The sequence below is a fragment of the Pseudomonas sp. UFMG81 genome, assembly GCF_015354575.1.
Lineage (GTDB): Bacteria > Pseudomonadota > Gammaproteobacteria > Pseudomonadales > Pseudomonadaceae > Aquipseudomonas.
In genome coordinates this window covers 1-56,548 of record NZ_JACAFQ010000033.1, presented here as the reverse complement: position 1 = coordinate 56,548, position 56,548 = coordinate 1, and the positions used below count along the sequence as shown (strand labels likewise).

Sequence of the window (56,548 nt, the reverse complement as noted above, 5' to 3'; positions counted from 1 at the left end):
ACCCCGAACCCGACCCCGAACCCGAACCCGAACCCGAACCCGAACCCGAACCCGAACCCGAACCCGAACCCTTGCCCCCACCCCCACAAAACGCTATCGTCCCCCAACCCCAAATTCATCCGATGACTGGACGTAACCCCCAGTGCCCCCGCTAACCAAACGCTCCCTGGTAGAACAAGCCGTAGACCACCTCCGCGCCCGTATCGCCACCGGCACCTGGTCAGTAGGCCAGCGCCTCCCCACGGAACCGGAGCTGGCCACCGACCTGGGCATCAGCCGCAACACCGTACGTGAAGCCATGCGCGTACTGGCCTTCAGCGGCCTGGTGGAAATCCGCCAGGGCGATGGCAGCTACCTGCGTACCGCCCAGGACCCCCTGCAAGCCGTGCAGGCCATGTCCCATTGCACCGTCGAACACGCCCGCGAAACCCGCCACATCCTCGAAGCCGAAGCCATCGGCCTGGCCGCGCTGCGCCACACCGAGCAGGACCTGCGGGAATTGCGCGAAGCCCTGCAACGCAGCGCCGAACACTTCCATGGCGATGTGCATACCTACGTCGCCTGCGACATCCGCTTCCATCAACGCCTGGTGGACGCCGCCCACAACCCCGCGCTCAGCGAGCTGTACCGCTACTTCTCCGGCGTGGCAGGTGCCGCCCTGCAGCACAACATGACCGCTACGCCACGCTGCCAGGCCGTGTTCGACCTGCATGGCCAGATCCTCGACGCCCTCGAGCAACGCGATCCGGAGCGGGCCAAAGCCCTGAGCCGCACCCTGATCGAATCCTGACGGACCCCACCATGGTTGACCACGTGACACGCGAAACCCCGCCACGCGAGGCCGAACTCGACGAACTGCTGATCGACGCCGAGGCCGACGACGAACAAGTCCAGCAGCAGTCCGTGCAATTGCATCGCCCCTGGCTGTTGTTGCTGGGCCTGGTGCTGGTGGCACTGAACCTGCGCCCGGCGCTGTCGAGCATGGCACCCGTGCTCGGCCAGGTCAGCGACGGGCTTGGGCTCAACGCCTCGCAGGCTGGGCTGCTGACCACCCTGCCGGTACTGTGCCTGGGCTTGTTCGCGCCGTTGGCGCCGATCCTCGCCCGGCGCTTCGGCAGCGAGCGGGTGATCCTCGGCATTCTCCTGACCCTGGCACTGGGCATCCTCGTGCGCAGTACCCTCGGGGCCGCCGGGGTGTTCCTCGGCAGCCTGATGGCAGGCGCAAGCATCGGCATCATTGGTGTGCTGCTGCCAGGTATCGTCAAGCGCGACTTCCCGCAGCACGCCGGCACCCTGACCGGCGTCTACACCATGGCCTTGTGCCTGGGCGCGGCCATGGCCGCCGGGGCCACCGTGCCACTGAGCCAGCACTTCGACGGCAGCTGGGCGCTGGGCCTGGGCTTCTGGCTGCTGCCCGCGCTGCTGGCGATGCTGGTATGGCTGCCCCAGGCCCGCCAGGGCCACGGCCTGCACAAGATCGCCTACCGCGTGCACGGGCTGTGGCGTGACCCGCTGGCGTGGCAAGTGACCCTGTACATGGGCCTGCAATCGTCGCTGGCCTATATCGTCTTCGGCTGGCTGCCGTCGATGCTCATCGGGCGCGGCCTGAGCCCTACCGAGGCTGGGTTGGTGCTGTCCGGCTCGGTCATCGTGCAACTCATCAGCTCGCTGACCGCGCCGTGGCTGGCCACCCGCGGCAAGGACCAGCGCCTGGCCATCGTGGTGGTGATGCTGGTGACCCTGGCCGGGTTGTTCGGCTGCCTGTACGCGCCTATCGATGGGCTGTGGGGCTGGGCGGTGGTGCTGGGCCTGGGTCAGGGCGGTACCTTCGCCCTGGCGCTCACGCTGATCGTGCTGCGCTCAAGCGACGCCCACGTTGCCGCCAACCTGTCGAGCATGGCCCAGGGCGTGGGCTACACGCTGGCCTCCATGGGGCCGTTTGCCGTGGGTCTGGTGCATGACCTCACCGGTGGCTGGAACGCGGTGGGCTGGATCTTCGCGGTGCTGGGTGTGGGGGCGATCGTATTTGGGCTGGGCGCCGGGCGCGCACGGCATGTACAGGTGCGTAGCGAGCGGTTGTAGCCCCCCCGCCCGCGCTCATCATTCATGGCGCGAATGGGCATGGTGCCGGCGGCGCTCAGGCAGTATCTTGCGGGTTCCGTATTCGCGCAGGAGCACCCCATGAGCGACGCCAACAGCGCCCTGATCACCCGTTTCTACGAGGCCTTCCAGCGCCTCGACGCCGAGGCCATGGTGGCCTGCTACAGCGCCGATATCGTCTTCAGCGACCCGGTGTTCGGCACCCTGCGTGGTCAGGATGCCGGGGACATGTGGCGCATGCTCACCACCCGCGCCAAAGACTTCACCCTGAGCTTCGACAACGTGCGCAGCGACGCCGACAGCGGTGCCGCGCACTGGGTGGCGACCTACCTGTTCAGCCAGACCGGGCGCATTGTGATCAATGATATCCAGGCGCGGTTCGTGATTCGCGATGGCCTGATCTGCCAGCACGACGACCGCTTTGACCTGTGGCGCTGGGCGCGGCAGGCGCTGGGCATGCCGGGGCTGTTGCTGGGCTGGTCACCGATGCTGCAGAACAAGGTGCGCCAGCAGGCCTTCAAAGGCTTGCGTGCATTCCAGCAAGGGCGTTGAGCGGGTAAGCTGGCGACCAACCTCAGCCGTATCGAAGCCAGCCGTGAGCGACACACCCAGCCCCCTCGAATGCAAACCCTGGTACGTCTACCTGGTGCGCGCCGCCAATGGTTCGCTGTACTGCGGCATCAGCGACGATCCGCTGCGGCGGTTCATCAAGCACCAGAAGGGGCAGGGCGCACGCTATTTCAAGACCAGCCCGGCGCAGGCGCTGGTGTATATGGAGCAGTGGCCGGACAAGGGCGAGGCGCTGCGCCAGGAACGGCTGGTGAAGAAGTTGCGCAAGGCCGCGAAAGAGGCGCTGGTGGCCGCTTTCGCTTGTGAACACGAATGCTTGTAGGAGCCAGCCTTGCTGGCGAACCCGCATGCAAAGCCTCGCCAGCAAGGCTGGCTCCTACAGGTGATTGGGGGGCTGGTCAGTCCTTGCGTCGCTTGAGCTGGTCGACCAGCTGCGTCGGCAGGCCCTTGATCACCAGCGTCCCCGCTTCCTCGTCATACTCGATCTTCGAGCCCAGCAGGTGCGACTCGAAGCTGATCGACAGCCCTTCGGCGCGCCCGGTGAAGCGGCGGAACTGGTTGAGGGTGCGCTTGTCGGCGGGAATCTCCGGTGACAGCCCGTAGTCACTGTTGCGGATGTGATCGAAGAACGCCTCCGGGCGGTCCTCGTCGATCAGGCTCGACAGCTCTTCGAGCGCCATCGGCTCACCCATCTTGGTCTGGGAGGTAGCGTAGTCGACCAGGGTCTGGGTCTTTTCGCGGGCGGCCTCTTCCGGCAAGTCCTCTTTCTCGACGAAATCACTGAAGGCCTTGAGCAGGGTGCGGGTCTCGCCCGGGCCGTCGACGCCTTCCTGGCAGCCGATGAAGTCGCGGAAGTAATCCGATACCTTCTTGCCGTTCTTGCCCTTGATGAACGAAATGTACTGTTTCGAGTTCTGGTTGTTCTTCCACTCGGACAGGTTGACCCGCGCCGCCAGGTGCAACTGGCCCAGATCGAGGTGGCGCGAAGGGGTCACGTCGAGTTCGGCGTTCACCGCCACGCCTTCGCTGTGGTGCAAGAGGGCGATCGCCAGGTACTCGGTCATGCCCTGCTGGTAATGGGCGAACAGCACATGGCCACCGGTGGACAGGTTGGACTCTTCCATCAGCTTCTGCAGGTGCTCGACGGCGACGCGGCTGAAGGCGGCGAAGTCCTTTTCGTCATCCAGGTACTGCTTGAGCCAGCCGCTGAACGGGTAGGCGCCGGATTCGCCGTGGAACAAGCCCCAGGCCTTGCCTTGCTTGGCGTTGTAGCTGTCGTTGAGGTCGGCCAGCAGGTTTTCGATGGCGTCCGATGCAGCCAGTTCGCTGTCGCGCGCATGGAGCACGGCGGGGCTGCCATCGGGCTTCTTGTCGATCAGGTGAACGATGCAATGACGGATGGGCATGGAATTCTCTGTGGTGGGGCGGTTGGTGGCCGCGCTGCAAAAGGCGCTCAGTTTACCCCAGTGCGGGTGTGATGCAGTGGCCAGATGTTGGCGCAAATGGCGGTTGTTCGTTTTTTGTTCAAAATGGTGCGTTTTTTCCTTAAACCCCCGAAAAACCTGCACAAAATGAAGGTCGGTAGCGGATATTTATCAATTCCTGTGGTAGCTTTGCGCGGTCTTGCGCCCCTTGTGTGGCGCATTGCTGGCAGATCGCTTGCGCGGTGTCGAACCAAACGTCGATTTACGCATCTACATGCGCGTTCGACGCGGCCTCTGGATTGTCCCGGGCTGGCCCGACCACCGACCAAGCACGCTGCACAACCTCTGATTTGATAGGGAAGGAACACCACCATGGCACTGACCAAAGACCAACTGATTGCCGATATCGCTGAAGCCATCGACGCGCCGAAAACCACCGCGCGCAACGCCCTGGAGCAACTGGGCCAGATCGTCGCCGACCAACTGGAAAACGGCGCCGAAATCACCCTGCCAGGCATCGGCAAGCTGAAAGTCTCCGAGCGTCCTGCCCGTACCGGCCGCAACCCTTCGACTGGCGCTGCCATCGAAATCGCTGCCAAGAAAGTCGTCAAGTTCGTCCCGGCCAAGGCCCTGACCGACTCCATCAACAAGTAATTGTTGTTGCGTTGACGAAACCGCGCCCGGCTTGCCCGGGCGCGGTTTTTTTGTGCCTGCGTTCCAGCTGATCCGTTGCTGTGAACGTTGTGGGAGCGGGCTTGCCCCGCGATGGCGGTATCAAATTCGCCGTCGCTATCGCGGGGCAAGCCCGCTCCCACGAAGCCCTCAGCGCTTGGCCAGCCAGGCCTTGCGTGCCTCATCGTCGTGGAAGCTCCAGGCGACCATGCGGCTCTGCTTCTGCCCCTGGCCCATCTCCACGATGCGCAGGGCTTTCACTCCAGCCTTCTTCAGCGCAGCTTCAATGCCCGGCAGGTTGCTGGCCTTGGACACCAGGCTGGTGAACCAAAGCACCTGCGCCGCGTACTGCACGCTTTCGCTCACCAGCTGGCTGACGAAGCGAATCTCGCCGCCGTCGCACCACAGCTCGTTGTTCTGCCCACCGAAGTTCAGCACTGGTAGCTTGCGTTTCGGGTCCTGCTTGCCGAGGTTCTTCCACTTGCGCTGGCTGCCGCGCGTGGCTTCCTCGCGCGAGGCATGGAAGGGCGGGTTGCACAGGGTCAGGTCGAAGCGCTCGTCGGCCTGCAACAGGCCGCTGAGGATGTGCTTGGGCTCGGGCTGCTGGCGCAGGGTGATGGCCTTGTCCAGCGTGTTGGCCTGGACGATGGCCTTGGCCGAGGCCAGGGCGGTCTTGTCGATGTCCGAGCCGAGGAAGCGCCAGCGGTAGTCGCTGTGGCCCAGCAGCGGGTAGATGCAGTTGGCGCCTACGCCGATGTCCAGCGCACGCACGCTGGCCCCCCGGGGGATCTCGCCAGCGTTGTCCTCGGCCAGCAGGTCGGCCAGCACGTGGATGTAGTCGGCACGGCCGGGGATAGGCGGGCACAGGTAGTCGGCGGGGATGTCCCAGTGCTGGATACCGTATTGGGCCTTGAGCAGCGCGCGGTTGAACACCCGCACGGCCTCGGGGTTGGCGAAGTCGATGCTGGGTTTGCCGTAGGGGTTGGTGATGGTGAAGCGGGCCAGGTCCGGGTGGGCCTTGATCAGGGCTGGGAAGTCATAGCGGCCCTGGTGGCGGTTGCGAGGGTGCAGGGTGGGTTTATTCTGGGTCATGGTGAGTCCAGCCCTAGACGAGCGGTGTCATGTAGATCTTGGGGCTGCTATGCAGCCCTTTCGCGACACAAGGCCGCTCCTACAGGATTTCGGCGCCTTTGCATCCGGCGCCGTTACTGTAGGAGCGGCCTTGTGTCGCGAAAGGGCCGCATAGCGGCCCCAGCGGTCTTCCTAGTTGTTACAGCGCAGCGATGCGCGCGTGCTGCTCGGTGAAGTTGGCCAGGGCCTGTTCCGACTCGGCCAGCTTGGCACGTTCCTTCTCGATCACCGCAGGCGGGGCCTTGTCGACGAACGCGGCGTTGGACAGCTTGCCACCCACGCGCTGCACTTCGCCCTGCAAGCGCTGGATCTCCTTGCTCAGGCGTGCCAGTTCCGCGTCCTTGTCGATCAGGCCGGCCATTGGCACCAGGACTTGCAGGTCACCCACCAGCGCGGTGGCCGACAGCGGTGCTTCGTCCTGCTCGCCCAGTACGGTGAACGACTCGACCTTGGCCAGCTTCTTGAGCAGGGCTTCGTTCTCTTGCAGGCGACGCTGGTCGTCGGCGTTGGCGTTCTTGAGGAACAGCGGCAGCGGCTTGCCCGGGCCGATGTTCATCTCGGCGCGGATGTTGCGCAGGCCGACCATCAACTCCTTGAGCCATTCGATGTCGCCTTCGGCGGCGGCGTCGATGCGGCTTTCGTTCGCTTCAGGCCATGGTTGCAGCATGATGGTCTTGCCGTCGATGCCGGCCAGCGGCGCGATGCGCTGCCAGATTTCTTCGGTGATGAACGGCATGAACGGGTGGGCCAGGCGCAGCGCCACTTCCAGTACGCGTACCAGGGTGCGACGGGTGCCACGGGCGCGTTCGACCGGGGCGTTCTCGTCCCACAATACCGGCTTGGACAGCTCCAGGTACCAGTCGCAGTACTGGTTCCAGATGAACTCGTACAGGGCCTGGCTGGCCAGGTCGAAGCGGAACTGCTCGAGCTGGCGGGTCACTTCGGCTTCGGTGCGCTGCAACTGCGAGATGATCCAGCGGTCGGCCAGCGACAGCTCGTAGGCCTCGCCGTTCTGGCCGCAGTCCTCACCCTTGTCCAGCACGTAGCGGGCGGCGTTCCAGATCTTGTTGCAGAAGTTGCGGTAGCCCTCGACGCGGCCCATGTCGAACTTGATGTCGCGGCCGGTGGAGGCCAGCGAGCAGAAGGTGAAGCGCAGGGCGTCGGTGCCGTAGCTGGCGATGCCTTCCGGGAACTCGGCCTTGGTCTGCTTGGCGATCTTCTCGGCCAGCTTCGGTTGCATCATGCCGCTGGTGCGTTTTTCCAGCAGGGCGTCGAGGGTGATGCCGTCGACGATGTCCAGCGGGTCAAGCACGTTGCCCTTGGACTTGGACATCTTCTGGCCCTGGCCATCGCGCACCAGGCCGTGCACGTACACGGTCTTGAACGGTACCTGCGGGGTGCCGTCCTCGTTCTTGATCAGGTGCATGGTCAGCATGATCATGCGCGCAACCCAGAAGAAGATGATGTCGAAGCCCGTCACCAGCACATCGGTGCTGTGGAATTTCTTCAGGAACTCGGTCTGCTCCGGCCAGCCCAGGGTGGAGAAGGTCCACAGGCCCGAGCTGAACCAGGTGTCGAGCACGTCGTCGTCCTGGCGCAGTTTCACGTCGCTGCCCAGGTTGTGCTTGGCGCGCACTTCGGCTTCGTCGCGGCCGACGTAGACCTGGCCGGCTTCGTCGTACCAGGCCGGGATGCGGTGGCCCCACCACAGCTGGCGGCTGATGCACCAGTCCTGGATATCGCGCATCCAGGAGAAGTACATGTTCTCGTACTGTTTCGGCACGAACTGAATGCGCCCGTCTTCCACGGCGGCGATGGCGGGTTCGGCCAGCGGCTTGGTGGACACGTACCACTGGTCGGTCAACCACGGCTCGATGACGGTGCCGGAGCGGTCGCCTTTCGGGACTTTCAGCGCATGGTCGTCGATGCTGACCAGCAGGCCCTGGGCGTCGAGGTCGGCAACGATCTGTTTGCGCGCGACGAAGCGGTCGAGGCTGGCGTATTGGGCGGGCAGGCTGGTATCGATCTGCTCGTTGACGCTGCCGTCGAGGTTGAACGCCTGGGCACTGGCCAGCACCATCGCGTTCTTGTCGAAGATGTTCAGCAGCGGCAGGTTGTGGCGCTTGCCGACTTCGTAGTCGTTGAAGTCGTGGGCCGGGGTGATCTTCACGCAGCCGGTGCCGAATTCAGGGTCGCAGTAGTCGTCGGCGATGATCGGGATCAGGCGGCCGACCAGCGGCAGCTTGACGAACTTGCCGATCAGCGCCTGGTAGCGCTCGTCGTTCGGGTTGACGGCCACGGCGGCGTCACCCAGCAGGGTTTCCGGACGGGTGGTGGCAACCACCAGGTAGTCCTTGCCTTCGGCAGTCTTGGCGCCATCGGCCAGCGGGTAGCGCAGGTTCCACAGGTGGCCCTTCTCGTCGTGGTTTTCCACTTCGAGGTCGGAGATCGCCGTGTGCAGCTTGGTGTCCCAGTTGACCAGGCGCTTGCCGCGGTAGATCAGGCCGTCTTCGTGCAGGCGCACGAAGGCTTCCTTGACCGCGTCCGACAGGCCGTCGTCCATGGTGAAGCGCTCGCGGCTCCAGTCCACCGACGAGCCCAGGCGGCGGATCTGGCGGCTGATGTTGCCACCGGACTGATCCTTCCATTCCCAGACTTTTTCCAGGAACTTGTCGCGGCCCAGGTCGTGGCGGTTCTGGCCTTTGGCTTCGAGCTGGCGCTCGACCAGCATCTGGGTGGCGATACCGGCGTGGTCGGTGCCTGGCTGCCACAGGGTGTCGCGGCCCTGCATGCGGCGGAAGCGGATCAGGGCATCCATGATCGCGTTGTTGAAGCCATGGCCCATGTGCAGGCTGCCGGTGACGTTCGGCGGCGGGATCATGATGGTGTAGGACTCGCCTGCACCTTGTGGAGCGAAATAGTTCTCGGACTCCCAGGTGTTGTACCAGGAAGTTTCGATGGCGTGCGGCTGGTAGGTCTTGTCCATGCGCGGCGGGACCCTATGGCATTTGTTCAGGAAAGCCGGGCAGTATAACCAAGGTAGGGGGTTGAGGCGACAGGCGCTGGGGCTGCTTTGCAGCCCTTTCGCGACACAAGGCCGCTCCTACAGGAGATCACTATTCCCTGTAGGAGCGGCCTTGTGTCGCGAAAGGGCCGCATAGCGGCCCCAAAGGGTCACTCTGAACGCTTGAGCAAGCGCTCCAGGCGCGCATCGAGGCGGCGTTTGATCTCGGTCTCGATGTGCGGGGTGAAGTCGTTGATCACGTCCTGCATGATCAACTGCGCCGCGGCGCGCAGTTCGGCATCCAGGTGCAGCAGGGTGTCCTGGCGGCGGGCCTGGGCATCCTCTTGCGGGGCGGGTGCCGGGGCCGGCTCGGCGACCGGCGGCGGGCTGCCGGCGGGCTCTTCGAGCAACAGCGGGATCTGCTCCACCGTCTCGGTGAGCAGCGGCGGTTGCAGGTCGGCGTCACCCAACAGCTCGCGGATCGATTCGAGATCGTCGAGCAGGTGGGCGGAATGGGTGAGGGAGTTCAGCTGCTTGTCCATCGTCGTCAGAGTCGCTGTAAGCGGTGGTCTTGCAGAGCATAGCCCTGTTCACGGTAGAAACGGAATCGCTCGCGGGCGGCCAGGCGGATCGCCGGGTCTTCCACGACGATCTCGGCGACGCGCTCGAACTGTTTGACGAACCCGGGCACATCGCCGCCCAGGTTGATCAGCAGGTCACGATGCTCGCCGGCATCGCCGCCGATACCCAGCGCGACGCTGGCGTCGGCGTACCGTTCATGGTGGTCATGGGGCACGAAGGCCTCGCCCTTGAACCGCCACAACCGTTCATCCAGCTCATTGCGCTGCGCGTCGTCCTGGCAGTGCAGGTAAACCCGGTGGCCGAGGCGCCAGGCCTTCTCGCACAACTTGCAGGCGAAATCCAGCCGCGCCGACAGCGAGTCGGTGGGCAGGATGTAGAAATCGACTTTGCTCATGGTTCGCATCGCCGGCCAGTGGCGCCGCGGGGGCGCCACTGGCCGTGCGCCATCAGGCGCCGGCGCGGTCCAGCAGGTACTGGGTCAGCAGCGGGACCGGGCGGCCCGAGGCGCCCTTGTCCTTGCCGCCGCTGATCCAGGCGGTGCCGGCGATGTCCAGGTGCGCCCAGTCGTACGCTTTGGCGAAGCGCGACAGGAAGCAACCGGCCGTGATGGTGCCGGCTTTCGGGCCGCCGATGTTGGCGATGTCAGCGAACGGGCTGTCCAGCTGCTCCTGGTACTCGTCGAACAGCGGCAGTTGCCAGGCACGGTCGTCGGCACGCTTGCCGGCGTCCAGCAGTTGGCTGATCAGCTCGTCGTTGTTGCCCATCAGGCCCGAGGTGTGGCTGCCCAGGGCGACGATGCAGGCGCCGGTCAGGGTGGCGAGGTCGATCACCGCCTGGGGCTTGAAGCGCTCGGCATAGGTCAGTACATCGCACAGCACCAGGCGGCCTTCGGCGTCGGTGTTGAGGATTTCAACGGTCTGGCCGCTCATGGTGGTGACGATGTCGCCTGGGCGAGTAGCGCCGCCGCTGGGCATGTTCTCGGCGCAGGCCAGCAGGCACACCAGGTTGATCGGCAGTTGCAGTTCCAGCACCGCCTTGAGCGTACCGAACACGCTGGCGGCGCCGCACATGTCGTACTTCATCTCGTCCATGCCGGCGCCCGGCTTGAGGCTGATGCCACCGGTGTCGAAGGTGATGCCCTTGCCGACCAGCACGAACGGTTTTTCGCTCTTCTTGCCGCCTTGATAGTTCATGACGATCAGGCGCGGTGGCTGGTCGCTGCCCTGGCCCACGGCGTAGAACGCGCCCATGCCCAGGTCCTTGATCTTCTTCTCGTCCAGCACGTCGACCTTGAGGCCCTTGTTTGCCTTGCCCAGGTCCTTGGCCTGCTCGGCGAGGAAGCTTGGGTGGCAGATGTTGGGCGGCAGGTTACCCAGGTCGCGGGTGAAGGCCATGCCGTTGGCGATGGCGCTGGCATGCTTGACGGCGCGCTCGGCTTCGCCCTGGCCGGCCTTGTCGGTCAGCAGGGTGACTTTTTTCAGGGCGCGGGCTTCGGCCTTCTGGCTCTTGAAACGGTCGAAAACGTAGGTGCCGTCGAGCAGGGTTTCGGCCAGCAGGCGGTACTTGCCGTAGTGGCCATCGCGGCCGGTGACGGCGATATCGTCCAGGGCCAGCACCGCATCGCTGCCGCCCAGGCCCTTGAGTACACCGGCAACGCTGGCGACCAGCTTGCGCCAGGCGCGGTCGCCCAGGGCTTCGTCCTTGCCGCTGCCTACCAGCAACACGCGTTCGGCCTTGAGGTTGGGCAGGCTGTGCAGCAGCAGGGTCTGGCCTGGCTTGCCGGCCAGGTCGCCGCGCTTGAGCAGGGCGCTGATGGCACCCTCGGTGGCCTGGTCGACGGCCTTGGCGACAGCACCAAGCTTGCGGCCTTCACCGACCGGCACCACCAGGGTGGCGGTCTTGACGGATACTGCGGCTACGCTTTTTACAACCAGTTCCATGTGGGGTCCCCGAATGATCTGTGGGTTGGCGCGGCCTTGGCCGAGCGCTCGGAATACGGGGCTGACGGGGCAAAGCCTGCCAGCGGAAAAGCTGCCAGTTTGAGCCTGCCGCGACCTTGATGACAACCCCGAGATGAAGCGTCATGCGCGGCCAAGTGACAGGCGCCATCAATCACAGGATAATGCGCGCACTTTACATGGAGGTTCGCCTTGGCGAACCGGCAATGCCCTGGCTTTGCGAATCGTTCGTTTGGCTGTCCGCCCCTGACAACCCAGGAGTGTCTGGTTTGATCGTCTTTCGTTATCTGTCCCGCGAGGTCCTGGTGACCTTGAGCGCCGTCAGCGCCGTGCTGTTGGTGATCATCATGAGCGGGCGCTTCATCAAGTACCTGGCGCAGGCCGCCCAGGGCGTGCTCGACCCGAGCGTGCTGTTCATGATCATGGGCTTCCGTCTGCCGGGCTTTTTGCAACTGATCCTGCCGCTGGGGTTGTTCCTCGGCATCCTGCTCGCCTATGGCCGGCTCTATCTCGAAAGCGAGATGACCGTGCTCTCGGCCACCGGCATGAGCCAACAGCGCCTGCTGGCGATGACCATGGCCCCTGCGGCGCTGGTCGCCGTGCTGGTGGCCTGGCTGAGCCTGAGCCTGGCTCCGCTGGGGGTGGCCCAGGTGCAGAAGATCATCGCCCAACAGGACGCCCTGACCGAGTTCGACACCCTGGTGCCGGGGCGCTTCCAGACCCTGCGCGATGGCTCGCGGGTCACCTACACCGAGCAGTTGTCGGACGATCGCATCAACCTGGCCGGGGTGTTCATCTCCGAGAAGCGCTTCAACCAGGACAAGACCAAGGACCGCGCACCGTCGGTGCTGGTCGCCGAGAAGGGCCACCAGGAAGTGCAGGCCGACGGCAACCGCTATCTGGTGCTGCAGAATGGCTACCGTTACGACGGCAACCCCGGCCAGGCCGACTACCGCGCGATCAAGTACGACACCTACGGCGTGTTGCTGCCCAAGCCCGAGGTGGCCGAGGAAGTGACCGATCGTGAAGCGATCCCCACCTCGGTCCTGCTTGGCCACGAGGGCATCCCTCATCGCGCCGAACTGCAATGGCGCCTGTCGCTGCCGCTGCTGGTGTTCGTCGTGACCCTGCTGGCGGTGCCGCTGGCCCGGGTCAACCCGCGCCAGGGCCGCTTCCTCAAGCTGCTGCCGGCCATCCTCCTGTACATGGCTTATCTGACGATGCTGATTTCCGTTCGCGGCGCCCTGGAGAAGGGCAAACTGCCCATTTCGCTGGGTATCTGGTGGGTCCATGGCCTGTTCCTGCTGATCGGCCTGGGGCTGATGTACTGGGAGCCGCTACGTCTGAAGCGTGCCGCGCGTCGTGCGGAGGTGGCCCGTGGTTAAACTCGACGGCTACATCGGCAAGAGCGTATTGCTGGCAATTCTCGCCGTGCTGGGCATCATCCTCGGCCTGGCCTCGCTGTTCGCCTTCATCGACGAGATGAGCGACCTGAGCAACACCTACACGGTGACCGACGCCGGCATCTACGTGCTGTTGACCGCACCTCGGCGCCTCTACGACATGCTGCCGATGGCCGCGCTGATCGGCTGCCTGATCGGCCTGGGCAGCCTGGCCAGCAGCAGCGAGCTGACCATCATGCGCGCCGCCGGCGTATCCATCGGCCGCATCGTCTGGGCGGTGATGAAACCAATGCTGGTGCTGATGCTGGTCGGCCTGCTGATCGGCGAGTACGTGGCCCCGGTGACCGAGAACAAGGCCCAGGCCGACCGCTCCCTGGCACAGGGTGGTGGCGAGGCGCAGAGCTCCAAGCGCGGCATGTGGCACCGCCAGGGCGAAGAGTTCGTGCACATCAACTCGGTGCAGCCCAACGGCCTGCTGCTGGGCGTGACCCGCTACCGTTTCGATGATCAGCGCAAGATCCAGACATCGAGCTTCGCCCGCCGTGCGCAGTACGTCGACGGCAAGTGGATGCTCAGCGATGTCTCCACCACCTTCTTCCGCGGCGACCACACCGAAGTGGTCAAGGCCGAGCAGGAGGCCTGGGATGTCTCGGTGACCCCGGAGCTGCTCAACACCGTGGTGCTGGCGCCGGAGTCACTGTCGATCACCGGGCTGTGGGACTACATCCACTACCTGGCCGACCAGGGCCTGAACAACTCGCGTTACTGGCTGGCGTTCTGGACCAAGGTCCTGCAGCCGGTGGTGACCGCGGCGCTGGTGTTGATGGCGATCTCCTTCATCTTCGGCCCGCTGCGTTCGGTCACTCTTGGCCAGCGCGTGTTCACCGGTGTGCTGGTGGGCTTCGTGTTCCGCATCGCCGGTGACCTGCTGGGGCCATCGAGCCAGGTGTTCGGCTTCCCGCCGCTGCTGGCGGTGGTGATCCCGGCTGCGATCTGTGCGCTGGCGGGGCTGTGGTTGATGCGCCGAGCCGGGTGACGGTTAAGCGCATGAAAAAGCCGACCTCAGGGTCGGCTTTTTTGTGCGGATGAAACGCGGCAGCCTTGCTGTAGGAGCGGCCTTGTGTCGCGAAAGGGCTGCGGCAGCAGCCCCCAGCATTCTTTGCGGCCACAGATGGATCCTGGGGCCGCTGCGCAGCCCTTTCGCGACACAAGGCCGCTCCCACAGGGTAATCGCCAACCCAGGTTACTGTTTGCTGTTGCGCTTGGGCAGGCGCACCAGTTGGGTCTCGGAATAGATGTCGTGCCAGCTGCGCTTGCGCTTGTCGATCAACGACCAGACAAAACCCAGCCCCAGGCACAGCCAGGAAGCGATCGACACCACAAAACGCAACAACGCCTGCCAGAGGGTGATGGCGCTGCCATCGGCGTTCTGCACGCGCACGCCCCACACTTGCATGCCAAGGGTCTGGCCGCCATGGGTCCAGAACTTGGCGAAGAAACCGAACAGCGCGAACAGCAGGATCGTCGACAGCAGCGGGTCGCCGTCCAGCGCGCCGGCCTCTGTGAGTTCGCGCATGCGCACCTCGCCAATGATTGCCATCTGGATCATCTTGTAGGCGCCGGCGGTGACGATCAGCAACGCGGTGCACAGCAGGAAGTCATAGAACATCGCCGCCAGCCGGCGACCCAGGCCAACGGGCGGGAATTCACCCTGGGGTGAGAGCAGGGGCTTGGACATGCAGGACAGCTCCGAATGACGAAGCGGGTATTCTACGGGCAAAAAAAAGCCCCTGCACTTGGCAGGGGCTTTTTTGCCGACTTGGATCAGACAGGCTGAACCTTGTCTGCCTGCATGCCTTTCTGGCCCTGCACGGCTTCGAAGGTGACCTTCTGGCCTTCTTTCAGGCTCTTGAAGCCGTTGCCTTCGATGGCGCGGAAGTGCACGAACAGATCCGGACCGCTCTCAGGGGTGATGAAGCCGTAACCTTTCTCGTCATTGAACCACTTGACGGTACCGTTCTGACGCTCAGCCATTGTCTTATTTCCTATGAAACTTGAATTTTGATGACAGTTTCTTTCACATCGAAAGGGTGAAAGAGTACTGGGCTGGGTTGCAGGAAAGTAAGAGACGTCGAACGGGTTGTAGCAGATTGCGGCTACTGGCCCAGGTCACGAACTGTTGCGACCCATGCAAACACAGTGAAGTGACTCTACGCCAACTGCCGAGCGAAAAACAAGCCCTCGCAGCGGGGGAAAATCAGGCTTTTCTCAATTGCCTCGAGATTTCTTGGAAACGGCGTGGCGCCTGGCCTGGCGCCATGTTCAGAAGTTATTGGACAGGTTCGAAAACGAATATGTCGAACCCGTCCGACACACTCATTCAGCCACGGTAGTAACGCTGTGCCACGAAAGGCATTTTGCTGACTTTAAGGGCAACTTGCTTGCCTCGGACCACGGCGAACAGCGGTGTATCCAGTGCGGCGTGTTCGGTATCGACATAACCCATCGCCACCGGTGCACCGAGCGTCGGGCCGAAGCCGCCGCTGCACACCTGGCCGACGACCTTGCCGGTCTGGTCGACGATCTCGGCACCTTCACGCACTGGGGTGCGCTCTTGGGGCAGCAGGCCGACACGCTTGCGTGCCACGCCAGCCTGTTGCTGGGCGAACACCGTGTCGGCACCGGGGAAACCACCGGCACGGGCACCGTCGGCACGGCGCACCTTGGAGATCGCCCACAGCAGGCTGGCCTCGATTGGCGTGGTGGCGGTGTTCATGTCGTGGCCGTACAGGCACAGGCCGGCTTCCAGGCGCAGCGAGTCGCGCGCGCCCAGGCCGATCGGCTGGACTTCCGGCTCGGTCAGCAGGCGACGGGCCAGGGCTTCGGCGGCGGCCGCCGGCACCGAGATTTCGTAGCCGTCTTCTCCGGTGTAGCCCGAGCGGCTGACGAAGCAGTCATGGCCCAGCAGGCTGACCGGGCGGAACTGCATGAAGGTCATGCCGGCCACTTCCGGGGCCAGGCGCTCCAGCACCTTGACTGCCGCCGGGCCTTGCAGGGCCAGCAGCGCGCGCTCCTCGAACAGCGGCTGGATCTCGCAGCGGCTGCCGATGTGCTGGCGCAGGTGGGCCAGGTCCTGGTCCTTGCAGGCGGCGTTGACCACCAGGAACAGGGTGTCGTCACCCAGGTTGGCGACCATCAGATCGTCGAGGATGCCGCCCTGTTCGTTGGTGAACATGGCGTAGCGCTGCATGCCCACCGGCAGGTCGATGATGTCCACCGGCACCAGGGTTTCCAGCGCGCGGGCGGCATCGCTGCCGCGCAGGATGATCTGGCCCATGTGCGAGACGTCGAACAGGCCGGCCTGCTCGCGGGTATGCAGGTGCTCCTTGAGCACGCCCAGCGGGTATTGCACCGGCATGTCGTAGCCGGCGAAGGGCACCATGCGCGCGCCCAGTTCGAGGTGCAGGGCGTGCAGCGGGGTCTTGAGCAGTGTTTCGGACATCGGTGACTCCTTGTTTTTTGTTCGGGTCAACATTCGATGATGTTGACGGCCAGACCGCCGCGGGCGGTCTCCTTGTACTTGCTTTTCATGTCGGCGCCGGTCTGGCGCATGGTGCGGATGACCTTGTCGAGGGAGACGTAGTGCTGCCCGTCGCCGCGCAAGGCCATGCGCACCGCGTTGATCGCCTTCACCGAGCCCATGGCGTTGCGCTCGATGCAGGGCACCTGGACCAGCCCGCCGATGGGGTCGCAGGTCAGGCCCAGGTTGTGTTCCATGCCGATCTCGGCGGCGTTCTCCACCTGTTGCGGGGTGCCGCCCATCACTTCGCACAAGGCGCCGGCGGCCATCGAGCAGGCCACGCCGACCTCACCCTGGCAGCCCACCTCGGCGCCGGAAATCGACGCGTTCTCCTTGTACAGAATGCCGATGGCTGCGGCGGTGAGCAGGAAGCGCACCACGCCGTCGTCATTGGCGCCGGGAACGAAACGCATGTAGTAGTGCAGCACCGCCGGGACGATGCCTGCCGCACCGTTGGTGGGCGCGGTGACCACGCGCCCGCCGTGGGCGTTTTCTTCGTTCACCGCCAAGGCGTAGAGGTTGACCCAGTCGAGTACCGACAGCGCATCGCGCAGGCTGGCTTCCGGGTGTTGGCTGAGCTGGCGGTACAGCGCCGGTGCACGACGCTTGACCTTCAAGCCACCCGGCAGGATACCTTCATGGCGGCAGCCGGCCTCGACGCAGTCCTGCATCACCTGCCAGATACGCAGCAGCCCGGCACGGGTTTCAGCCTCGGGGCGCCAGGCCGCTTCGTTGGCCAGCATCACCTGGCTGAATGACAGTTGCTGCGCTGTGCAATGAGCGAGCAGCGCCTTGCCGGTCTTGAACGGGTAGGGCAGCACGGTGCTGTCCTCGACGATGCGGTCATGGCCGGCGGCCTCTTCATCGACCACGAAACCGCCGCCCACCGAGTAGTATTCGCGGCTGCGGATCTGCAACCCGGCAGCATCGAAGGCACGGAAGATCATGCCGTTGGGGTGGTAGGCCAGTGGCTTGCGGATCATCGCCAGGTGCTGCTTTTCGACGAAGGCGATGTCGTGCTCGCCGAGCAGGCGCAGGTGGCCGCTGTCGCGGATCGCTTGCAGGCGGGCGGGGATGGTGTCGGTGTCGATGGTGTCCGGGTGCTCGCCTTCGAGCCCGAGCAGCACGGCCTTGTCGCTGCCGTGGCCCTTGCCGGTAGCACCGAGCGAGCCGTACAGCTCGGCCTTGACGCTGACCGTGGCGGCCAGTAGGCCGTCACGGCGCAGGCCTTCGGCGAAGCGCGCGGCGGCGCGCATCGGGCCGACGGTGTGCGAGCTGGAGGGGCCGATGCCGATCTTGAACAGGTCGAAGACGCTCAAAGACATAGCTCGTACCCTCATGAAGTTTGATGGCGGGTGCTTTGCACCCGATCGCCGGCAAGCCGGCTCCCACAGGAAGGGCGGTTGCCGCAGGTCCTGTGGGAGCTGGCTTGCCAGCGATGAGGCCAGCAAGCGTGCTTAGACGTCCTGATAGCTCTCGATCGACGGGCAGGCGCAGACCAGGTTGCGGTCGCCGAACACGTTGTCGACACGGCCGACCGGTGGCCAGTACTTGCCTTCCACCAGGCTCGGCAGCGGATATACCGCCTGCTCGCGGCTGTAGCCGTGGGCCCACTCGCCGGCCAACTCCGCCGCGGTGTGCGGGGCGTTCTTCAGCGGGTTGTCGTCCTTGTCCAGGCTGCCGTTCTCCACGGCGCGGATCTCTTCGCGGATCTGGATCATGGCGTTGCAGAAGCGGTCCAGTTCCTCTTTCGACTCGCTTTCGGTCGGTTCGATCATCAGCGTGCCGGCCACCGGGAAGGACATGGTCGGGGCATGGAAGCCGAAGTCGATCAGGCGCTTGGCCACGTCGTCGACGCTGATGCCGCTGGTGTCCTTGAGCGGGCGCAGGTCGAGGATGCACTCGTGCGCCACCAGGCCGTTGCCGCCGGTGTACAGCACAGGATAGTGCTCTTCCAGGCGACGGGCGATGTAGTTGGCGTTGAGGATCGCCATCTGCGAGGCACGCTTGAGGCCGGCGCCACCCATCATGCGAATGTACATCCAGGTGATCGGCAGGATGCTGGCGCTGCCGAACGGTGCGGCGCACACCGCGCCGGCGGTGTTTTCAAGCGTCGCGTGGCCCGGCAGGAACGGCGCCAGGTGCGATTTCACGCCGATCGGGCCGACGCCCGGGCCGCCACCGCCGTGGGGGATGCAGAAGGTCTTGTGCAGGTTCAGGTGCGATACGTCGCCGCCGAACTTGCCCGGGGCGCACAGGCCGACCATGGCGTTCATGTTGGCGCCGTCGATGTACACCTGGCCGCCGTTGTCGTGGATGATCGCGCAGATCTCGCCGATGGCCTCTTCGAACACCCCGTGGGTCGACGGGTAGGTGATCATGATCGCGGCCAGGCGCTCGCGGTGCTCCAGGGCCTTGGCGCGCAGGTCGTCGATGTCGACGTTGCCACGGGCGTCACAGGCAGTGACCACCACGCGCATGCCGGCCATGTGGGCGGTAGCCGGGTTGGTGCCGTGGGCCGAGGACGGGATCAGGCAGATGTCGCGGTGGCTGTCGCCACGGCTGCGGTGGTAGGCGCGGATCGCCAACAGGCCTGCGTACTCGCCTTGCGAACCGGCGTTGGGCTGCAGCGACACGGCGTCGTAGCCAGTGGCGGCGCATAGCATGGCTTCGAGCTCGGTGGTCATCTGCAGGTAGCCCTGGCTTTGTGCGGCCGGGGCGAACGGGTGCAGGTTGCCGAACTCGGCCCAGGTCACCGGGATCATCTCGCTGGCGGCGTTGAGCTTCATGGTGCACGAGCCCAGCGGGATCATGGTGCGGTCCAGCGCCAGGTCCTTGTCGGCCAGGCGGCGCAGGTAGCGCATCAGCTCGGTTTCGCTGTGGTAGCGGTTGAACACCGGGTGTTCGAGGATGGCGGACTGACGCAGCAGGCCGACCGGCAGGCGCCCGACGATGGTGTCGGCCAGGGCGGTGAAACCGGGGGTAGCCTGGCCTTCGGCGAACAGCTGCCACAGGGCTTCGACATCGGCCTGGCTGCTGGTTTCATCCAGCGACAGGCCCAGGTGGGCGGCGTCGATCTGGCGCAGGTTGATGCCTTGGGCGCGGGCCTTGTCGTGCAGGGCTGCGGTAGCGCTGCCCGTGTTCAGGGTGACGGTATCGAAGAACTCGCGGGTGACCACTTTCATGCCCAGCTTCACTAGGCCGGTGGCCAGGATCGCGGTCAGCGCGTGGGTGCGTTCGGCGATGCGCTTGAGGCCGGCCGGACCGTGGTACACGGCGTACATGCTGGCGATGTTGGCCAGCAGCACCTGGGCGGTGCAGATGTTGCTGGTGGCCTTCTCGCGGCGGATGTGCTGCTCGCGGGTCTGCATGGCCAGGCGCAGGGCCGGCTTGCCGAAGCGGTCGATCGACACACCGACCAGGCGCCCCGGCATGTCGCGCTTGAACGCGTCGCGGGTGGCGAAGTAGGCCGCGTGCGGGCCACCGAAGCCCAGCGGCACACCGAAGCGTTGGGCGCTGCCGATGGCCACGTCGGCGTCGAACTCGCCGGGTGGGGTCAGCAGGGTCAGGGCCAGCAGGTCGGCGGCCACGGCCACCAGGGCGCCGGCGGCGTGGAAGCGCTCGACCACCGCGCGGTAGTCGAACACGTCGCCATTGCTGGCCGGGTACTGCAGCAATGCACCGAAATAGGGGCTGGCGTCGCTCAGCTCACGCTCGTCGCCCACCACCACCTCGATGCCCAGCGGTTCGGCGCGGGTGCGCAGCACGTCGAGGGTTTGTGGGTGGCAGTGCACGGAGGCGAAGAAGGCGTGAGCGGCCTTGTTCTTCGACAGGCGCTTGCAGAAGGTCATGGCCTCGGCGGCGGCGGTGGCTTCGTCGAGCAGCGAGGCGTTGGCGATCGGCAGGCCGGTGAGGTCGCTGATCAGGGTCTGGAAGTTCAGCAGCGCTTCCAGGCGGCCTTGGGAAATCTCGGGCTGGTACGGGGTGTAGGCGGTGTACCAGGCCGGGTTTTCCAGCAGGTTGCGCAGGATCGGCGCCGGGGTGTGGGTGTTGTAGTAGCCCTGGCCGATGTAGCTCTTGAACAGCTGGTTGTTGCTGGCGATGGCTTTCAGCGCGGCGAGGGCGTCGGCCTCGCTCTGGCCGTCTTCGCTGCCCAGCACGCTGGTGCCCTTGATGCTGTCGGGGATGACCGCGGCGGTCATGGCCTCGAGCGAGTCGAAACCGAGGCTGGCGAGCATGGCTTGCTCGTCGTCGGCGCGTGGGCCGATATGACGGGCGATGAATTCGTTGGCGGTGCCGAGGTTGATGGTCATGGCAGGTTCCTCAGGCGTCGTCGTTGGCTTTGAGCAGGCGGTCGTAGGCGTCCTGGTCGAGCAGGGCGGTTACTTCGTTCATGTCGGCGGGGACGAAGCGGAAGAACCAGCCTTCGCCCAGCGGGTCTTCGTTGACCAGCTCGGGGCTGTCGTTGAGGCCTTCGTTGATGGCGACCACTTCACCGTTCAGCGGCATGTACACGCCACTGGCAGCCTTGACCGATTCCACGGTGGAGGCTTCGGCGCCTTTGTCGTACTGCTGCAGCTCCGGCAGTTGCACGTAGACCACGTCGCCAAGGGCGTTCTGGGCGTAGGCGGTGATGCCCACGGTGACGCTGCCGTCATTTTCGACGCGCAGCCATTCGTGATCTTCGGTGAAACGCAACTCGCTCATGGGAATTCCTCGGGAAGCAGGGGCGTTGGGCGCGGTAGCTCCGCGCTCTTGGGATTGGAATTCCCTTAGCAAATATGCGGCCAGTAATAAAAAACCTTTTAAAATCATATGTTTATGATTTATAGGGTGATCATTTCAGATTGAGATGGAATGAAATCGATACAGATAGAGAAGGATTCAAAAGCGTTGTGGGATCAAACCCTTGCGCAGACGCATTCGAACGGGTGTGTATTGAATTCGCTACGGTGTAGCTGATTCATTACAAGGAGGGTGGCGAGCGCTGTATCAGAACCCTGGCCGTGGCCGGCCAGGGTGCATGGAGTGGCTCAGTTGACGGTGATATAGGGGTCCCAGGTGTACGCTGGGCCGATCTGGTTCAGGTTGCGGTCCAGCAGCACGAAGGTGACCTTGTACCAAAGCTTGCCCGGCGCCTCGGCGACGGCCTGCCAGAAGGTGTAGGTGACATCGGTCTTGCTGATGCCGTGGGCGGCGCCGCTATCCAGGTAGGGCACCGGGATGTTCGGAATGTTGTAGGAAAGCGGGGTGGACATGCTGCCGGGGTAGTTGCCGCCCTGGTGCGGGTCGCCCTGGGTGACCTTGGTGATCAGGGCGATGCGGTCGAAGTTGCGCGACAGCGTGGTGGCGCGCCAGCGGATGTTGTCGCCGGAGTTGGCATCGATCCACAGTTCGGCGCCACCGTCGGCGCTGTCGCCCGAAGCATGGGCATCGACCACGTCGCGACGGCTGATCATGGAGATGGCGCCGTGCACGTCGCTGGGGTGGCTTTGCAGGTAGTCGGCATCGACGGTGATCAGCACATCGATGGTTTGAGTCGTTCCAGACATGGTGTCGCTCCTGATTGGATGATCATGATGACGACCTGACTTGCCGGTGCCCTTGGTCGTCAGGGAGCAAGCATGGAGCAGCGTTGGCAGGCTTCAAATGTCGGCGCTTTGACTGCCTGGGATGGCGGGTGGCCAGTAGTGTGGGCAGTGGCTTGATATCGATGGGGTTCGGGCAATGTCTTCGCCGCGCCTGGGTGAATGGCTGGCTGCGGCAATAGGCAAAGGCGGACAGAAAGTTCCGCCTGGCCGATCAGGCCTTGCCGGGGATACCGTATTTGCGCAAACGCTGGGCGATGGCGGTATGCGAGGTCTGCAGCCGGCCGGCCAGCTGGCGAGTGGACGGATAGCTGGCATACAAGCGTTGCAACAGCTCCCGTTCGAAATCCCCCACTGCCTGCTCCAGGCTCGCCACTTCGCCATCCACGCCACGCGCCACCGAGGTGCCGGCGATGTCCAGGTCGCCGATATCCACCACATTGCCCTCGCAGATGGCCGCGGCGCGGAAGATCACGTTCTGCAACTGGCGCACATTGCCTGGCCAGGGGTTGCCCAGCAGCGCCGGGTGGGTGGCCGGGGCCAGGCGGCATGGCGGGCGCTGGATCTGGGTGCATGCCTGCTGCATGAAGAAGTGCGCCAGCGACAGGATGTCCTGGCCACGCTCGCGCAGTGGCGGCACTTGCAGGTTAAGCACGTTGAGGCGGTAGAACAGGTCTTCGCGGAAGGTGCCGTCAGCGACCATCTGCTCCAGGTTGCGGTGGGTGGCGCTGATGATGCGCACGTCCACCTTCACCTCGCGGTCGCCCCCCACCCGGCGGAAACTGCCATCGCTGAGAAAACGCAGCAGCTTGGCTTGCAGGTACGGCGACATCTCGCCGATCTCGTCGAGGAACACCGTGCCCTGGTTGGCCAGCTCCATCAGCCCCGGCTTGCCGCCACGCTGGGCGCCGGTGAAGGCGCCGGGGGCATAGCCGAACAGTTCGCTCTCGGCCAGGCTCTCGGGCAGTGCTGCGCAGTTCAGCGCCAGGAACGGCGCGGCATGGCGGCTGCTGATGGCGTGGCAGGCACGGGCCACCAGCTCCTTGCCGGTGCCGGTTTCGCCATGCACCAGCAGCGGCGCGTCGAGGGCCGCCACGCGCAGGGCCCGGGCCTTGAGGGTGCGGATTGCCGGGGAGTCGCCGAGCATCGCGTCGAAGCCCTCGGCGTGGTCGTGGTGCAGGGCCGACAGCCGCTCGCCCATGCGGTTGGGCGGGTACAGCGTCAGCAAGCCGCCGGCGTTGGTGATCGGCGTGGCGTCGAGCAGCAGGCTCTGGCCATTGAGCTGCATCTCGCGCATGGGCAGGTGGAAGTTGTTGTCCAGCAGGGCCTGCAACAGGTCGGCGTCGCCGAACAGCTCACCCACCGAGCGCCCGGCCGACTCGCGCCCGCACAGGGCGATCAGCGCCGGGTTGGCCAGCAGCACCTGGCCTGCGCTGTCCACCGCCAGCACCGGGTCGCTCATGGCGGCGAGCAAGGCGTCGAGCTGCAGGTGGCGGCGCTGGCCGGGGAGGATGTCGACCACTTCCACCGACTGCACGCCACGTACCTCGAACAGCGCGTCGTGCAGCTCTTCGAGCACGGCGGGGCTGAGGGTCGGGGCATCGATGTAGACGTTCGGCGGGACCATCTCCACGGCATCGAGGTTGAGGTTGCGGGCGCCGAGCAGGGCCAGGACTTCCTGGGTGATGCCGACGCGGTCGATGAAGCTGACGTGGATGCGCATTGAGAGATGCAAGAGCCTGGCCGGGGAGGGCGTCAGTATGCCTCGGCTACAGGGGAAACCCAATCGCGGGGCAAGCCCGCTCCCACGTGGTGTGTGGGAGCGGGCTTGCCCCGCGATTGGGATCACTCCAGATGTTCAGGCTTGATCGGATCGCCAGACTTCACGTCCAGCTTCTGGCGGATGTCCTCGAACATCGCGTCATACAGTTTGTGCGGCGAGCCAAGGGTTTCGAATTTCTGATGGGGGGCCAGGTACGACTGCGCTTTGCGCGAGGCGATGCTCAAGAAACTCGGCAGCACCTGGTCCTTGGCCAGGAAGAACTTCTCATCGACGGTCTTGCCTTCGATGCTGCCATGCATGCGGAACTGGATGCCTCTGCCTTCCTTGGGATCGGTTGTTGCCTCGTAATCGATATCGAGGTCGTAGCTGTGGTCGTTCTTGTTCAGCGCGGTGCGCATGATGTGTACATGACCGGGTTGGTACTGGGCCATGGCGAGTCCTCCGGAAGGTTGAAAACGGCCGGTGCCTGACACCAGCCAACTGCGTTCAACGGTAGCTGATCCCCGGCTTGGCGGTGGACACACGAGTCCCGGCGGTGCCCTTGACGATCTCCTCGATGTTCTCCAGCGAGCTGATCACCGCCACCTTGCCGGTGTGGCGGGCGAAGTCGCAGGCCGCCTGCACCTTCGGCCCCATTGAGCCGGCGGCGAAGCCCAGCTTCTCCAACTCGTCGGGATGGGCCTGGGCGATGGCCTTTTGCGTGGGTTTGCCGAAGTCGATGTACGCCGCGTCGACATCGGTGGCGATGATCAGCAGGTCGGCTTCCAGTTGCTCTGCCAGCAGGGCGGAGCACAGGTCCTTGTCGATCACCGCCTCGATGCCCTTGAGCTTGCGGTTTTCGTCGTACATGGTGGGGATGCCGCCACCACCGGCGCAGATCACGATGCTGCTCTTTTCCAGCAGCCACTTGATCGGGCGGATCTCGAAGATGCGCTTGGGTTTGGGGCTGGCCACCACGCGGCGGTACTTGTCGCCGTCGGGCTTGACCACCCAGCCTTTCTCCTTGGCCAGGCGCTCGGCCTCGTCCTTGGCGTAGACCGGGCCGATGAACTTGGTCGGGTCCTTGAATGCCGGGTCGTTGGCGTCCACTTCGACCTGCGTGAGCAACGTGGCGAATGGCACTTCGAAGGCCAGCAGGTTGCCCAGCTCCTGTTCGATCATGTAGCCGATCATGCCTTCGGTTTCGGCGCCGAGCACGTCCAGCGGGTAGGCCTCGTCGGGTTTGTAGGCCATGCCCTGGAGCGACAGCAGGCCGACCTGCGGGCCGTTGCCGTGGGCGATGACCAACTCGTTGCCGGGGTGGATCTTGGCGATCTGTTCGGTGGCGGTGCGGATATTGGCGCGCTGGTTGTCAGCGGTCATCGGCTCGCCGCGACGCAGCAGGGCGTTGCCGCCCAATGCAACAACGATACGCATGGGGAATGTCCTTCAGAAAAATGGGTCAAGGGGCGGACAAGGTCCCTGTGGGAGCGGGCTTGCCCGCGATGAGGCCAGATCAAGCAGCATCGATGCTGCGGCTGACGCATTCGCGGGCAAGCCCGCTCCCACAGATGCAGTGCGGCCCTCCCTAAAGTTGACGAGGCTTACAGGTCAGCCAGGGTCGACACCAGGATCGCCTTGATCGTGTGCATGCGGTTTTCCGCCTGCTCGAAGGCGATGCACGCCGGCGACTCGAACACGTCATCGGTCACTTCGATACCGTTGGCCAGGTTCGGGTACTGCTCGGCGATCTGCTTGCCGACCTTGGTATCGGAGTTGTGGAACGCCGGCAGGCAGTGCATGAACTTGGTGCGCGGGTTGCCGGTGGCCTTCATCAGCTCCTTGTTCACCTGGTAGGGCAGCAACTGCTTGATGCGCTCGCCCCAGGCCTCCACCGGCTCGCCCATCGACACCCAGACGTCGGTGTGCACGAAGTCCACGCCCTTGACCGCGGCTTTCGGGTCTTCGGTCAGGGTGATGCGTGCGCCGCTTTCCTCGGCGTACTTCTGGCAGCGCTCGACCAGGTCGTCATGGGGCCACAGCGCCTTGGGCGCGGCGATGCGCACGTCCATGCCGAGCTTGGCGCCGATCAGCAGCAGCGAGTTGCCCATGTTGTTGCGGGCATCGCCCAGGTAGGCGTAGCTGATGTCGTGCAGCGGCTTGTCGCTGTGTTCACGCATGGTCAGCACGTCGGCGATCATCTGGGTCGGGTGGTACTCGTCGGTCAGGCCGTTGAACACCGGCACGCCGGCAAACTTGGCCAGCTCTTCGACGATTTCCTGCTTGAAGCCACGGTACTCGATGGCGTCGTACATGCGCCCGAGCACGCGGGCGGTGTCCTTCATGCTCTCCTTGTGGCCGATCTGCGAGGAGTTGGGGTCGATGTAGGTGACGTTGGCGCCCTGGTCGTAGGCGGCGACTTCGAAGGCGCAGCGGGTGCGGGTCGAGGTCTTCTCGAAAATCAGGGCGATGTTGTTGCCCTTCAGGTGCTGCTGTTCGGTACCGGTGTATTTGGCACGCTTGAGGTCGCGGGACAGGTCCAGCAGGTAGCGCAGCTCACGGGTGGTGTGGTGCTCGAGGCTGAGCAGGTTGCGGTTGTGGATGTTGAACGCCATGACGGTTCTCCTTGAGTTCGGTAGGTAGCCCGGCCGCCACTTCGTGGGTGCGGCCGGGTGTAATGGGCGTTTAGTAGTCGACTGGGTCGCGCAGGATCGGGCAGGTCATGCAGTGGCCGCCGCCGCGGCCCCGGCCCAGTTCGCCGGCGCTGATGGTGATGACCTCGATGCCGGCTTTGCGCAGCAGGGTGTTGGTGTAGGTATTGCGGTCGTAGCCGATGACCACGCCGGGCTCCACGGCCACCACGTTGTTGCCGTCATCCCACTGTTCGCGCTCGGCGGCGAAGCTGTTGCCGCCGGTCTCGACCACCCGCAGCTTGACCCCAAGCTGCTCGCCGACCACCTCGATGAACGACTTGTTCTCGCGGCGCACATCCATGCCGTAGGGCTTGCTTTCGTCCGGGCGGATGATGAACGGCACGATCTCGCGCACCACTTCCGGGAAGACCGTGACCAGGTCGCGGTCGCAGAAGCTGAACACGGTGTCCAGGTGCATCGCGGCGCGTGACTTGGGCAGCCCGGCGACGATGACTTTGTCCACCGCGCCCTTGGCGAACAGGCTCTGCGCCAGCTGGCCGATGGCCTGGCGCGAGGTGCGCTCGCCCATGCCGATCAGCACGATGCCCTTGCCGATCGGCATCACGTCACCGCCTTCGAGGGTGGCCGAGCCGTGGTCCTTGTCCGGGTCGCCATACCAGACCTGGAAGTCGGCGCCGGTGAACTCCTTGTGGAACTTGTAGATGGCAGTGGCCAGCAGGGTTTCCTGGCGGCGCGCCGGCCAGTACATCGGGTTGAGCGTCACCCCACCGTAGATCCAGCAGGTGGTGTCGCGGGTGAACTGGGTGTTGGGCAGCGGCGGCAGGATGAAGCTGGAGTGGCCGAGGTAGTCGTTGTACATCTTGACCACGCTGGCGCCTTCGCTTTCCGGCAGGTCCTGGCCGGCTACGCCGCCGATCAGGAATTCGGCCAGGTGGCGCGGGTCGAGGCCTTCGAGCCAGCTGCGCACTTCGTTGGTGAGGCCCACGCCGACGCTGTCCGGGGTGATCTTGCGGTCGAGAATCCACTTCAGCGCTTCGGGCTGCTGGACGATGTCGGTGAGCAGGTTGTGCATTTCCAGCACGTCGACCCCGCGCTCACGCATCTTGGTGACGAAGTCGAAGTGGTCGCGCTTGGCCTGGTCGACCCAGATCACGTCGTCGAACAGCAGCTCATCGCAGTTGCTCGGGGTCAGGCGCTTGTGCGCCAGGCCCGGGCTGCAGACCATCACTTTGCGCAGTTTGCCGGCTTCGGAATGGACGCCGTATTTCTGTTTCTCAGTGGACATGGTGAATCCTCCTGTAAAGCAAAGCTGTGGGGTTCAGAGAGTCAGGAAGCCGTCGTAGAGCCCGTAGGCGGCCACCAGGGCACCCACCACCACGGCGGCGAAGATCAGTTTTTCGACGTTTGTGAAGATCGGTTGGCCCACCTCGCGCTTGGCCTTGGCGAACAGGATCGCGCCGGGGGCATACAGCAGGGCCGAGAGCAGCAGGTATTTCACGCCACCGGCGTACAGCAGCCAGAGCGCATAGATCAGGGCGATGCCGCCGATGATCAGGTCCTTCTTGCGTTCGGCCAGGGCCTGTTCGTAGGTTTCGCTGCGCCAGGCCAGCAGGAAGGCATAGGCCGCCGACCACAGGTAGGGCACCAGGATCATCGAGGTGGCGAGGTAGATCAGCGACAGGTAGGTGCTGTTGGAGAACAGCGTGATCACCAGGAAGATCTGCACCATGGCGTTGGTCAGCCACAGGGCGTTGGCCGGCACGTGGTTGGCGTTCTCGCGGCGCAGGAACTCCGGCATGGTGTGGTCCTTGGCGGCGGCGAACATGATCTCGGCGCACAGCAGCACCCACGACAGCAGCGCCCCCAGCAGCGAGATGATCAAGCCAACGCTGATCAGCACCGCGCCCCAGTGACCGACCACATGCTCGAGCACTGCGGCCATCGAGGGGTTCTGCAGCTTGGCCAGTTCCGGCTGGGTCATCACCCCCAGCGACAGCACGTTGACCAGCACCAGGAACAGCAGCACGGTGACGAAGCCGATGACCGTGGCCTTGCCCACGTCGGAGCGTTTTTCAGCACGGGAGGAGAAGATGCTCGCACCCTCGATGCCGATGAACACCCATACGGTGACCAGCATCATGTTGCGCACCTGGTCCATCACCCCGCCGAGCTCCGGCGTACCGACCGCCCAGATATCCGCGGTGAAGATGTCGAGCTTGAAGGCGAACAGGCAGATCAGCGCGAACAGCGCCAGCGGCACCACCTTGGCCACGGTGGTGACCAGGTTGATGAACGCCGCTTCCTTGATGCCGCGCAGCACCAAAAAGTGCACTGCCCACAGCAGGATCGAGGCGCCGATCACCGCTGCCGGGGTATTGCCCTCGCCGAACACCGGGAAGAAATAACCCAGGGTGCTGAACAACAGCACGAAGTAACCGACGTTGCCCAGCCAGGCGCTGATCCAGTAGCCCCAGGCGGAAGAAAAGCCCATGTAGTCGCCGAAGCCGGCCTTGGCATAGGCGTACACGCCGCCGTCGAGGTCAGGTTTGCGGTTGGCCAGGGTCTGGAACACAAAGGCGAGGGTGAGCATGCCCACCGCGGTGATGGCCCAGCCGATCAGCACGGCCCCCACGCCAGCGCTGGCGGCCATGTTTTGCGGCAACGAGAAGATCCCGCCGCCAATCATCGAACCGACGACAAGTGCAACCAGTGCACCCAATTTTAGTTTTCCGGGAGAATCAGACATTTAACGACTCCGTACCAGGAGAAAGTTGACCTCAGAATAAATCTGACGCCTGGATCATTCGCTGATTTAGATCAGTTCATGCCAACATGACGGGGCGGAAAAACCCCACATGTACTCCTGGAGGATGCCGACAGCTCAGCTGCAGGCCTTGTGCGCTGGCACCTCCATGTCCTTCTAGAGCAAACGCTCCGCTCGCCTGCGAACTTTGAAGCTAGTCGCTTCTGGATATTTCGCAAATTTTTGACATGAACCGCTGATGGCGAAAAGCCACGAGTGCGATGGCGACCGCAAAACGATGACTATTAGTTGTTTTAGTTAGACAGCATGGTTATGAGTGAACTAGCTTTGATTACCTGGACTAATATAAATATGCTGTAACATTTATATGCGTTAGATCGAAAATTCATGTGTAAAACGGGCCATCGGGGAGAAGCGCCATGAGCGAACCGGGACAGAAACTGCGCCTTGGCGCGCTGATCGCGCTGGTGGTCGGTTCGATGATCGGCGGCGGGATCTTCTCGCTGCCACAGAACATGGCCGCCCGCGCCGACGTGGGGGCTGTGCTGATCGGCTGGGGTATCACCGCGGTGGGTATGCTGGCGCTGGCCTTCGTGTTCCAGACCTTGGCCAACCGCAAACCCGAGCTGGACTCGGGGGTGTACGCCTACGCCAAGGCCGGCTTCGGCGATTACATGGGCTTTTCTTCCGCATGGGGCTACTGGATAAGCGCCTGGCTGGGCAACGTCGGTTATTTCGTGCTGCTGTTCAGCACCCTGGGCTTCTACTTCCCGGCATTCGGCGAGGGCAACACGCCGTTGGCCATCGGCTGCGCCTCGTTGCTGCTGTGGGCGGTGCACTTTTTGGTGCTGCGCGGCATCAAGGAGGCGGCGTTCATCAACCAGGTGACCACGGTGGCCAAGGTGGTGCCACTGCTGATCTTCATCGTCATCGCCGCCTTCGCCTTTCGCGCCGACATCTTCACCCGCGACATCTGGGGGCTGAGCAACCCCAAGTTCGGCAGTGTGCTGGAGCAGGTGCGCAACATGATGCTGGTGACGGTGTTCGTGTTCATCGGTATCGAGGGCGCCAGCGTGTACTCGGGGCGCGCGTTGCACCGCTCGGACGTGGGCAAGGCCACGGTGGTGGGCTTTCTCGGCGTGCTGGCGCTGCTGGTGCTGGTCAACGTGCTGTCGCTGGGGGTGATGACCCAGCCGGAGCTGGCAGGGTTGCAGAACCCGTCGCTGGCTTCGGTGCTGGAACATATCGTCGGGCCCTGGGGGGCACTGTTGATCAGTATCGGGCTGGCGGTGTCGCTGCTCGGGGCGCTGCTGTCGTGGGCGCTGCTGTGCGCCGAGATTTTGTTCGCCACCGCCCGCGACAAGACCATGCCGCGCTTTCTCGCCCATGAGAACGCCAACCAGGTGCCGTCCAACGCGCTGTGGCTGACCAATGTGATGATTCAGGGCTTCTTGCTGATCACGTTGTTCTCGGCGGGTACCTACACCAGCCTGATCTACCTGGCCTCGTCGATGATCCTGGTGCCGTACTTCTGGTCGGCGGCCTACGCGGTGCTGTTGGCGCTGCGTGGCGATAGCTACCAGGGCCAGCCGGGGTTGCGGCGCAAGGACCTGCTGATCGCGCTGGTCGCCCTGTTGTACGCGGTCTGGCTGCTGTACGCCGGCGGCCTCAAATACATACTGCTGTCGGCTTTGCTGTACGCCCCGGGGGTGATCCTGTTCGCCCGGGCCAAGCACGAGCAGGGGCAGGCGTTGTTCACCGGGGTCGAGAAACTGATCTTCGCAGGGGTGCTGGTAGGCGCGGGGCTGGCGGCCTACGCCTTGTACTCAGGATTGTTGAGCCTGTGAGTCGCAAGTCGCGCGCGGGCTTTCCGGGCGCGACCAGATCCACAGGTTGCCCAGGGCCATGCCGGCGATGGCGAGATAGACCGGCCAGTGGTGCTCGAGGAAGGTCAGCATCACGCCAGCGCACAGCAGCATGCTCAGGGTTGCGCTGACCTTGGCGCGGCGCTGGATCACCTTGCCGTCGCGCCAATTGCGCAGGATCGGGCCGAACAGCCGGTGGTTTTCCAGCCAGGCCGACAGGCGCGGCGAGCTGCGGGTAGCGGCCCAGGTGGCGAGGAGGATGAATTCGGTAGTGGGTAGGCCGGGGATGACGATGGCGACCAGGCCGATCCCCAGGCTGACATAGGCCAGGATCGCGTACAGCAGGCGGGAGATTTTCGAGCGGGCGATTCGGGTCATGGTCTCACTGCAGCGGTGCGGCCGCCTTGTGGGCGGCCGGGTGAAGCGTGTCAGGCCAGGGCCGCATCGGCGGCGTAGGCATGCTTGAGCAGCTCGGTGAAACGCTCGAAGGCGGCCACCGCGCCGCGTTCGGCGGCAGCGTCCTCTTCAGGCGACAGCTCGAGGCTGTCGAGAATCCGGGTGAACTGCTTCCAGCCTTCGGCGCGGCCACCTTCCGGCTCACCGAGGTGACGGGCGCCGAAGCTGTCGCTCAGCTCCAGTGCCGCGGCACGCTTGATCAGGAACGCGGCGCCCAGTTTGGAGCCTTCGGAGACGAAGATCCAGCCCAGTGCTTCACCCAGGCTTGGCGCGCCGAGGGCGCCGGTCACGGGGGCGGGCACTTCGGTGTCCAGGTCGGCCAGGTCCAGGCGGGCCTGTTCGGCGCGGCAGCGCGCGGCCAGGTCGGGGACGATGGCGATCAGTTGCGGGTCGGTATACAGCGCCTGCAGTTCGGACTGGAACAGGTACTGGGCGACCACGAAGCGGGCGAAGCTTTCGCGGCTGTCGAACGGCTTGTGCGACTTGACCAGGGCGTCCAGCTCGGTGTGCGGGGCGTGGGTGACCTGGTTCAGGCGCTGGGAGCGCAGGGCGTGGCGTTCGGAGGAAGGGGTGGTCATCGCAATGATCCTTGGAGATGGGCTGTCTAGTGACAAGACGAAACGGATGACGCTGGACAGTAAAAAAACTCGTCTGTTGTGGTGCTCCATTCGCGGGTAAACCCGCTCCCACAGATTCTGCGCTGTTCCTGAGAACGGCCCAGTACCTGTGGGAGCGGGTTTACCCGCGAAGCAGTCACCGCCAGTCGATGGGCTTTTGCGGCGTTAGATATCCCACACCAGGTTGATGGCGAAGTTGCGCCCCGGCATGGTCAGGCGGTCGAGGTTGGCCGGCTGGGTCACGCCGGCCTCGCCCAGGGCGTCGTAGCCGCGCACGTCATCCCACTGCCAGTACTTCTTGTCGGTCAGGTTGTACAGGCCGGCGTTGACGGTGATGTCGTCGGTCACCTTGTAGTAGCCGGTCAGGTCCAGCACGCCGTAGCCCGGGGTGCGGAACTGCTTGCTGGCGCCATCGGGGGCGAAGAAGGTGGTGTCGTCGACACGGTCCTTGCGCTTGACCAGCGTCCAGCTCAGCAGGCCGCCGTAGTTCTGCTGCTCGTAGCCCAGCCCCAGCACCGCGGTCAGCGGGTTGACGCTGTTCAACGGCTGGCCGTTGTCATCGTTGCGGCCGCGGGCGTAGGCCACCGAGCCCTGGGTATACAGGCCCTGCGCCGCACCGAAGTGGTCGAGGTTCAGGCGGCCCTTGAACTCCGCGCCCTTGATGGTGGCGTGCTTGATGTTGTTGGCCTGGAAGGTCGAACCCAGGTTGGCCGACTGCACGGCGTCTTCGTTGATGAAGTCGCGGTACTTGTTGTAGAACACCGCCACGTCGAAGTTGCCGGCCTCGAAGTTGCCGCGCAGGCCGGTTTCGTAGCTCTTGCTCTTCTCCGGCTCCAGGTTGGGGTTGGGCTCGACGCTGTAGCCCAGGGTCGGGTTGTCGAAGCGCCCGTACATGGCCTTGGCGGTCGGGGTGCGGAAGCCTTCGGCGTACTGGCCGTACCAGGTGTAGTTGTCGTTGAAGGCATAGGTCACGCCGAGCTTGGGCGAGACGCGGTGCCACGTCTTGTCCGAGTCGTCGATGCTGCCAGGTGCCGCGCCGGTGCCCTGGATGCCGCGCAGGAACTCGGCGGTCATCTTCGGCTCCATGCGCGTGTAGTCGTAGCGCGCGCCGGGCAGGAAGGTCCAGTCGTTCCAGCGGATCTCATCCTGCACGAACAGGCTGTAGGTGTTCACGGTCGGGTCCGGGAAGTCGCTCACCAGCGCCTGGCCGTCGCTGGCGCTGTTCTGGCCGACGGCGCGGCAGCTGCCGCCGATTCGCAGGCAAGTACCGGTGCCGCTGCGCGAGCCGGTGACCTTTTCGTGCTTGAGGGTGGTGCCGTAGGTCAGCAGGTGCTCGGTGGCGCCAATGCTGAAGGCCTTGTCCAGCTGGGCGTCGAACACCCACTGGCGATCCTTGTAGGTGGTGTCGCGGGTACGCAGCACGGTGCGGCTGAACGGGAAGTAGACTTCCTCGGTGCTCTGGTCGGTCTTGGCGATCTGGTAGTTCAGGCTCCACTTCACGTGGTCGGCCACCAGCGAGTCGAGGCCGAACTCGTGGTTGATGCCGAAGCGTTCGCGGGTGACGGTGTCGTTGCCGGTGCGGCCGCGGTACATCCCCAGGCCGGCGCCATTGGTGAACGGGCCACCCACGGCGCTGAGGATGTTCTGGTCGCGGTCGTCCTTGTAGCGCTCGTAGGTCAGCCCCAGGCGCGCGTCGTCGGCGTAGTTCCAACCCAGCTTGGCCAGCACGTTGGTGGTGCGCACGTCTTCCGGGTTGGCCTCGCTGCGGGCCAGGCCGGTGCCGCCGTGCTCGCCGTAGGAGTCGGTCTCGTGGCCGTTGCGCTGGCTCAGGTGCAGCAGGCCGTCGAAGTCGCCCTGGCGGCCGGCGACGGTGGCGGAGGTCAGCCAGCTCTCGTCGGCGGAGCTGTAGCCGGTCTTCAGGCGCGCGCCGACGTCCTTGCCGGGCTTGATGATGTCTTCGGGGTCGAGGGTGAAATAGCTGACCGCGCCGCCGATGGCATTGCTGCCGTACAGCACCGAGGCCGGCCCACGCAGGATCTCCACGCGCTTGACGATTTCAGGGTCGACATAGTTGCGCTGGGTCTGGGCGTAGGGGCCGTAGAAGAAGCTGTCGGGAATCGACACGCCGTCGACCTGGGTGAGGATGCGCTCGCCGTCGATGCCGCGGATGTTGTAGCCATTCAGGCCGCTGCGCTGGCCGACGCCGCCCACCGACACGCCCGGTTCGTAGCGCACCAGGTCCTTGATGTCGTTGACGTTCTGCCGGTCCAGCTGTTCGCGGGTCTGCACGCTGACGGTGCTGGGGACTTGGCTTACGTCCTGGGCGCTGCGGGTGGCGCTGACGGTCACCTGTTGCAGGGCGATGGCGTTGCCGGCTGCCTGGCGCTCCAGCACTACGTTGCCGTTACCGATCTTGCGGTATGACAGGCCCGTGCCGTGCAGCAGGCGCTGCAAGGCCGCTTCCGGTGCCAGCGAGCCTTGCACGCCGGGCGAGGCCACGCCTTCGGCCAGCTCGGCGCTGAAACCGACCTGCCAGCCGGTGACCCGGCTGAACGCGTTGATCGCCTCGACCAAGGGCTGCTGGGCGATGGCGAAGCGGTAGTCGCCCATGCGCGGGCTGCTGGCCTGGGCGGGCTCGGCGGCCAGCGCCGGCAGGCTGCAGGCGCCACTGGCCAGCAGGGCCAGGGTCAGCAGCGACAGCTGGCCACGGCGGCGGGATGAGGTGGACGGGCGGGTTGGACCTGTGGACATCGAGAGCGCTCCCTGTCGCGCGAAGTTATAGGCGTAGGCTGTTCTCGATTTCGATTTGTCGAACGAGAATCAATCGTATTGGCTATAACGAGACGGACGGGGTGCGCTGATCGCGTAAAAAAACTTTGGTTTTTAGTTGAGGATGACCAGGGCGGGGTATTCGTGCAGCTGCGCCGAGGTGATGTGGGCCAGGGCGCGCAGGGTTTCCAGGGGTTGGTCGAGGCGGTAGTTGCCGGTCACCGCGACCTGCTCCAGCTGCGCATTGCGGTTGATGATCCAGCCCGGGTAGTAGCGTTGCAGCTCGGCCAGCACCTGGCTCAGCGGGCAGTTCTCGAACACCAGGCGGCCCTCGATCCAGGCCAGTTCCTTGTTCAGGTCGGGGCGCTGGGGCTGGCCGAAGCCGTCGGGGCCGACGCTGATGCTGTCGCCGGCTTGCAGGCGGATGCGCTGGTCGCTGGCCGCGCGCAGGTCGACGTCGCCGCGTTGCACCCGCACCTGCGCTTCACCGTTGAGGTAGCGCACGGCGAAGTCGGTGTCGCGCACGCTGGCCCGCAATGGGCCGGCCTGCACCTCAAGTGGCCGTTGGTTGGCGCCGGACACCTGGAAATACGCCTCGCCCTGGAGCAGGCGGGCCACCTGGCGCCCGTCGCGCACGTCGCTGGCGAATGCCGAGTCGGTGTTGAGCAGTACTTTCGCGCCATCGTCCAGTTGCAGGCGCTGGCGCTCGCCGACCACGGTGAGGTGGTCAGCCTGCAGGCGCACCGGCAGGTTGCCGAAGGTGAACAGCCCCACCAAAAGCATGGCGGCGGTGGCCAGTGGTTTCCAGTGGCTACGCAGGCGTCCGCCGAACGAGCGTCGGCGCTGTTGGTGCATCTGGCCGGCGGCCTGGCGCAGCGCGGCCCCGTTCCACAGGGCTTCGGCTTCGACGTAGGCCTCGGCGTTTTCCGGCTCGGCGCCCAGCCACTGTTCGAAGGCCTGGGTGTCGTTGTCGTCGGCGCATTGCAGGCGGATCAGCCAGTCCATCGCCTGCGCGCGGGCACGGGCACGGGCGTCAGGCTCGGCGGGTGTCGGGCGAGGGGAGGGCTGGTCAGTCACTGAGGGTCCTTGCGAGGGGCGTTTTCTGCGCATGATCGACGCAGGCCCGGCACATGGCAAGCGCCTTGCGTCATGGCGCGGCGAGTGGTCGCGTCACTGGTGACGGTCGGCCACGCCCATGCAGATGGCCATGATCAGTTTCAGCTCCTTCTGTACCGTGCTCGCCGACACCTTCAATTGCTCGGCGATTTCCAGGTAGCTGGCGCCATGCAGGCGGCTCTGGATGAAGATGCGTTGCTGGCGCTCGGTCAGTTGGCCGAGGCTGACGCTCAGGTGCTTGAGCAGCTGCTCGGCATGGGCGGCATCCTCGCTGCTGCCCACGGGCGCGGCGACGTTGTGCAGCACCTGTTCGGGCACGTCGTCCACCAACATGCGGGCTTGCACGCGACGCGCACGCAGGTGGTCCAGGGCAAGGTTGCGCGCGGTCTGGAACACGAACGGCTCGAGGTGTTCGATGGGCCGCTCGCCGAGGGCGCGGGTGACCCGCAGGTAGGTTTCCTGCAACAGGTCCTCGGCGGTGCTGGGGTTGCCGACCATGCGCTGCAAGGTGCGCAGCAGGCTGAGGCGCTGGCTGAGGAAAACGGAGTTGAACCGGGACTGACTCACGGGGAAACCTGGCCACTGTAGGGGTGAATGATAATGCTTATCATCACGTGGTCTGGTCAAGCAGGGAAATGTCATGATCGAGTAAAGATCACTGTTTGTGCGGTCCCTGTAGGAGCGGCCTTGTGCCGCGAAAGGGCCGCAAGGCGGCCCCAGGATCTGTGCATGCCACAAGTTTGCTGGGGCCGCTGTGCGGCCCATTCGCGGCACAAGGCCGCTCCTACAGGCTACTTGGCGTTGAACAACGCCAGGCAGTTGTCCAGCATGCGGTTGGAGAAGCCCCACTCGTTGTCGTACCAGGCCAGTACCTTGAGCATGCGGCCGTTGGCGCGGGTGTGGTTGGCGTCGAAGATCGACGACAGCGGGTTGTGGTTGAAGTCGCACGACACCAGCGGCAAGGCGTTGTAGCCCAGCACCCGGGAATGGCGGCTGGCCTCCAGGAACAGCTGGTTCACTTCATCGGCGCTGGCCTCGCGTTGCAGGTTGACGGTGAGGTCGACCAGCGACACGTTGATCACCGGCACCCGCACGGCCATGCCGGTGAGCTTGCCGGCCAGTTCCGGCAGCACCAGGCCCACGGCTTCGGCGGCGCCGGTCTTGCTGGGGATCATCGACTGGGTGGCCGAGCGGGCGCGGTACGGGTCGCTGTGGTAGACGTCGGTGAGCACCTGGTCGTTGGTATAGGCGTGGATGGTGGTCATCAGCCCCTGTTCGATGCCGAACTCGCGGTGCAGCACCTGGGCGATCGGTGCCAGGCAGTTGGTGGTGCACGAGGCGTTGGAAATGATCTGGTGCGAAGCGCGCAGCACATCGTGGTTGACCCCGTACACCACGGTGGCGTCGGCGCCCTTGGCCGGCGCGCTGACGATCACCTTGCCGGCGCCGGCGGCAAGGTGCGCGGCGGCCTTGGCACGTTCGGTGAACAAGCCGGTGCACTCGAACACCACGTCGATGGCCAGGGCCTTCCACGGCAGCTCGGCGGGGTTGCGGATGGCGCTGACGGCAATGCGGTCGCCATTGACGGTGAGGCTTTCATGGTCGGCGTCGACGGTTGCATCGAAAATGCCGTGGACGCTGTCGAACTTGAGCAGGTGGGCGTTCATCGCGCTGTCGCCCAGGTCGTTGATGGCGACGACCTGCAGGTCCTGGCGGTAGCCGTGCGTGTAGAGTGCGCGCAGGACGTTGCGTCCGATGCGGCCGAATCCGTTGATGGCGATGCGTAGGGTCATGGCGTTACCTCTGGCAGTCGGGTGAAGGCTGTGGCACAAAGAGCACCTTCACTGAAACGGTTTTGTTGTTGGAATAACAAGATTATTCACCGAGAGATAGAAAACAAGCCTTTTTGCTGGCAGTATTTTGTTTAAACATACAACGAGCGGTCAGGTGACCCTCCGTCGAACGTGCCAGGCATCTCTCTGAAGAGCCTAGGCCGCAATCGTTTGGAGGGAAAATGCCCGGTAAAACCGCCCCACCGTTAGCCTGGAGTCCAGTACATGCATCCGCGCATCCTTGAGGTCACCGCACGGCTGATCGAACGCAGCCGCCCTACCCGTGAACGCTACCTTGAGCTGATCCGCGGCGCGGCCAGTGACGGACCCATGCGCGCCAGCCTGCAATGCGCCAACTTCGCCCATGGCGTGGCCGCCTGCGGTGGCGACGACAAGCAGACCCTGCGCCTGATGAACGCCGCCAACGTGGCCATCGTCTCGGCCTACAACGACATGCTTTCGGCGCACCAGCCGTACCAGCACTTCCCCGAACAGATCAAGCAGGCCCTGCGCGAGGTCGGCTCGGTCGGCCAGTTCGCCGGTGGCGTACCGGCCATGTGCGATGGCGTGACCCAGGGCGAGCCCGGCATGGAGCTGGCCATCGCCAGCCGCGAAGTGATCGCCATGTCCACCGCCATTGCCCTGTCGCACAACATGTTCGATGGCGCGCTGATGCTGGGCATCTGCGACAAGATCGTCCCCGGCCTGATGATGGGCGCGCTGCGCTTTGGCCACCTGCCGACCATTTTCGTGCCCGGTGGGCCGATGGTTTCGGGTATCTCCAACAAGGAGAAAGCCGATGTGCGCCAGCGCTATGCCGAGGGCAAGGCCACCCGCGAACAGCTGCTCGAATCGGAGATGAAGAGCTACCACGGCCCGGGCACCTGCACCTTCTACGGCACCGCCAACACCAACCAGCTGGTGATGGAAGTGATGGGCCTGCACCTGCCGGGCGCCTCGTTCGTCAACCCGTACACGCCGCTGCGCGATGCGCTCACCGCCGAGGCGGCGCGCCAGGTCACGCGCATGACCAAGGCCAGCGGCAGCTTCATGCCCATCGGCGAGATCGTCGACGAGAAGGCGCTGGTCAACTCGATCGTCGCCCTGCACGCCACCGGTGGCTCGACCAACCACACCCTGCACATCCCGGCCATCGCCCAGGCCGCCGGCATCCAGCTGACCTGGCAGGACATGGCCGACCTGTCCGAGGTGGTGCCGACGCTGTCCCACGTCTACCCCAACGGCAAAGCCGACATCAACCACTTCCAGGCCTCTGGCGGCATGGCCTTCCTCATCCGCGAGCTGCTCGACGCCGGCCTGCTGCACGAGGACGTCAATACCGTCGCCGGTCACGGCCTGCGCCGCTACACCCAGGAGCCGTTCCTCGAGGACGGCCAACTGGTGTGGCGCGACGGGCCGCGACAGAGCCTCGACGAAAGCATCCTGCGCCCGGTGGCGCGGCCGTTCTCGGCCGAGGGCGGCCTGCGGGTGATGGAGGGCAACCTTGGCCGCGGGGTGATGAAGGTGTCCGCCGTGGCCCCCGAGCACCAGGTGGTGGAAGCCCCGGCGCGGGTGTTCCAGGACCAGCAGTCGCTGGCCGATGCGTTCAAGGCCGGGGAGCTCGAGTGCGACTTCGTCGCCGTGGTGCGCTTCCAGGGCCCGCGCTGCAACGGCATGCCCGAGCTGCACAAGCTGACGCCGTTCCTTGGGGTGTTGCAGGACCGTGGCTTCAAGGTGGCGCTGGTCACCGACGGGCGCATGTCCGGCGCCTCGGGCAAGATCCCGGCGGCCATCCATGTGTGCCCGGAAGCGTTCGACGGTGGCCCGCTGGCGCGGGTGCGCGATGGTGATATCGTGCGCGTCGATGGCGTCGAAGGCACACTGCGGATCATGGTTTCGGCCGAGGAACTGGCCAGCCGTGAGCTGCCCGAACCACCCCAGGGCAACGACCTGGGCTGCGGGCGCGAGCTGTTCGGCTTCATGCGCGTGGCGTTCAGCTCGGCAGAAAAGGGCGCCAGTGCCTTCACCTCTGGCCTGGAGAACCTCAAGTGAAAGACCTGCTGGTTGGCGACATTGGTGGTACCAACGCACGGTTTGCCCTGTGGCGCGACAACCAGCTGCACGCGATCCAGGTGCTGGCGACTGCGGACTACAGCAGTCCCGAGCAGGCGATCGAGGCCTACCTGCGCGAGCAGGGTATCGGCCGTGGCGGCCTGGCGGCGGTGTGTCTGTCGGTGGCAGGCCCTGTGGACGGCGATGAGTTTCGGTTTACCAACAATCACTGGCGACTGAGCCGAAAGGCGTTCTGTCAGACCTTGCAGGTCGAGCGGCTGCAACTGATCAATGATTTCTCCGCCATGGCGCTGGGCATGACCCGCCTGCGTGAAGGCGAGTATCGAGCAGTCTGCGCAGGCCATGCCGACCCTTCGCGCCCAGTGCTGGTGATTGGCCCCGGCACCGGGCTCGGCGTTGGCAGCCTTGTGCGGCACGGCGAGCACTGGCTGGCGCTGCCGGGCGAGGGCGGGCATGTGGACCTGCCGGTGGGCAATGCCCGCGAGGCGGCGATCCACCAGGAGATCCACCGGCAGATCGGCCATGTCAGCGCCGAGACCGTGCTCAGCGGTGGTGGGCTGGTGCGCCTGTACCAGGCCATCTGCGCACTGGATGGCGACACGCCCCGGCACAAGACCCCGGCGCAGATCACCGATGCCGCCCTGGCCAACGAGCCGCGGGCGCTGGCGGTGGTCGAGCAGTTCTGCCGGTTCCTTGGCCGAGTGGCGGGCAACAATGTGCTCACCCTGGGCGCGCGGGGTGGGGTGTATATCGTCGGTGGGGTGATTCCGCGCTTTGCCGAGCTGTTCCTGCGCAGTGGGTTTGCCGCGAGCTTTGCCGACAAGGGCTGCATGAGCGGGTATTTCGCCGGGGTGCCGGTATGGCTGGTGACGGCGGAGTTTTCCGGGTTGCTGGGGGCCGGGGTGGCTTTGCAGCAAGCGTTGGAACAATGATGATCATCGCGGGGCAAGCCCGCTCCCACAGGTAGTTGTGGGAGCGGGGTTGCCCCGCGATTGGCCTTCACAGCAGACACAAAGATCTGCGACCACCAGAGGACGGACCATTGTGACCACTGCCGGCAAATCGATCCTGATGGTCGACGACGACCAGGACATTCGCGAACTGCTGCAAACCTACCTCGGCCGCTGCGGCCTGCGGGTGCATGCCGAGCCCGACGGCCAGGGCTTTCGCCGCGCGCTGGAGGCGAGCACCTACGACCTGGTGATCCTCGATGTGATGCTGCCCGATGAAGATGGCTTCAGCCTGTGCCGTTGGGTGCGTCAACATCCGCGCCAGGCGCGGGTGCCGATCATCATGCTCACCGCCAGCTCCGACGAGGCCGACCGGGTCATCGGCCTGGAGCTGGGCGCCGACGACTACCTCGGCAAACCGTTCAGCCCGCGCGAATTGCAGGCGCGGATCAAGGCCCTGCTGCGCCGTGCCGATTTCGGCCAGGCGGCACCCGCCAGCGCGGTGCTGGCGTTCGATGACTGGCGGCTGGACACGGTCAGCCACCGCCTGTTCCACCGCGACGGTGAAGAGGTGATCCTCTCGGGCGCCGACTTCGCCCTGCTCAAGCTGTTCCTCGATCACCCGCAGCAGATCCTCGACCGTGACACCATCGGCAATGCCACCCGTGGCCGCGAGCCGATGCCGCTGGACCGTATCGTCGACATGGCCGTCAGCCGCCTGCGCCAGCGCCTGCGCGACACCGACAAGCCGCCGCGGCTGATCCGCACCGTACGCGGCAGCGGCTACCTGCTGGCGGCCCATGTCAACCCGGCCTAGGGAGCGCCACTGGCGCCTGCTGCCACGCTCGTTGCTGGGGCGTATGCTGCTGCTCACCCTGGTGGTGGTGGTACTGGCCCAGAGCCTGTCCAGCGTGATCTGGGTCGCGCAGCTGCGTGCCAGCCAGTTGCAGGGCCTGCGCGCCAGCGCCAGCAGCCTGGCGCATTCGATGAGCGCCAGCGTCAGCTACTTCCGTTCGCTGCCGGTGGCCTACCGGCCGATGGTGCTCGACCAACTGCGCAGCATGGGTGGCACACGTTTCTTCGTGTCGCTGAACGTCAAGCCGCTGGACATGCCGGTGCTGCCGGTGACCCCGCGCAAGCAGGCGGTGATCGAGGTGTTCCAGCAGGTGTTGCATGAGCGCCTGGGCCAACAGATGGATATCTCGGTGGAGTTCGTAAGCCCCGACGACCTGCGCATCTTCAACAGCGGCCTGAAGCTCGACGAGCTGCCGCGCTCGTGGGCGCATTATTCGCTGACCCTGGAGCCACTCAATCCGCCGGTACTGGTCACCCAGATCCGCCTGGGCGAGGGGGAATGGCTGTACATCGCTTCGTTGCTGCCCGAGCCTTACACGGGCCTTGAAGCCGAGCGCCTGCCGCGTCAGCAGATCGGTTTCATCGCCCTGACCACGCTGCTGCTGTTGCTGTTCATCGGCTTGCTGGTGCACTGGCAGAGCCGGCCGCTCAAGCGCCTGGCACGGGCGGCGCGGGAGTTGTCGCTGGGCGCCGACGTGGCACCGGTGGCCGAGGGCGGTGGCAGCGAGGTGGTCGAGGTGGGGCGGGCGTTCAACAGCATGCGCGAGCGCATCAGCCGCTACCTCACCGAGCGCTCGCAGCTGTTCAGCGCCATCTCCCATGACCTGCGCACACCGATCACCCGCCTGCGGCTGCGTGTCGAGCTGTTGGAGGATGAGGCCTTGCAGGCCAAGTTCAGCCGTGACCTCGATGAGCTGGAGCTGCTGGTCAAGGGCGCGTTGCAGTGCGTGAAGGACACAGATATTCACGAGAACATCGAGCCGATCGACCTCAACCAGGTGCTGGAGCTGCTGGCCGAACCCTATCTGCGTGACGGCCGCATCACCCTCGAAGGCAGGGCGCTGGCGCCGTATCCGGGCAAGTCGCTGGCGTTGCGCCGTTGTATCGGCAACCTGATCGACAACGCCATCAAGTACGGCGAACGTGCGCAGTTGCGCATCATCGACAGTGCCGAGAGCTTTGTGCTGCAGGTGGACGACCAGGGGCCGGGGGTGCCGGAGCAGCGCCTGGAGCAGGTGTTCGAGCCGCACTTCCGCCTGGCCGGGCAGCAGCAGGGGTATGGGTTAGGCCTCGGGATCGCGCGCAACATCGCCCATAGCCATGGCGGCGAAGTGAGCCTGTTGAACCTGCGCGAAGGGGGCTTGCGGGTGACCCTGTACCTGCCGCGCACACCTGATTGAGATGCTTTCTGTAGGAGCGGCCTTGTGTCGCGAAAGGGCCGCAAAGCGGCCCCGGCAATCTCTGCATTGACGCCGAGATTCTGGGGCCGCTACGCGACCCTTTCGCGACGCAAGGCCGCTCCTACACAAGAGCGATGTCACCAAGCGGTGACAATCGCATTGGCCTTCGTGACATGCCACCCAGGACGGCTGGCTAGAATCGCCTGACAACAACAAGGATGACGCCCATGACCCACCGCTGGCTCGATTCCCCCACTCACCACGCCTGGCTCACCCAGGAGTCGCTGCGCCTGCTCGACTTCGCCAGGGCCGCACGCCTGCCCCAGGGCTTCGGCAACCTCGACGACGACGGCCGCCTGCCGCGTGGCGCCCTCGCCGAAACCATGAACACCGCGCGCATGACCCACAGCTTCGCCCTGGCGCACCTGCAAGGCGTGCCGGGCTGCCTGCACTTGGTCGAGCACGGCGTTGCCGCGCTGCAAGGGCCATTGCGCGATGCCGAGCATGGCGGCTGGTTCGCCCATCCCGAGGGCCAGGGCGGCAGTGGCAAGGCCGCCTACCTGCATGCGTTCGTCGCCCTGGCCGCCAGTTCCGCGGTGATGGCGGGCGTCGCTGCTGCGCCCGCGTTGCTGGGGCAAGCGATCGAGGTCATCCAATCCCGCTTCTGGAGCGAAGAGGAGGGGGCGTTGCGCGAGTCCTTCAGCCGCGACTGGCAGCAGCCCGAGGCCTACCGTGGCGCCAACAGCAACATGCATGGCGTCGAGGCGTTCCTCGCCCTGGCCGACGTGACGGGCAACCCGCTGTGGCTGGAGCGTGCCGTGCGGATGGTCGAACGGTTGATCCTCGGCCAGGCCGCCAACGACGGATTCCGCGTCACCGAGCATTTCGACCCGCACTGGCAAGCGCTGCCGGACTACAACCGTGACAACCCCGCCGATGGCTTTCGCCCATATGGCACCACCCCCGGCCATGCCTTCGAATGGGCGCGCCTGCTGTTGCACCTGGAAGCGGCGCTGCTACGTGCCGAGATGCCCGTGCCAAAGGGGCTGCTGACGGCGGCCAGGGGCCTGTTCGACAGCGCCTGCCGCCATGCCTGGCACGTCGATGGCGCCCCGGGCCTGGTCTACACCCTCGACTGGCGCGACCGCCCGGTGGTGCGCGAGCGCCTGCACTGGGTGCACGCCGAGGCCTGTGCCACCGCCGCCGTGCTGCTGCGACGCACCGGCGAGGCGCAGTACGAGCGCTGGTACCGCTGTTTCTGGGACTTCATCGGCGCGCACTTTATCGACCGCGCTCACGGCAGCTGGCACCACGAACTCGACCCAACCAATCAGCCCAGCGCGCGTATCTGGGGCGGCAAGCCCGATCTCTACCACGCCTACCAGGCCCTGTTGCTGCCGCGCCTGCCGCTGGCACCGAGCGTGGCCTGCGCCCTGGCTTTGTAACCAAACGATGACATTCGCGCATCCGTTCGTTACCTGGTGCCGGGCGCGGGCTCCTTACACTCACCTGCAATGCAAGCGACAGTCTTGCCACGCATAACAACAAGAAAGGTATTCCCCATGCATTCGACGCTTCGTCTCGCCGCCGCGATCTCGCTCGCCTCCCTGTTCTCCCTCAGCGCCCAGGCCGCCGATTCCAAAGGCAGCGTGGAAGTCGTCCATTGGTGGACCTCCGGTGGCGAGAAGGCTGCGGTGGATGTACTCAAGGCCCAGGTCGAGAAAGATGGCTTCACCTGGAAGGACGGCGCCGTGGCCGGTGGCGGTGGCGCCACCGCGATGACCGTGCTCAAGAGCCGCGCCGTGGCCGGCAACCCGCCAGGCGTGGCGCAGATCAAGGGCCCGGACATCCAGGACTGGGCCGCCACCGGCCTGCTCGATCCCGACGTGCTCAAGGACGTCGCCAAGCAAGAGAATTGGGACAGTCTGCTCGACAAGAAGGTCGCCGACACCGTGAAGTACGACGGTGACTACGTGGCCGTGCCGGTGAACATCCACCGCATCAACTGGCTGTGGATCAACCCCGAGGTGTTCAAGAAGGCCGGCATCGACAAGGCGCCGACCACCCTCGACGAATTCTACGCCGCCGCCGACAAGCTCAAGGCCGCCGGCTTCATCCCGCTCGCCCACGGTGGCCAGCCGTGGCAGGACAGCACCGTGTTCGAAAGCGTGGTGCTTTCGGTGATGGGCGTCGACGGCTACAAGAAAGCGCTGGTCGACCTGGACGAAAACGCCCTGACCGGCCCCGAGATGGTCAAGGCACTCACCGAACTGAAGAAAGTCGCCACCTACATGGACCCTGACGGCAAGGGCCAGGACTGGAACCTCGAAGCCGCCAAGGTGATCAACGGCAAGGCCGGCATGCAGATCATGGGCGACTGGGCCAAGAGTGAATGGACCCTGGCGAAGAAGACCGCTGGCAAGGACTACCAGTGCGTGGCGTTCCCCGGCACCGAAAAAGCCTTCCTCTACAACATCGACTCGCTGGTGGTGTTCAAGCAGAAGGACAAGGGCACGGCGGCCGGCCAGCAGGACATCGCCCGCAAGGTGCTGGGCGAGGACTTCCAGAAGGTGTTCAGCACCAACAAAGGCTCGATCCCGGTGCGCAACGACATGCTCGCCGACATGGCCAAGCATGGCTTCGACGCCTGCGCCCAGACCGCCGCCAAGGACTTCCTGGCCGATGCCAAGACCGGCGGCCTGCAACCGAGCATGGCGCACAACATGGCCACCACGCTGGCGGTGCAGGGGGCGTTCTTCGATGTGGTGACCAACTACATCAACGACCCCAAGGCTGAGCCGGCCGATGCGGCGAAGAAGCTGTACGCGGCCGTCAAAGCAGCCAAGTAAGGATCTGACGGACCTATCGCCGGCAAGCCGGCTCCCACAGGAACAGCGATCAGCTGAGGGCACGTATACCTGTGGGAGCTGGCTTGCCAGCGATGAGGCCTGCGCAGGCAACCTCGCATCGGGAATCCAGACCATGACTACTGCAACCGCCCGCCTGCGGGCCTCACCCCTGGACGCGCTCCAGCGCTGGCTACCCAAGCTGGTACTGGCGCCGAGCATGTTCATCGTGCTGGTGGGCTTCTACGGCTACATCCTGTGGACCTTTGTCCTCTCGTTCACCACCTCGACCTTCCTGCCCACCTACAAGTGGGCCGGGCTGGCCCAGTACGCCCGGCTGTTCGACAACGACCGCTGGTGGGTGGCGAGCAAGAACCTGCTGCTGTTCGGTGGCCTGTTCATCGGCATCACCCTGGCCATCGGCGTGTTCCTCGCCGTGCTGCTCGATCAGCGCATCCGCCGCGAGGGCTTCATCCGCACCATCTACCTCTATCCCATGGCACTGTCGATGATCGTCACCGGCACCGCCTGGAAGTGGCTGCTCAACCCCGGCATGGGCCTGGACAAGTTGCTGCGCGACTGGGGCTGGGAGGGTTTTCGCCTGGACTGGCTGATCGACCCCGACCGGGTGGTCTACTGCCTGGTGATCGCTGCGGTGTGGCAGGCCTCGGGCTTCATCATGGCGATGTTCCTCGCCGGGCTGCGCGGTGTCGATCAGTCGATCATCCGCGCCGCCCAGCTCGATGGCGCCAGCCTGCCGCGCATCTACTGGACCGTGGTGCTGCCGAGCCTGCGCCCGGTGTTCTTCAGCTCGCTGATGATCCTTGCGCACATCGCCATCAAGAGTTTCGACCTAGTGGCGGCGATGACCGCGGGCGGCCCGGGCTACTCCTCGGACCTACCGGCGATGTTCATGTACGCGTTCACCTTCAGCCGCGGGCAGATGGGCATGGGCTCGGCCAGCGCGATCCTGATGCTCGGCGCGGTGCTGGCGATCATCGTCCCTTACCTGTATTCGGAGCTACGGGGTAAACGCCATGACTAGCCCTGTCGACAAACCTGCATTGAGCTTCAGCCGTATCGCCATCCATGCCGTGCTGCTGCTCGCCGTGCTGCTGTACCTGGTGCCGCTGGTGGTGATGCTGCTGACCAGCTTCAAGACCCCCGAGGACATCAGCACCGGCAACCTGCTGAGCTGGCCGACGGTGTTCAGCGGCATTGGCTGGGCCAAGGCCTGGGCCACGGTCAACGGCTACTTCGTCAACTCGATCCTGATCACCGTGCCGGCGGTGCTGATCTCCACCACCATCGGCGCGCTCAACGGCTATGTGCTGTCGATGTGGCGCTTCCGTGGCTCGCAGCTGTTCTTCGGCTTGCTGCTGTTCGGTTGCTTCCTGCCGTTCCAGACCGTGCTGCTGCCGGCCTCGTTCACCCTCGGCAAGCTTGGCCTGGCCAGCACCACCAGCGGCCTGGTGCTGGTGCACGTGGTGTATGGCCTGGCCTTCACCACGCTGTTCTTCCGCAACTACTACGTGAGTATCCCCGAGGCGCTGGTCAAGGCTGCGCGCCTGGACGGCGCCGGGTTCTTCACCATCTTCGGGCGGATCATCTTGCCGATGTCGACGCCGATCATCATGGTCTGCCTGATCTGGCAGTTCACCCAGATCTGGAACGACTTCCTGTTTGGGGTGGTGTTCTCCAGTGGCGACTCGCAACCGATCACCGTGGCCCTGAACAACCTGGTCAACACCAGCACCGGGGCCAAGGAATACAACGTCGACATGGCCGCGGCGATGATCGCCGGGCTGCCGACGCTGCTGGTCTACGTGATTGCGGGCAAGTATTTCGTGCGCGGGCTGACCGCCGGCGCGGTCAAGGGGTAAGTCATGGCAACACTCGAACTTCGCAATGTGCACAAGACCTACGGCGCCGGTTTGCCGGACACGCTCAAGGATATCCAGCTGGCGATCAAGGACGGTGAGTTCCTGATCCTGGTCGGTCCCTCGGGCTGCGGCAAGTCCACGCTGATGAACTGCATCGCAGGGCTGGAAAGCATCAGCGGTGGGGCGATCCTGATCGATGACGAGGACGTCAGCGGCATGAGCCCGAAGGATCGCGACATCGCCATGGTGTTCCAGTCCTACGCGCTGTACCCGACCATGAACGTGCGCGACAACATTGCCTTCGGCCTGAAGATCCGCAAGCTGCCCCAGGCGGCCATCGACGAGGAGGTGGCGCGGGTTTCGAAGTTGCTGCAGATCGAGCACCTGCTGAGCCGCAAGCCCGGCCAGCTGTCCGGTGGCCAGCAGCAGCGCGTGGCCATGGGCCGGGCGCTGGCGCGGCGGCCGAAGATCTACCTGTTCGACGAGCCGCTGTCGAACCTCGACGCCAAGCTGCGGGTGGAGATGCGCACCGAGATCAAGCTGATGCACCAGCGCCTGAAGACCACCACGGTGTACGTCACCCACGACCAGATCGAGGCCATGACCCTGGGTGACAAGGTGGCGGTGATGAAGGACGGCATCATCCAGCAGTTCGGCACTCCGCAGCAGATCTACAACGACCCGGCCAACCTGTTCGTCGCCAGTTTCATTGGTTCGCCACCGATGAATTTCATCCCTGTGCGCCTGACCCGCCAGGATGGCCGGGTGCTGGCGCTGCTCGACAGCGGCCAGGCGCGCTGTGAGCTGCCGTTGGGGGTGGACATCGATGTGCTGGAAGGGCGCGAGGTCATCCTTGGCATTCGCCCGGAGCAGATTTCACTGGGGGCAGCCGAGGGCAATGGCCTGCCGGGCATCCGCGCCGAGGTACAGGTGACCGAGCCCACCGGGCCGGACCTGCTGGTGTTCGTCACCCTCAACCAGACCAAGGTCTGCTGCCGCCTGGCCCCCGATGTGGCGTGCCGGGTAGGCGACAGCCTGAACTTGCAGTTCGACCCGGCGCGGGTGCTGCTGTTCGACGCTGCCAGCGGCGAGCGGCTCGACCTGGCCGCTACCGCCGTGAAGGACAACGTGACGCGCTTCAAAGGTCGCTGAACCTGTAGGAGCGGCCTTGTGTCGCGAAAGGGCTGCAGAGCAGCCCCGGCGATGTTGCAGGCTGCTCCGACCCTGGGGCTGCTCCGCAGCCCTTTCGCGACACAAGGCCGCTCCTACAGGCGGCCGCCGTTAAACCGTTCTGTTAATAACAAGAAAAGAGGACGCAAAGGAATGGAACATCGCAATCGCATCAGGACACTGGGCTCATTGGCACTGCTGGCCGTGGTCGGCAGCAGCGGGGCCCAGGCTGCCGAGGCTTTTTCGTCAGAGTCGAAATGGATGACCGGCGATTGGGGCGGTACCCGCACCGAGCTGCTGGACAAGGGCTACGACTTCACCCTCGACTACGTCGGTGAAGTGGCCGGCAACCTGCACGGTGGCTACAACGACGACAAGACTGCCCGCTACAGCGACCAGTTCGCCCTGGGCGCGCACCTGGACCTGGAGAAGATCTTCGGCTGGAAGGACACCGAGTTCAAACTGGCGATCACCGAGCGCAGCGGCCGCAACCTGTCCAACGACCGCATCAGCGACCCGCGCGCCGGGCAGTTCAGCTCGGTGCAGGAAGTCTGGGGCCGCGGCCAGACCTGGCGCCTGACCCAGATGTGGGTCAAGCAGAAGTACTTCGATGGCGCGCTGGACGTCAAAGTCGGCCGCTTCGGCGAGGGCGAGGACTTCAACAGCTTCCCCTGCGACTTCCAGAACCTGGCGTTCTGCGGCTCGCAGGTGGGCAACTGGGTGGGCGGCATCTGGTACAACTGGCCGGTCAGCCAGTGGGCCCTGCGAGTGAAATACAACATCACCCCGGAATTCTTCGTCCAGGTCGGCGCCTACGAGCAGAACCCCTCGAACCTGGAGACCGGCAACGGCTTCAAGCTCAGTGGCAGCGGCACCAAGGGGGCGATCCTGCCGGTGGAAGCGGTGTGGTCGCCCAAGGTCAATGGCCTGCCGGGCGAGTATCGCCTGGGCTACTACTACAGCACCGCCAAGGCCGACGATGTGTATGACGACATCAACGGCAACCCGCAGGCGCTGACCGGCCAGGACTTCAAGTCGCACTCCAGCAAGCATGGCTGGTGGGTGGTGGCCCAACAGCAGGTGACCGCCCATGCCGGCGACGTCAACCGCGGCCTGAGCCTGTTCGCCAACTTCACCGTGCACGACAAGGCCACCAACGTGGTGGACAACTACCAGCAGGTGGGGCTGGTCTACAAGGGCGCCTTCGACGCACGGCCCAAGGATGACATCGGCTTCGGCGTGGCACGCATCCACGTCAACGACGATGTGAAGAAGCGCGCCGAACTGCTCAACGCCCAGTCGGGCATCAATGACTACGACAACCCAGGCTTCGTGCCACTGCAGCGCACCGAGTACAACGCCGAGCTCTACTACGGCTTCCACGTCACCAACTGGCTGACCGTGCGGCCGAACTTGCAATACATCAAGAGCCCGGGCGGGGTGGACGAAGTGGACAACGCGCTGGTCGCGGGGTTGAAGATTCAGTCGTCATTCTGAGAAAAATTGTTGTAAATTTACGCCATCCATTTTGGCCTTCCGCGAACCACTGTTCTGCAGTGGTTCGCGGGAATGGGCTAAGACAGCGCTATCTCGAACAACAAAAGAGCTTGGAACCATGCCTGAACATCCGCTACATCGCTTTTTCACCTCGCAACGGCCCAGGCCAACTTTCGAGTGGGAGCGTTACCAGCAGCGCGATGTGTTGATCATCGACCACCCACGTTGCCAGGCGGTGTTCAGCCGCCAGGGCGGGCAATTGCTGCATTTCCAGCCGACCGGCGAAAAGCCCTGGCTGTGGTGCGCCGAGCAGTGGCCGCAGGTGGGCGCCATTCGTGGCGGGGTGCCGGTGTGCTGGCCCTGGTACGGGCGCCATCCCAGCGAAGACTTGTGGCCGGCCCATGGCTGGGCGCGGCTGCTGGACTGGAAGCTGATGGACAGCCAGGAGGACGAGGAGGGGGTCACGCTCAAGTGGCGCCTGGACCTGTGCGACTGGCAGGTCGACCTGCACGCCCGGCTGGGCGCGAGCATGGAGTTGAGCTTGAGTACCGAGCACCAGGACAGCGAGCCTTGCCAGCTGAGCCATGCGCTGCTGGCCTACTGGCGGATCAGCGACGTGTCAAAGATAGCGCTGTCTGGGCTCGAGGATATCGACGGCTATGATCGCCTCAACCGCCAGGCGTGCCGTGAAGACGGGGCGCTCACCCTCAAGGGCGGTTGCCAGAAGGTCTACCCCGGCACGCCCAGGGTGCAGTTGCAGGACCCGGCCTGGCAGCGCGAGTTGTGCATCGACACCGGCGACAGTGACGACACCGTGGTGTGGCACCCCGGTAATCGCCCGTTGATGGGCGTCAGTGGCCGTGAGTGCCAGGGTTTCGTCTGCGTCGAGGCCGCCAGCGGCAGCGACGAGGGCCTGAGCCTGGCCCCGGGCCAGCGCGCGCACCTGCGGTTGCAGGCGCATCGGCTCAGTTGAGGTCGTCGTCCTCGATCGGGTAACGGCTGGCGTTGAGGCTTTCCTTGATCTTGCGCAGGTGTGGCTGGAAGTCCACGCCGCGGCGCAGGGTCATGCCGGTGGCCAGCACGTCGAGCACGGTCAGCTGGATGATTCGCGAAGTCATCGGCATGTAGATGTCGGTGTCTTCCGGCAGCGGGATGTGCAGGCTCAGGCTGCACGCCTGGGCCAGCGGCGAGCCGGCGGCGGTGAGGCCGAGCACCGAGGCGCCGTTCTCCCGCGCCAGGCGCGCCACCTCGACCAGTTCGCGGGTACGCCCGGTGTAGGAGATGATCACGAACAGATCGCCGGTGTGCGCCACCGAGGCCAGCATGCGTTGCATCAGCACATCGGCGTGGGCCGACACGGCGAGGTTGAAGCGGAAGAACTTGTGCTGGGCATCCAGGGCCACCGGGGCGGAAGCCCCCAGGCCGAAGAAGTGGATCTGCCGGGCCTGGATCATCATGTCCACGGCGCGGCTGACCTGTTGTGGGTCGAGCTGCTGGCAGGCGCTGTCGAGCGAGGCGATGGCGCTGCCGAAGATCTTCTGGGTGTAGGCGGCCGGATCGTCGTCGGCCTCCACCGCGCGGCTGACGTAGGCCGCACCGCTGGCCAGGCTTTGCGCCAGCTGCAACTTGAGCTCGGGGTAGCCGCTGACGCCGAACGAGCGGCAGAAGCGGTTGACGGTCGGTTCGCTGACCGAGGCCGCCTGGGCCAGGGCGGCGATGCTGAAACGGGTGGCCTGTTGTGGGTTGAGCAGGATGACTTCGGCGACTTTGCGTTCGGCCTTGTTCAGCTCGTCCAGGCGGCCCTGGATCTGTTCCAGGAGGTTGCGCACGCGGTCCATGGGGTGTCCTTGGGTCGAAAAGCTGGCGTGTTGCGGTGGCGTGTATCGTACTGTCGGTAGGATTGTCACACCACTCGTCTGTAATAGATGTGGGTAATGTTGTGGTTTTTACTACATTGACCCTTGAAAAGCGGGTTTGAAAGCGGTATTTCTAGCTCAACTTTATAAAAGAACCAACATCATGGCTGCGATCAGTGTCGAACCTTGCACCTTCGCCCTCTTCGGCGCCCTCGGCGACCTGGCCTTGCGCAAGCTGTTCCCCGCGCTTTACCAGCTCGACCGGGCCGACCTGCTGCACCCCAATACCCGCTTGCTGGCCCTGGCCCGCGAGCCGGGCACTGCGCAGGAGCACCTGAACGCCATCGAGGCCCATCTGCGTCGCCACGTCCCCGAGACGGAAATCGACGCGCCATCCCTGGGGCGCTTCCTCGGGCGCCTGAGCTACCTGCACCTGGACTTCGTCGAACCCGAGGGCTATCAAACCCTGGCCGAACAGGCACCGGCCGATCAACCGCTGATCGCCTACTTCGCCACGGCGGCGGCGGTCTATGGCGCCATCTGCGAAAACCTCGACAAGGCCGGCCTGGCGCCGCGCACCCGGGTGGTGCTGGAAAAGCCCATCGGCCACGACCTGGAGTCGTCGCGGCGGGTCAACGACGCCGTGGCGCGTTTCTTCCCCGAGAACCGCGTCTACCGCATCGACCACTATCTCGGTAAAGAGACCGTCCAGAACCTGATCGCCCTGCGGTTCGCCAACAGTCTGTTCGAAACCCAGTGGAACCAGAATTCTATCTCCCACGTGGAGATCACCGTCGCCGAGAAGGTCGGTATCGAAGGCCGCTGGGGCTATTTCGACAAGGCCGGCCAGCTGCGCGACATGATCCAGAACCACTTGCTGCAGTTGCTCTGCCTGATTGCCATGGACCCGCCCAGCGACCTTTCGGCCGACAGTATCCGCGACGAGAAGGTCAAGGTGCTCAAGGCCCTGGCCCCGATCACCGGCGAGGGTTTGAGCACCCGCGTGGTGCGTGGCCAGTACATCGCGGGCTACAGCGACGGCAAGCCGGTGCCGGGCTATCTGGAAGAAGACAACGCCAACGCCCAGAGCGACACCGAAACCTTCGTCGCCCTGCGTGCCGACATCCGCAACTGGCGCTGGTCGGGCGTACCGTTCTACCTGCGCACCGGCAAGCGCATGCCGCAGAAGCTGTCGCAGATCGTCATCCACTTCAAAGAGACACCGCACTACATCTTCGCCCCGGAACAGCGTTTGCAGATCGGCAACAAGCTGATCATCCGCCTGCAACCGGACGAAGGCATCTCGCTGCGGGTGATGACCAAGGAGCAGGGGCTGGACAAAGGCATGCAACTGCGCAGCGGCCCATTGCAGCTGAATTTCTCCGACACCTGGCGCAGTGCGCGGATTCCGGATGCCTACGAGCGTTTGTTGCTCGAAGTGATGCGTGGCAACCAGAACCTGTTCGTGCGCAAGGATGAAATCGAGTACGCCTGGAAGTGGTGCGACCAGCTGATTGCCGGCTGGAAGAGCAGCGGCGATGCGCCCAAACCGTACGCGGCCGGCTCCTGGGGGCCGATGAGCTCGATTGCACTGATCACACGTGATGGGAGGGCCTGGTATGGCGATATCTGAACTGCAACTGCCGGCGAGCGTGAAGGCGCATGCGCTGGCCGATTCGAACACCCTGGCGGCGACCCTGGCCCATGACGTGGCCGAGCGCCTGCGCCAGGCCATCGCCAGCAAGGGCCAGGCCTGCGTGGTGCTGTCCGGCGGGCGCAGCCCGGTGCCGTTCCTTGAGCAACTGGCCGCACAGGCGCTGGACTGGTCGAAGGTGACCGTGAGCCTGGCCGACGAACGCTGGGTGCCAGTGGAGCATGCCGACAGCAACGCCGGCCTGCTGGCCCGCCACCTGCTCAAGGGCGCGGCGGCCAAGGCACGCCTCATCGGCCTCTACCAGGGCGCCGCCAATCTGGAGGCCGCCGCCGAGCAGGCCGACCAGGTGCTCGCCGACCTGCCGCCGATCGATGTGCTGGTGCTGGGCATGGGCGACGATGGCCACACCGCCTCGCTGTTCCCGGCCAGCCCCAACCTGCGCCAGGGCTTGGCCAAGGTGGGTGAGCGCCGCTGCCTGCCGATGCTTGCCCCCAGCGTGCCGTACCAACGCCTGAGCATGACCCGCGCCCTGCTGGGCAGCGCCGCGTTTACCGCCCTGTCCGTGCAAGGCGCGAGCAAACTCGCTACCCTGCGCGCCGCGTTGGCGGGCGACGACCTTTCCGAAATGCCGATTCGCGCCTTTCTTCACGACCCCCTGAGCATCTACTGGTGCCCATGAGCCAAGGATCCATTGTCATGACCACCCTCGAACGCCCACAGCCTTTGCTCTCGATGGCCGAGAAAGCCGCACGCATCGATGCGATCTGCGACAAGGCGCGCATCTTGCCGGTGATCACTATCGCCCGTGAGGAAGATATCCTGCCCCTGGCCGATGCCCTGGCCGCTGGTGGCATCCGTACCCTGGAAGTGACCCTGCGTTCGCAGCACGGCCTGAAGGCCATCCAGGTGCTGCGCGAGCAGCGGCCGGAGCTGTGTGTCGGTGCCGGCACGGTGCTCGACCGGGGCATGTTTGCCGCCGTCGAGGCTGCTGGTGCGCAGTTTGTCGTTACGCCGGGGATTACCCAGGACATTCTCGAAGCGGGTGTGGAGAGTGACATTCCACTGCTGCCTGGGATCAGCACGCCGTCGGAGATCATGATGGGGTACGCGCTTGGTTACCGGCGCTTCAAGCTGTTCCCGGCGGAGATCAGTGGCGGTGTGGCGGCGATCAAGGCCTTTGCCGGGCCGTTCGGCGATATTCGTTTCTGCCCGACTGGGGGGGTCAACCCGGCTAACGTGCGTAACTACATGGCCTTGCCTAATGTGATGTGCGTGGGGGGGACCTGGATGCTCGACAGTAGCTGGATCAAGAACGGCGACTGGGCGCGGATCGAGGCGTGCAGTGCTGAGGCGATGGCGCTGTTGGACTGACCTGTTTCGTTGTGTGTTACACGGCTTGTGGGGCGCTTGGTCGGCGCCCCTTTTTTTATGTACTTGCGGTGCGGAGTTGGTGCGATTCAGTGTCGAGGTTAGTTGGTTAGTTGGTTAGTTGGTTAGTTGGTTAGTTGGTTTTTGAAGTTGTAAGCATATCTATTTACGAGGGTGACGCTTATTCACCTTTCCGCCCTTACGGCGGGTCACTTTTTGAAGCATCAAAAAGTAACCAAAAAATGCTCGCTCCATTCATACGGCCCCTGCGCTGCGCTCCGGGGTTCCCTCACTCCGGTCTTGCTCCCGGGAGTACGCACCGAAGGGCCATCCATGGCCCATCGGTGCTCGACGGGCATCCTTGCCCGTCGCCTCCCTCCGCAAGCCCTCCGATCGGCCTCCTGAAGTCGCGAAGTTAGGGGCGGCGCCTGTATTGGCGCAGCTGTCGCTAGTTGATTGCTTTGTTGAACTTCAAATTGCAATCGCTGGCAAGTCGCAGCGACGAACCGCAGCTCCCACAGGTACTGTGCTGAACTCGAAATTTTCGCGGTCACTGTGGGAGCCGGCTTGCCGGCGATGAGGCCATTACAAACAACACATCAATAGCAATTAAACACTCGCTGCTCTTGCTCTTGCTCTTGCTTCTAAGCGCGCGATAGTCCAGTCACCGCCAAACGCGACTTCAGGAGGCCGAACGTAGGACTTGCGGAGCGGGGCGATGGGCATGGATGCCCATCGAGCACNGATGGGCCATGGATGGCCCTTCGGTGCGTCCACGCGGGAGCAAGGCCGGAGTGAGGGAACCCCGAAGCGNAGCGTAGGGGCCGGATGATGGGAGCAGGCGGTTTTGCTGGGCCTGTCCCGTGACAACGGACGCCAAAAAGCTGGNTATTTAGCCTTCTGCCTTAAGCTCTTGGCATATTCGTTCGGAGAACGGTAGCCAAGGGCGGAGTGCAGCCGACAGCTGTTGTAAAAACCATGAACATAGCTGGCGATGGCTAGTTGAGCATGTCGTTTACTGGGATATGCACTGAATGCTTCTTCCCTTTTCAGCGTAGCGAAGAAGCTCTCAGCCACTGCGTTGTCCCAGCAGTTTCCCTTTCGGCTCATGCTTTGCGTGAAGTCTTTCCTGGCCAGTACCGATTGGAA

General features: G+C 64.7%; 49 protein-coding genes. 22 read left to right on the top strand and 27 right to left on the bottom strand.

All coding sequences use genetic code 11. From position 1 onward, the window contains the following. The first annotated feature begins 142 nt into the window (after nucleotides 1-142). The 4 genes from IX761_RS21000 (at nucleotide 143) to IX761_RS20985 (ending at nucleotide 2,992) form a co-directional block, all read left to right on the top strand. The gene (locus IX761_RS21000; RefSeq protein WP_194791429.1) at nucleotides 143-790 is read left to right on the top strand and encodes a FadR/GntR family transcriptional regulator; all 648 of its coding nucleotides are present in this window, start codon (nucleotides 143-145) and stop codon (nucleotides 788-790) included. A gap of 11 nt (nucleotides 791-801) precedes the next feature. Then, the gene (locus IX761_RS20995; protein ID WP_194791428.1) at nucleotides 802-2,082 is read left to right on the top strand and encodes a CynX/NimT family MFS transporter; all 1,281 of its coding nucleotides are present in this window, start codon (nucleotides 802-804) and stop codon (nucleotides 2,080-2,082) included. 99 nt (nucleotides 2,083-2,181) lie between these two features. Then, nucleotides 2,182-2,652 (top strand): nuclear transport factor 2 family protein, encoded by a 471-nt coding sequence (locus tag IX761_RS20990; protein ID WP_194791427.1) that lies wholly within the window; start codon nucleotides 2,182-2,184, stop codon nucleotides 2,650-2,652. A 43-nt stretch (nucleotides 2,653-2,695) separates the two neighbouring features. Then, complete coding sequence (locus IX761_RS20985; protein WP_194791426.1) at nucleotides 2,696-2,992, top strand: GIY-YIG nuclease family protein; 297 nt, start codon at nucleotides 2,696-2,698, stop codon at nucleotides 2,990-2,992. Nucleotides 2,993-3,068: 76 nt separating this feature from the next. Here the strand turns inward: IX761_RS20985 and yejK are convergent, their stop codons facing one another. After that, nucleotides 3,069-4,076 carry a nucleoid-associated protein YejK gene (gene yejK, locus IX761_RS20980; RefSeq protein ID WP_194791425.1) on the bottom strand — a complete coding sequence of 336 codons (1,008 nt, stop codon included), beginning with the start codon at nucleotides 4,074-4,076 and terminating at the stop codon, nucleotides 3,069-3,071. A 390-nt stretch (nucleotides 4,077-4,466) separates the two neighbouring features. Here yejK and IX761_RS20975 point away from each other — a divergent pair, with 390 nt between their 5' ends. After that, nucleotides 4,467-4,748, top strand: coding sequence for an HU family DNA-binding protein (locus IX761_RS20975; protein WP_194791424.1), 282 nt, complete (start codon nucleotides 4,467-4,469; stop codon nucleotides 4,746-4,748). A 168-nt stretch (nucleotides 4,749-4,916) separates the two neighbouring features. On the opposite strand, the gene rlmF is transcribed toward IX761_RS20975, so the two are convergent. The 5 genes from rlmF to IX761_RS20950 form a co-directional block, all read right to left on the bottom strand. After that, on the bottom strand, nucleotides 4,917-5,858 hold the full coding sequence (rlmF, locus tag IX761_RS20970) for a 23S rRNA (adenine(1618)-N(6))-methyltransferase RlmF (protein WP_194791423.1): 942 nt from the start codon (nucleotides 5,856-5,858) through the stop codon (nucleotides 4,917-4,919). Nucleotides 5,859-6,036: 178 nt separating this feature from the next. Continuing rightward, nucleotides 6,037-8,883: a valine--tRNA ligase gene (locus IX761_RS20965; protein ID WP_194791422.1), complete on the bottom strand. Its 2,847-nt coding sequence runs from the start codon at nucleotides 8,881-8,883 to the stop codon at nucleotides 6,037-6,039. Between the two features lie 188 nt (nucleotides 8,884-9,071). Continuing rightward, nucleotides 9,072-9,443 carry a DNA polymerase III subunit chi gene (locus tag IX761_RS20960; protein ID WP_194791421.1) on the bottom strand — a complete coding sequence of 124 codons (372 nt, stop codon included), beginning with the start codon at nucleotides 9,441-9,443 and terminating at the stop codon, nucleotides 9,072-9,074. Between the two features lie 5 nt (nucleotides 9,444-9,448). Continuing rightward, nucleotides 9,449-9,877 carry a DNA polymerase III subunit chi gene (locus IX761_RS20955; RefSeq protein WP_194791420.1) on the bottom strand — a complete coding sequence of 143 codons (429 nt, stop codon included), beginning with the start codon at nucleotides 9,875-9,877 and terminating at the stop codon, nucleotides 9,449-9,451. Nucleotides 9,878-9,929: 52 nt separating this feature from the next. Further along, nucleotides 9,930-11,423: a leucyl aminopeptidase gene (locus IX761_RS20950; protein WP_194791419.1), complete on the bottom strand. Its 1,494-nt coding sequence runs from the start codon at nucleotides 11,421-11,423 to the stop codon at nucleotides 9,930-9,932. Nucleotides 11,424-11,710: 287 nt separating this feature from the next. On the opposite strand from IX761_RS20950, the gene lptF reads away from it, so the two are divergent. Next, nucleotides 11,711-12,826 (top strand): LPS export ABC transporter permease LptF, encoded by a 1,116-nt coding sequence (gene lptF, locus IX761_RS20945; protein WP_194791418.1) that lies wholly within the window; start codon nucleotides 11,711-11,713, stop codon nucleotides 12,824-12,826. Beyond that, on the top strand, nucleotides 12,819-13,880 hold the full coding sequence (gene lptG / locus IX761_RS20940) for an LPS export ABC transporter permease LptG (protein WP_194791417.1): 1,062 nt from the start codon (nucleotides 12,819-12,821) through the stop codon (nucleotides 13,878-13,880). The genes lptF and lptG overlap by 8 nt, the downstream gene beginning before the upstream one ends. Before the next feature lie 207 nt (nucleotides 13,881-14,087). Here the strand turns inward: lptG and IX761_RS20935 are convergent, their stop codons facing one another. The 13 genes from IX761_RS20935 to arcD (IX761_RS20875) all read right to left on the bottom strand — a co-directional run bounded on the left by IX761_RS20935 (nucleotide 14,088) and on the right by arcD (IX761_RS20875) (nucleotide 29,174). After that, a complete protein-coding gene (locus IX761_RS20935; RefSeq protein ID WP_194791416.1) occupies nucleotides 14,088-14,582 on the bottom strand; it encodes an RDD family protein in 495 nt (164 codons plus the stop codon). Nucleotides 14,583-14,668: 86 nt separating this feature from the next. Continuing rightward, nucleotides 14,669-14,878, bottom strand: coding sequence for a cold-shock protein (locus IX761_RS20930; RefSeq protein ID WP_016392187.1), 210 nt, complete (start codon nucleotides 14,876-14,878; stop codon nucleotides 14,669-14,671). A gap of 346 nt (nucleotides 14,879-15,224) precedes the next feature. Beyond that, nucleotides 15,225-16,346: a glycine cleavage system aminomethyltransferase GcvT gene (gene gcvT / locus IX761_RS20925; RefSeq protein ID WP_194791415.1), complete on the bottom strand. Its 1,122-nt coding sequence runs from the start codon at nucleotides 16,344-16,346 to the stop codon at nucleotides 15,225-15,227. Between the two features lie 26 nt (nucleotides 16,347-16,372). Further along, the gene (locus IX761_RS20920) at nucleotides 16,373-17,749 is read right to left on the bottom strand and encodes an L-serine ammonia-lyase (RefSeq protein WP_194791414.1); all 1,377 of its coding nucleotides are present in this window, start codon (nucleotides 17,747-17,749) and stop codon (nucleotides 16,373-16,375) included. 132 nt (nucleotides 17,750-17,881) lie between these two features. Next, complete coding sequence (gene gcvP / locus IX761_RS20915) at nucleotides 17,882-20,737, bottom strand: aminomethyl-transferring glycine dehydrogenase (protein ID WP_194791413.1); 2,856 nt, start codon at nucleotides 20,735-20,737, stop codon at nucleotides 17,882-17,884. A 10-nt stretch (nucleotides 20,738-20,747) separates the two neighbouring features. Then, nucleotides 20,748-21,131 (bottom strand): glycine cleavage system protein GcvH, encoded by a 384-nt coding sequence (gene gcvH / locus IX761_RS20910; RefSeq protein ID WP_194791412.1) that lies wholly within the window; start codon nucleotides 21,129-21,131, stop codon nucleotides 20,748-20,750. A gap of 326 nt (nucleotides 21,132-21,457) precedes the next feature. Next, complete coding sequence (locus IX761_RS20905; RefSeq protein WP_194791411.1) at nucleotides 21,458-21,976, bottom strand: AidA/PixA family protein; 519 nt, start codon at nucleotides 21,974-21,976, stop codon at nucleotides 21,458-21,460. 250 nt (nucleotides 21,977-22,226) lie between these two features. Next, nucleotides 22,227-23,735, bottom strand: coding sequence for a sigma-54-dependent transcriptional regulator (locus IX761_RS20900; RefSeq protein ID WP_194791410.1), 1,509 nt, complete (start codon nucleotides 23,733-23,735; stop codon nucleotides 22,227-22,229). A 122-nt stretch (nucleotides 23,736-23,857) separates the two neighbouring features. Continuing rightward, nucleotides 23,858-24,226: a DUF5064 family protein gene (locus IX761_RS20895; protein WP_194791409.1), complete on the bottom strand. Its 369-nt coding sequence runs from the start codon at nucleotides 24,224-24,226 to the stop codon at nucleotides 23,858-23,860. Between the two features lie 55 nt (nucleotides 24,227-24,281). Next, on the bottom strand, nucleotides 24,282-25,211 hold the full coding sequence (arcC, locus tag IX761_RS20890; RefSeq protein ID WP_194791408.1) for a carbamate kinase: 930 nt from the start codon (nucleotides 25,209-25,211) through the stop codon (nucleotides 24,282-24,284). Between the two features lie 167 nt (nucleotides 25,212-25,378). Next, nucleotides 25,379-26,389: an ornithine carbamoyltransferase gene (locus IX761_RS20885; protein WP_194791407.1), complete on the bottom strand. Its 1,011-nt coding sequence runs from the start codon at nucleotides 26,387-26,389 to the stop codon at nucleotides 25,379-25,381. Between the two features lie 70 nt (nucleotides 26,390-26,459). Continuing rightward, on the bottom strand, nucleotides 26,460-27,713 hold the full coding sequence (gene arcA, locus IX761_RS20880) for an arginine deiminase (protein WP_194791406.1): 1,254 nt from the start codon (nucleotides 27,711-27,713) through the stop codon (nucleotides 26,460-26,462). 33 nt (nucleotides 27,714-27,746) lie between these two features. Then, the gene (gene arcD, locus IX761_RS20875) at nucleotides 27,747-29,174 is read right to left on the bottom strand and encodes an arginine-ornithine antiporter (protein WP_194791405.1); all 1,428 of its coding nucleotides are present in this window, start codon (nucleotides 29,172-29,174) and stop codon (nucleotides 27,747-27,749) included. Nucleotides 29,175-29,611: 437 nt separating this feature from the next. On the opposite strand from arcD (IX761_RS20875), the gene arcD (IX761_RS20870) reads away from it, so the two are divergent. Next, nucleotides 29,612-31,039, top strand: coding sequence for an arginine-ornithine antiporter (gene arcD, locus IX761_RS20870; RefSeq protein WP_194791404.1), 1,428 nt, complete (start codon nucleotides 29,612-29,614; stop codon nucleotides 31,037-31,039). Here the strand turns inward: arcD (IX761_RS20870) and IX761_RS20865 are convergent. The 6 genes from IX761_RS20865 to gap all read right to left on the bottom strand — a co-directional run bounded on the left by IX761_RS20865 (nucleotide 31,019) and on the right by gap (nucleotide 37,808). Continuing rightward, complete coding sequence (locus IX761_RS20865) at nucleotides 31,019-31,435, bottom strand: YbaN family protein (RefSeq protein WP_194791403.1); 417 nt, start codon at nucleotides 31,433-31,435, stop codon at nucleotides 31,019-31,021. The genes arcD (IX761_RS20870) and IX761_RS20865 overlap by 21 nt on opposite strands. A 50-nt stretch (nucleotides 31,436-31,485) precedes the next feature. Next, nucleotides 31,486-32,091 (bottom strand): biliverdin-producing heme oxygenase, encoded by a 606-nt coding sequence (locus IX761_RS20860; protein ID WP_194791402.1) that lies wholly within the window; start codon nucleotides 32,089-32,091, stop codon nucleotides 31,486-31,488. Between the two features lie 204 nt (nucleotides 32,092-32,295). Next, nucleotides 32,296-34,881 carry a TonB-dependent receptor gene (locus IX761_RS20855; RefSeq protein WP_194791401.1) on the bottom strand — a complete coding sequence of 862 codons (2,586 nt, stop codon included), beginning with the start codon at nucleotides 34,879-34,881 and terminating at the stop codon, nucleotides 32,296-32,298. A gap of 132 nt (nucleotides 34,882-35,013) precedes the next feature. Further along, entirely contained in the window at nucleotides 35,014-35,976 is a 963-nt protein-coding gene (locus tag IX761_RS20850; RefSeq protein WP_194791400.1) for a FecR family protein, read from the bottom strand. Between the two features lie 93 nt (nucleotides 35,977-36,069). Then, nucleotides 36,070-36,582, bottom strand: a complete 513-nt coding sequence (locus IX761_RS20845; RefSeq protein WP_194791399.1) for an RNA polymerase sigma factor — start codon at nucleotides 36,580-36,582, stop codon at nucleotides 36,070-36,072. A 224-nt stretch (nucleotides 36,583-36,806) separates the two neighbouring features. Further along, the gene (gene gap, locus IX761_RS20840) at nucleotides 36,807-37,808 is read right to left on the bottom strand and encodes a type I glyceraldehyde-3-phosphate dehydrogenase (RefSeq protein WP_194791398.1); all 1,002 of its coding nucleotides are present in this window, start codon (nucleotides 37,806-37,808) and stop codon (nucleotides 36,807-36,809) included. 264 nt (nucleotides 37,809-38,072) lie between these two features. Here gap and edd point away from each other — a divergent pair, with 264 nt between their 5' ends. From edd to IX761_RS20785, 11 genes are all read left to right on the top strand, one after another. Then, a complete protein-coding gene (gene edd / locus IX761_RS20835; protein ID WP_194791397.1) occupies nucleotides 38,073-39,899 on the top strand; it encodes a phosphogluconate dehydratase in 1,827 nt (608 codons plus the stop codon). Continuing rightward, entirely contained in the window at nucleotides 39,896-40,852 is a 957-nt protein-coding gene (locus tag IX761_RS20830; RefSeq protein ID WP_194791396.1) for a glucokinase, read from the top strand. The genes edd and IX761_RS20830 overlap by 4 nt, the downstream gene beginning before the upstream one ends. Nucleotides 40,853-40,991: 139 nt before the next feature. Next, nucleotides 40,992-41,687 (top strand): response regulator transcription factor, encoded by a 696-nt coding sequence (locus IX761_RS20825; protein ID WP_228533800.1) that lies wholly within the window; start codon nucleotides 40,992-40,994, stop codon nucleotides 41,685-41,687. Further along, nucleotides 41,671-43,125: an ATP-binding protein gene (locus IX761_RS20820; RefSeq protein WP_194791394.1), complete on the top strand. Its 1,455-nt coding sequence runs from the start codon at nucleotides 41,671-41,673 to the stop codon at nucleotides 43,123-43,125. The genes IX761_RS20825 and IX761_RS20820 overlap by 17 nt, the downstream gene beginning before the upstream one ends. Before the next feature lie 218 nt (nucleotides 43,126-43,343). Further along, nucleotides 43,344-44,570: an AGE family epimerase/isomerase gene (locus IX761_RS20815; protein WP_194791393.1), complete on the top strand. Its 1,227-nt coding sequence runs from the start codon at nucleotides 43,344-43,346 to the stop codon at nucleotides 44,568-44,570. 117 nt (nucleotides 44,571-44,687) lie between these two features. After that, nucleotides 44,688-45,974: an ABC transporter substrate-binding protein gene (locus tag IX761_RS20810; RefSeq protein ID WP_194791392.1), complete on the top strand. Its 1,287-nt coding sequence runs from the start codon at nucleotides 44,688-44,690 to the stop codon at nucleotides 45,972-45,974. A gap of 133 nt (nucleotides 45,975-46,107) precedes the next feature. Continuing rightward, the gene (locus IX761_RS20805) at nucleotides 46,108-47,016 is read left to right on the top strand and encodes a carbohydrate ABC transporter permease (protein ID WP_194791391.1); all 909 of its coding nucleotides are present in this window, start codon (nucleotides 46,108-46,110) and stop codon (nucleotides 47,014-47,016) included. Beyond that, complete coding sequence (locus tag IX761_RS20800; RefSeq protein WP_194791390.1) at nucleotides 47,009-47,854, top strand: carbohydrate ABC transporter permease; 846 nt, start codon at nucleotides 47,009-47,011, stop codon at nucleotides 47,852-47,854. Before IX761_RS20805 ends, IX761_RS20800 begins: the two co-directional genes overlap by 8 nt. Nucleotides 47,855-47,857: 3 nt before the next feature. Continuing rightward, nucleotides 47,858-49,006, top strand: a complete 1,149-nt coding sequence (locus IX761_RS20795) for an ABC transporter ATP-binding protein (protein ID WP_194791389.1) — start codon at nucleotides 47,858-47,860, stop codon at nucleotides 49,004-49,006. A gap of 171 nt (nucleotides 49,007-49,177) precedes the next feature. Continuing rightward, nucleotides 49,178-50,521, top strand: coding sequence for a carbohydrate porin (locus IX761_RS20790; protein ID WP_194791388.1), 1,344 nt, complete (start codon nucleotides 49,178-49,180; stop codon nucleotides 50,519-50,521). 118 nt (nucleotides 50,522-50,639) lie between these two features. Continuing rightward, complete coding sequence (locus tag IX761_RS20785; RefSeq protein WP_194791387.1) at nucleotides 50,640-51,494, top strand: D-hexose-6-phosphate mutarotase; 855 nt, start codon at nucleotides 50,640-50,642, stop codon at nucleotides 51,492-51,494. Here IX761_RS20785 and hexR read toward each other — a convergent pair. After that, nucleotides 51,487-52,350, bottom strand: coding sequence for a DNA-binding transcriptional regulator HexR (gene hexR / locus IX761_RS20780; protein ID WP_194791430.1), 864 nt, complete (start codon nucleotides 52,348-52,350; stop codon nucleotides 51,487-51,489). The two genes, IX761_RS20785 and hexR, sit on opposite strands and share 8 nt — an antisense overlap. A gap of 190 nt (nucleotides 52,351-52,540) precedes the next feature. Here hexR and zwf point away from each other — a divergent pair, with 190 nt between their 5' ends. From zwf to IX761_RS20765, 3 genes are read left to right on the top strand one after another with little or no spacing between them, the layout of a single operon-like run. Beyond that, nucleotides 52,541-54,010 (top strand): glucose-6-phosphate dehydrogenase, encoded by a 1,470-nt coding sequence (gene zwf, locus IX761_RS20775; RefSeq protein WP_194791386.1) that lies wholly within the window; start codon nucleotides 52,541-52,543, stop codon nucleotides 54,008-54,010. After that, entirely contained in the window at nucleotides 53,997-54,710 is a 714-nt protein-coding gene (gene pgl / locus IX761_RS20770; protein ID WP_194791385.1) for a 6-phosphogluconolactonase, read from the top strand. The genes zwf and pgl overlap by 14 nt, the downstream gene beginning before the upstream one ends. A gap of 17 nt (nucleotides 54,711-54,727) precedes the next feature. Continuing rightward, complete coding sequence (locus IX761_RS20765) at nucleotides 54,728-55,402, top strand: bifunctional 4-hydroxy-2-oxoglutarate aldolase/2-dehydro-3-deoxy-phosphogluconate aldolase (protein ID WP_194791384.1); 675 nt, start codon at nucleotides 54,728-54,730, stop codon at nucleotides 55,400-55,402. A 606-nt stretch (nucleotides 55,403-56,008) separates the two neighbouring features. Here the strand turns inward: IX761_RS20765 and IX761_RS20760 are convergent. Then, nucleotides 56,009-56,509, bottom strand: a complete 501-nt coding sequence (locus IX761_RS20760) for an integrase core domain-containing protein (protein WP_416366807.1) — start codon at nucleotides 56,507-56,509, stop codon at nucleotides 56,009-56,011. Nucleotides 56,510-56,548: the final 39 nt, after the last annotated feature.

Coding starts and splice junctions, on each gene's coding strand:
- IX761_RS20995 (WP_194791428.1), top strand. CDS start 802: ATGGTTGACCACGTGACACGCGAAACCCCGCCACGCGAGGCCGAACTC.
- IX761_RS20990 (WP_194791427.1), top strand. CDS start 2,182: ATGAGCGACGCCAACAGCGCCCTGATCACCCGTTTCTACGAGGCCTTC.
- yejK (WP_194791425.1), bottom strand. CDS start 4,076: ATGCCCATCCGTCATTGCATCGTTCACCTGATCGACAAGAAGCCCGAT.
- IX761_RS20975 (WP_194791424.1), top strand. CDS start 4,467: ATGGCACTGACCAAAGACCAACTGATTGCCGATATCGCTGAAGCCATC.
- rlmF (WP_194791423.1), bottom strand. CDS start 5,858: ATGACCCAGAATAAACCCACCCTGCACCCTCGCAACCGCCACCAGGGC.
- IX761_RS20965 (WP_194791422.1), bottom strand. CDS start 8,883: ATGGACAAGACCTACCAGCCGCACGCCATCGAAACTTCCTGGTACAAC.
- IX761_RS20960 (WP_194791421.1), bottom strand. CDS start 9,443: ATGGACAAGCAGCTGAACTCCCTCACCCATTCCGCCCACCTGCTCGAC.
- IX761_RS20955 (WP_194791420.1), bottom strand. CDS start 9,877: ATGAGCAAAGTCGATTTCTACATCCTGCCCACCGACTCGCTGTCGGCG.
- IX761_RS20950 (WP_194791419.1), bottom strand. CDS start 11,423: ATGGAACTGGTTGTAAAAAGCGTAGCCGCAGTATCCGTCAAGACCGCC.
- IX761_RS20935 (WP_194791416.1), bottom strand. CDS start 14,582: ATGTCCAAGCCCCTGCTCTCACCCCAGGGTGAATTCCCGCCCGTTGGC.
- IX761_RS20930 (WP_016392187.1), bottom strand. CDS start 14,878: ATGGCTGAGCGTCAGAACGGTACCGTCAAGTGGTTCAATGACGAGAAA.
- gcvT (WP_194791415.1), bottom strand. CDS start 16,346: ATGTCCGAAACACTGCTCAAGACCCCGCTGCACGCCCTGCACCTCGAA.
- IX761_RS20920 (WP_194791414.1), bottom strand. CDS start 17,749: ATGTCTTTGAGCGTCTTCGACCTGTTCAAGATCGGCATCGGCCCCTCC.
- gcvP (WP_194791413.1), bottom strand. CDS start 20,737: ATGACCATCAACCTCGGCACCGCCAACGAATTCATCGCCCGTCATATC.
- gcvH (WP_194791412.1), bottom strand. CDS start 21,131: ATGAGCGAGTTGCGTTTCACCGAAGATCACGAATGGCTGCGCGTCGAA.
- IX761_RS20905 (WP_194791411.1), bottom strand. CDS start 21,976: ATGTCTGGAACGACTCAAACCATCGATGTGCTGATCACCGTCGATGCC.
- IX761_RS20900 (WP_194791410.1), bottom strand. CDS start 23,735: ATGCGCATCCACGTCAGCTTCATCGACCGCGTCGGCATCACCCAGGAA.
- IX761_RS20895 (WP_194791409.1), bottom strand. CDS start 24,226: ATGGCCCAGTACCAACCCGGTCATGTACACATCATGCGCACCGCGCTG.
- arcC (WP_194791408.1), bottom strand. CDS start 25,211: ATGCGTATCGTTGTTGCATTGGGCGGCAACGCCCTGCTGCGTCGCGGC.
- IX761_RS20885 (WP_194791407.1), bottom strand. CDS start 26,389: ATGGCGTTCAACATCCACAACCGCAACCTGCTCAGCCTCGAGCACCAC.
- arcA (WP_194791406.1), bottom strand. CDS start 27,713: ATGTCCACTGAGAAACAGAAATACGGCGTCCATTCCGAAGCCGGCAAA.
- arcD (WP_194791405.1), bottom strand. CDS start 29,174: ATGTCTGATTCTCCCGGAAAACTAAAATTGGGTGCACTGGTTGCACTT.
- arcD (WP_194791404.1), top strand. CDS start 29,612: ATGAGCGAACCGGGACAGAAACTGCGCCTTGGCGCGCTGATCGCGCTG.
- IX761_RS20865 (WP_194791403.1), bottom strand. CDS start 31,435: ATGACCCGAATCGCCCGCTCGAAAATCTCCCGCCTGCTGTACGCGATC.
- IX761_RS20860 (WP_194791402.1), bottom strand. CDS start 32,091: ATGACCACCCCTTCCTCCGAACGCCACGCCCTGCGCTCCCAGCGCCTG.
- IX761_RS20855 (WP_194791401.1), bottom strand. CDS start 34,881: ATGTCCACAGGTCCAACCCGCCCGTCCACCTCATCCCGCCGCCGTGGC.
- gap (WP_194791398.1), bottom strand. CDS start 37,808: ATGACCCTACGCATCGCCATCAACGGATTCGGCCGCATCGGACGCAAC.
- edd (WP_194791397.1), top strand. CDS start 38,073: ATGCATCCGCGCATCCTTGAGGTCACCGCACGGCTGATCGAACGCAGC.
- IX761_RS20825 (WP_228533800.1), top strand. CDS start 40,992: ATGGTCGACGACGACCAGGACATTCGCGAACTGCTGCAAACCTACCTC.
- IX761_RS20820 (WP_194791394.1), top strand. CDS start 41,671: ATGTCAACCCGGCCTAGGGAGCGCCACTGGCGCCTGCTGCCACGCTCG.
- IX761_RS20815 (WP_194791393.1), top strand. CDS start 43,344: ATGACGCCCATGACCCACCGCTGGCTCGATTCCCCCACTCACCACGCC.
- IX761_RS20810 (WP_194791392.1), top strand. CDS start 44,688: ATGCATTCGACGCTTCGTCTCGCCGCCGCGATCTCGCTCGCCTCCCTG.
- IX761_RS20805 (WP_194791391.1), top strand. CDS start 46,108: ATGACTACTGCAACCGCCCGCCTGCGGGCCTCACCCCTGGACGCGCTC.
- IX761_RS20800 (WP_194791390.1), top strand. CDS start 47,009: ATGACTAGCCCTGTCGACAAACCTGCATTGAGCTTCAGCCGTATCGCC.
- IX761_RS20795 (WP_194791389.1), top strand. CDS start 47,858: ATGGCAACACTCGAACTTCGCAATGTGCACAAGACCTACGGCGCCGGT.
- IX761_RS20790 (WP_194791388.1), top strand. CDS start 49,178: ATGGAACATCGCAATCGCATCAGGACACTGGGCTCATTGGCACTGCTG.
- IX761_RS20785 (WP_194791387.1), top strand. CDS start 50,640: ATGCCTGAACATCCGCTACATCGCTTTTTCACCTCGCAACGGCCCAGG.
- zwf (WP_194791386.1), top strand. CDS start 52,541: ATGGCTGCGATCAGTGTCGAACCTTGCACCTTCGCCCTCTTCGGCGCC.
- pgl (WP_194791385.1), top strand. CDS start 53,997: ATGGCGATATCTGAACTGCAACTGCCGGCGAGCGTGAAGGCGCATGCG.
- IX761_RS20765 (WP_194791384.1), top strand. CDS start 54,728: ATGACCACCCTCGAACGCCCACAGCCTTTGCTCTCGATGGCCGAGAAA.